Here is a 55,087-nt window from a genome sequence, read left to right as displayed (position 1 = left end):
GCGACCGCGGATCGGGACGACGACGTGCGTGTGCTCGTGGTGCTCGAGGGTCGTGTGCCCACCCGGCCCGACCTCGAAGTAGCGCAAGGACGCCCCCTGCCCGTGCTCCGCGTCGGTGAGCACCTGGCGCGTGACCGCCTTGAAGGTACCGTCCTCCTCCTTGTACTCGAGCACGTCGACCCCCTCCCACGTGTACGGGGTGGGCTGGGCCGAGTGGAGGCGGATCGAGTGCTCGGTGGTCACCCTGCCATGCTACGCGCGGGATGCTCCGGCACTGCGGCCGTGCGTCACAGCGGGTCACACGTCTGGTAGCCTTGATGACGCACTAGGGCCCTTGGCGCAGTTGGTAGCGCGCCTCGTTCGCATCGAGGAGGTCAGGGGTTCAAATCCCCTAGGGTCCACCGGTGTGAGAACCCCGCCTCGGCTTAGCCGGGGCGGGGTTCTCTCGTTTCGGCACTAGTCGTCGCCGGTCGTTCCCACAGTGTCGCCGGTGATCGGGTCCATCGGACCCTCGTCGTCGTCGGAGTCGGGCCGGTCGGAGCCGGTGGGGCGCTGATCGCCGGCGGTCGTCGAACCGAGGGCGGACGTGCTCTTGGGGGCTCCCTCGCCGTCCTCGACGGCTTCGGCCTGGATGGCCGCCTGATCCATGTTGGGGTCTGACATCGTGCTCTCCTCTCGTGGAGCTGGTCCCTCCACTCAACGCCGAGAGTGCGCTCCACGCCAGGGGGTTGCGCCGCCCCCAGTTGACGGTGTCACTTACAGTGATGCCATGACGACTCGAGCCGAATCGGCGGCGCGGACCCGGCGGGAGCTGCTCGCGGCGGCGGGCGCCCTCCTCGACGAGGGCGGCCCCGAGGCGGTCACCCTGCGCGCCGTCGGGGCTGCGGCCGGGGTGTCGCGCGGGGCGCCGTACGGGCACTTCGTCGACAAGGGCGAGTTGCTGGCATCGGTGGCCATCGAGAGCTGGTCCGCGCTCACCGCCGCCCTGCGTGAGCTGCAGGAGGATTCCCGGCTCGCACCCGTCGACCGCCTCCGGCGGTCCCTGCACCTGCTGCTCGACCTGGCGCGCGGCCGCCCCCACCGGTACGCGATCATGTTCGTCGCGCCCGAGCGCAATCCGGAGGCGTTGCTGGGCGCCGCGGCGGAGACCCAGGACGCCTTCCTCGACATCGTCGCGGATGTGGTCGGGAGTGCGGATGCCCGCCGGAGCGCGGCCCTCCTCATGGCGAGCACGCACGGCGTCGCGAGCATGGAGGCGAATGGGCAGCTCGATGGTGAGAAGTGGGGAACGTCGGCGCCCGAGCTGGTGGACGAGCTCATCGACCTCGTCGGAGGTCGCGCGAGCTAGCACGAGCATTTCAGTTGACAGTGTCATATCAACTCCGTAGTGTGATTGATATGACAACGTCAACTGAACCTCGAGGCCTCGCCCTCGTCACCGGCACCTCGAGCGGCATCGGCCGAGCGACGGCGCAGCGGCTCGCCGCTGACGGTTTCCACGTGCTCGCCGGAGTCCGCTCCGTCGCCGACGCCGAGGCCGTTTCGGGCGAGAGCATCGAAGGCATCATCCTGGATGTCACGAACGACGAGCACATCGCCGCGGTGGCCGCGCGAGTCGCCGCCGATCCAGCCGGGCGCCCGCTGCGCCTCCTCGTCAACAACGCCGGGATCGCCATCAACGCCCCCGTCGAGGTGCTCACACTCGCCGACTGGCGGCAGCAGTTCGACGTGTCGCTCTTCGGCCAGATCGCCCTCACGCGCGCCCTGCTCCCGACCCTGCTCTCGACGCACGGTCGCATCCTCAACGTCACCTCGGTGGGCGGACGCATCGCGATGGCGAACTACGGTGCCTACTCCGCAGCCAAGTTCGCCCTGGAGGCCGTGAGCGACTCTCTGCGGCGCGAGGTCGCCGATCTCGGGGTCGAGGTCATCAAGATCACCCCGGGCGCCGTGAGCACTCACCTCACGGCGAGCGGACTCGCGGCGAGCGAGCGCGTCGGCGCCACGATGACCGCCGAGCAACACCGACGGTACGACGAGCTCATCGCGGCATTCACCGCGCAAGCCGAGGGCTTCGCTCGAGACGGCGCCTCCCCGGATCGTGCGGCCGAGGTGATTTCTCGGGCGGCAGGGGCGCGGCGACCGAAGACCCGCTACACGGTCGGCCGCGACGGCGCGATGTTCACCGCGATGTCGCGGATCGCGACCGACCGACTCCTCGACAGGGTGCTCCGAAGCCAGAACCGCAGGCTCGCGACCTCGCGCTAGCCTCGAAGGTATGGATCTGGGTCTCCGCGGTCGCGTGGTTCTCGTCGTCGGCGGTGCCGGCTACATCGGGCGGGAGATCGCCCGCACCTTCGTCGAGGAAGGGGCAGTGGTCGTGATCGGTGGCCGCACCCCCGAGAAGCTGGAGGTGGCGGAGGCGGAGGTCGGGGCAGCGGGCACCGTCGTCGTGGACACCCGGGATGCGGCATCCGCCCGATCCGCCGTCGACCAGGTGCTGGCGGCGCACGGCCGCCTCGACGTGCTCGTCAACACGGCCGCCCCGTCCGCGGGGACGCTCGACCCCGCCCGCGATCATGACGCCGAGCAGGTGCTCGACGCGATCGACGGCAAGGCGATGGGGTACCTGCGGATGACCGAGGCCGCGGTGCCCGTCATGCGCGCGGCCGGCTTCGGCCGGATCATCCAGATCAGCGGGCAGAACGCGTGGCTGAGCGGCTCCGTCACGGCTGCGGCTCGAAACGCCGTCGTCAACACGTCGGCCAAGGCGATCGCCGACGAGCTCGCCGGATCGGGCGTCACCGTCAACGTCGTGAACCCGGGAAATGTGACGGATGCGCCGAGCGCGGAGGTCGCCCTCGGTCGCGGGGGAGAGTCCTCGCCGTCGCAGATCGCCGCGCTCGTGGCGTTCCTCGCGTCGGATGCGGCGGCCGCCGTGAGCGGCGAGTCGATCGCCGTGGGGCACCGCGTTCGAGGCATCCAGTTCGGCTGAGCCAGCTCACCAAAAGAGCCGGTCAGCGCGCGGTTTCGCCGAAATAGACCGGAATTGTTGATGTGAACCCTAACATCACGATGTGAAGGCTCACGCAGCCATCACATCAGTTCCCGGGCGGCCACCAGCGACGGTCGCCGTGACCGCGAAACTTGCCTGATTCCCGGGCCACGTTACCGAAACGTTACATTTCGGACTTGCGCCGCACTCGAATGTGAAGGCTAACATTTGGTCCAATGTCGATGACGCCATTCGCGTGCGCGGCAGGACTTGACACCACGCACCCGGCTCGGCCGGGCCCGAACAAGGAGGTTTTGGGAATGAAGAGAGTTCTCGGTGGAATCGCAGCCCTCGGCATCGCGGCACTCGCGCTGACCGGTTGCGCAGCCAACACGGGCGGAGGCGGCGACGACGACCTCATCACCGTCGGCTTCGCGCAGACCGGCTCGGAGAGCGGCTGGCGCAGCGCCAACACGGAGTCGCTCAAGGCGGCGCTGTCGGAGGAGAACGGCTTCGAGCTGATCTTCAACGCGGCCGACAACAAGCAGGAGGCGCAGATCGCCGCCGTCCGCAGCTTCATCAACCAGGGCGTCGACGCGATCGTCATCGCGCCCATCACGGTCGACGGCTGGGACGACGTGCTCAAGGAGGCCAAGGACGCGGGCATCCCCGTCATCCTCGAGGACCGCACGGTCAGCGCGAGCGACGACCTGTATGCCACGTGGGTCGGCCTCGACTTCAAGCAGGAGGGCAAGACCGCCGGTGAGTGGGTCGCCGACAACTTCGGCGCCGAGCCCACCAACCTCGTGATCCTCGAGGGCACGACGGGTTCGTCCGCCGCGCTCGACCGCGCCACGGGCTTCGCCGAGGCGATCGACGGCACGTCCATCAACGTGCTCGACTCGCAGACCGGCGACTTCACCCGCGACGGCGGCAAGAAGGTCATGGAGGGCTTCCTGCAGAAGTACGGCAGCGAGATCCAGGTTCTGTTCGCGCACAACGACGACATGGGGCTCGGCGCGCTCGACGCGATCAAGGCCGCTGGCCTCACGCCCGGTGAGGACATCAAGATCGTCACGATCGACGCGGTCAAGGACGGCATGCAGGCCCTCGCCGACGGCGAGTTCAACTACATCGTCGAGTGCAACCCGCTCCTCGGCGACCAGGTCGCCGACCTCGTCAAGAAGGTGCTCGCGGGCGAATCGGTCGACAAGGCCTACATCGTGCCGGACGGCGCGTTCACCCAGGAGGACGCGATCGAGCTGCTCCCGACCCGCCCGTACTAACGGACGGTCAGCTCCATCACCCGTGACCGCCGGGGCCGGGCATCCGCTCGGCCCCGGCGGCCACGCCACCGACAGAGGGATCGAACAACCATGACCGCGGCCCCCGCGCAGCCCGCCATCGTCGAGATGCGCGGCATCACCATCCAGTTCCCGGGCGTCAAGGCGCTCGACGGAGTCGACTTCGTCCTCCGCTCCGGCGAGGTCCACACCCTCATGGGCGAGAACGGCGCCGGCAAGTCGACGCTCATCAAGGCGCTCACCGGCGTCTACCCGATCGACGGCGGCACCATCACCGTCGCGGGGGAGCAGCGTGTCTTCCGCGGTACGGCGGATGCCCAGGCCGCCGGCATCTCGACCGTGTACCAGGAGGTCAACCTCTGTACGAACCTCTCGGTCGGCGAGAACGTCATGCTCGGCCATGAGGTGCGCCGCGCCGGGCTCATCGACTGGAAGGCCACCCATCGCGAGGCCGCCCGTCACCTCACCAACCTCGGTCTCGACATCGACACCCGCTCGGCGCTGTCCACCCATTCGATCGCCATCCAGCAGCTCGTCGCGATCAGCCGCGCGATGGTGGGCGAGGCCCGCGTGCTCGTGCTCGACGAGCCGACCTCGAGCCTCGACCGCAGCGAGGTCGAGCAGCTCTTCGCCGTCATGCGCGACGTACGCGATCGCGGAGTCGCCATCCTCTTCGTCACCCACTTCCTCGACCAGGTCTACGAGATCTCCGATCGCCTCACGGTGCTGCGCAACGGGATGCTCGTCGGCGAGTACCCCGCGGCGGAGCTGCCGCGCGGCGAACTGATCTCGCTCATGATCGGCCGCGAGCTCGATGAGCTCGACGCGCTCTCCCGCAGCGCCGCCCGTGAGATCGACCGGGACGCGGCCCCCGTTCTCGAGGCGAGCGACCTCGGTCGCAAGGGCGTTCTCGAGCCCGCCGACGTGAGCGTGTACGACGGCGAGGTCGTGGGCTTCGCCGGCCTCCTCGGCTCCGGCCGCACCGAGCTCGCGCGACTGCTGTACGGCGCCGACCGCGCCGACTCCGGCTCGACGCAGGTGCGGGGCACGCCCGCCCGCATCACCACCCCGCGGCACGCGATCGACCAGCGCATCGCGTTCTCCTCGGAGGACCGCCGTGCCGAGGGCATCATCGGCGACCTCTCGGTCGCGGAGAACATCGTGCTGGGCATCCAGGCGAAGCGGGGCTGGCTGCGCAAGGTCGGCCGCGCCGAGCAGGCCGCGCTCGTCGACGAGTACATCGCCGCCCTCGGGGTGCGACCTGCCGACCCGAACCGGCTCATCAAGAACCTCTCCGGCGGCAACCAGCAGAAGGTGCTGCTCGCGCGCTGGCTGGCGACGGCGCCGCAGCTCATCATCCTCGACGAGCCGACGCGCGGCATCGACGTCGGCGCGAAGGCCGACATCCAGCGCAAGGTCGCCGAGCTCGCCGCCCAGGGGATGTCCGTCGTCTTCATCTCCTCGGAGCTCGAGGAGGTGCTGCGCCTCGCGCACCGTGTCGTCGTGATGCGCGATCGTCGTAAGATCGGCGAGCTGACCTCGCACGACATCGAAGTCGGAGACCTCGTCGATTTCATCGCCGACGGGGCACTCGAGAGCCCGGAGAACGTGGCATGAAACGCATCCTCAAGAACCGGTTGTTCTGGCCGGTGCTCGCCCTCGTCGCCCTCATCGTGATCAACACGATCGCGCGACCGTCGTTCATCAGCATCACGGTGCAGGGCGGTCAGCTGTACGGGCCGCTCATCGACATCCTGCGCAACTCCGCGCCGCTCATGCTCGTCGCGCTCGGCATGACGATCGTCATCGCGACTCGCGGCATCGATCTCTCCGTCGGCGCTGTGATGGCGGTGTCGGGGGCGGTCGCGCTCACGATCATCGAGGGCTCGTCGGACCCGAACGGGCTCGGCACCGTCCTCGTCGCGATCGTCGTGGGTGTGCTCGTCGCCCTGGTCCTCGGCGTCTGGAACGGCTTCCTCGTCGCCGTCGTCGGCATCCAGCCGATCATCGCCACGCTCGTGCTCATGCTCGCCGGCCGCGGGATAGCGCTCCTCATCACGGGCGGCTTCATCACGACCATCAACAGCGAGCCCTACAAGTTCATGGCCCAGGGCTACGTGCTCGGCCTGCCGTTCGCGCTCTACGTGTCGATGGCGGCGGTCGTCGTCGTCGCCCTCCTCGAGCGGCGCACCGCGCTCGGCGTGCTGACCGAGGCGGTCGGCATCAACCCCGAGGCGAGCCGACTCGCGGGGGTGCGCTCGCGCGGCATCATCTGGGGCGCCTACGCGGCGAGCGGACTGCTCGCCGGGCTCGCGGGCATCCTGTACAGCTCCAACATCATGGCGGCGGATGCGAATGCCGCCGGTCTCTACATCGAGCTCGACGCCATCCTCGCCGTCGTGCTCGGCGGCACCTCCCTCATGGGCGGCAAGTTCAGCCTCGCGGGAACCGTGGTCGGGGTCTTCACGATCCAGACGCTCAAGTCGACGATCACGTTTCTCGGGGTCCCGCCCGCGGTGAGCCCGCTCTTCCTCGCGATCGTCGTCGTGATCGTCGTCCTCGTGCAGTCGCCCCGGCTGCGCTCCGTCCTCGCGCGCGCCTCCCAGGCGCTGCGCCCCCGCAACTCGTCGCCGCAGGGCGGCTCGGAGGTGGCCTCATGACCGGCATCCCGGTAACCGTGGAGCGGGCATCCGCGTCGGGTGCGCTGCGCCGCTTCTTCTCGAGGCGCGCCTCGTGGATCCCCGTGCTCGCCGCCCTCGCGATCCTCATCGTGATGTTCATCGGAGCCCAGGCGTACTTCGGCAACTTCCTCACGCCGCGAGTGATCTCCTCGCTCCTGCTGGACAACGCGTACCTGCTGATCCTCGCCGTGGGCATGACCTTCGTCATCCTCACCGGCGGCATCGACCTCTCGGTCGGCGCGGTGATGGCCTTCACCGGGATGCTCGGCGCGAGCCTGCTCCGCGACGGGCTCCCCGTCGGCGTGGTGGTGCCGGTGATGCTCCTCATCGGGGCGGCCATGGGGCTCGCAGTCGGCATCATGGTGCAGTACTTCGACGTGCAGCCGTTCATCGCGTCGCTCGCCGCGATGTTCGCCGCGCGGGGGCTGGCCTTCATGGTGAGCCTGTCGTCGATCCGCGTCGAGGACCCGGCGATCCTGTGGCTGCAGTCGACGCGCATCCAGGCGGCACCGGGCAGCTGGTTCATCACGCCGACGGGCATCCTCGCGATCCTCGTCGTGATCGTGGGCGCGCTCCTGCTCGCCTACACGCGCTTCGGCCGCACGATCTATGCGATCGGCGGCAACGAGCAGTCCGCCCGGCTGATGGGTCTCCCGGTGGTGCGCACCAAGCTCCTCGCCTACGTCGTGAGCGGCGTGTGCGCGGGCCTCGCCGGGGTGGTGTTCACCGCCTACACCGGGGCGTCGTACCCGCTCAACGGCATCGGCACGGAGCTCGACACGATCGCCGCCGTCGTCATCGGCGGCACGCTGCTCACGGGCGGGAGCGGCTACGTGCTCGGCTCGATGATCGGCGTGCTCGTGTACGGGTCGATCAAGACGGTCATCTCGTTCCTCGGCGCCGAGCAGTCCTGGACCCGCATCACGATCGGCGCGCTGCTGCTGCTGTTCGTCGTGGTGCAGCGCATCATCGTCGCGCGGTCCAGTAGACGGTAGACCGCGGGTGGTCGATCGGCGCTCCGGGCGGGCATGATGGTGCCTGTGAGTGACGACGCGCGACCGGTCGTCGAGGTCACGGGAGCCACGGTGCGCTTCCTGGCCGAGACGGCGCTCGACGGCGTCGACTTCCGGATGTTCCCGGGCGAGGTCCACTCGCTCATGGGGGAGAACGGCGCGGGCAAGTCCACCCTCATCAAGGGGCTCACGGGAGCGCTGCGACTGGATGCCGGTGACATCGTCCTCGACGGGGAGCCGGTGCACTTCGGCTCTCCCGCGGACGCGCAACGGGCGGGCATCCGCACCGTCTACCAGGAGATCGATCTGCTGCCGAACCTGAGCGTCGCGGAGAACATCCTCCTCGGCCGGGAGCCGCGACGGTGGGGCGCGATCGACTGGAAGGCGATGCGGCGGGAGGCCGCGGCCGTGCTCGGCGAACTCGGGCTCGACGTGGACCCGGCCTCGACGCTCTCCAGCCACTCGCTCGCCATCCAGCAGCTCATCGCCATCGCGCGCGCGATCTCGGCCGACGTGAAGGTGCTCGTGCTCGACGAGCCCACCTCGAGCCTCGACCTCGACGAGGTCGCGGAGCTGTTCCGGGTGATCCGCGAGCTCAAGGAGCGCGGGGTGGCGATCCTCTTCGTCTCCCACTTCCTCGACCAGGTCTACGAGATCTGCGACCGGGTGACGGTGCTGCGCGGCGGCAAGCTCGTGGGGGAGTACCTCACGCGGGAGCTGCTGCGCATCGACCTCGTGCAGAAGATGCTCGGACGCTCTGCCGACGAGCTCGTCGTGCGGCCTCGCTCGGAACCGGTCGAGTCGGGCGAGGAAGCGATGCTCGACGTGCGCGGCCTCGGCCGCGGCCGACTCGAGGGCGTCGACCTCGTTCTCGCGGAGGGGGAGGTGCTCGGTCTCGCGGGGCTGCTCGGCTCCGGCCGCACCGAGGTGGCCCGGCTCCTCACCGGCATCGACCGGCCGGATGACGGCACCATCGCCCTCGATGGCGTCGTGATCTCGCCGCGCAACCCCCGCCGCGCCATCGGGTACGGGCTCACGTACTCGTCGGAGAACCGGCGCACCGAGGGCATCATCGGCGAGCTGACCGTGCGCGAGAACATCACCCTCGCGCTGCAGGCCCAGCGCGGGATCTTCCGGCGGATGAGGCACTCCCGGCAGAAGGAACTCGCCGCCAGCTGGATCGAGGCGCTCGGCATCCGTCCCTCCTCCACCGAGCAGCTCGCGGGCACGCTCTCCGGCGGCAACCAGCAGAAGGTGCTGCTCGCCAGGTTGCTGGCCCTCGCCCCGCGCATCCTCGTGCTCGACGAGCCCACCCGCGGAATCGACATCGGCGCGAAGGTCGAGGTGCAACGGCTCGTCGGCGAATTGGCCGACAATGGGATGTCTGTCGTCTTCATCTCAGCGGAGCTCGAGGAGGTCCTGAGGGTGTCCTCTCGCATCACTCTGCTCCGCGACGGGCGAGCGGTCGCCACTCTGCAGAGCGACGCGCTGACCGTCGACTCCCTCCTCGCGATGATCGCGCAGCCCGATGACGGTGAGTGAGACCGGCGGGCGCAGCGGCGACGACAAGCCGGCCCGCGCCGCCAACATCTTCGACGTCGCCCGGCTCGCAGGGGTCTCCCACCAGACGGTGTCCCGCGTCCTCAACAACGTGCCGAACGTGCGCCCCGCGACGAAGGCGCGGGTCGAGCAAGCGATCGCGCAGCTGCGCTACAGTCCGTCGCCCGCGGCGCGCGCCCTCGTCACCCGGCGCACGCGCACGATCGGCCTCATCACTCCCGGTCGCTCCGAGTACGGTCCGACGTCGATCGCGGTCAACTTCAACATCGCCGCACGCGCAGCCCGTTTCAGCGTCGACACCGTGAGCGCGCTCGACTCCGACCCCTCCGGTGTCCGGGCGATCGTCGAATCGCTCCTGCGGCAGCGCGTGGACGCGATCGTGCTCGTCGTCTCGGACATCGCGGTGCTCGACGTCGTGCTCGGACTCGAGCTGAGCATCCCGCTCGTCGCCGTTGTCGCGACTTCGCGGCGCAGCCCCGCGATCGTCTCGATCGACCAGTACCGGGGGGCGCGTGCCGCGACGCGCCACCTCATCGAGCTCGGCCACCGGTCGATCGTGCACCTCGCCGGCCCCACGGAGGCGCCAGACGCGATCGAGCGGCTGCGCGGCTGGCGCGACGAGATGACCGCCCACCGCCTCGTCGTGGGGGAGGTGAGCCACGGCGACTGGTCGGCCAAGTCCGGCTTCGAACTCGGCATGCAGCTCGAGGGCATCGAGCCCGGCACCGCCGTCTTTGCGGCGAACGACTACATGGCGCTCGGGCTCGTCTCGGCGTTGCACGCCCGGGGGCTCCGCGTTCCCGAGGATGTGAGCATCGTCGGGTTCGACGACGTGCCCGAGGCTGCGTACCTGCTGCCGCCCCTGACGACGGTGCGCCAGGACTTCGCATCCCTCGGCGGCCTCGTCATGCAGAAGGTCCTCATCGCGATCGAGGAGCCCGATACCGCGACCGAGACCACCCCGCTGCCGACGACGCTCGTGGTGCGCGAGTCGACGCGGGCGGTGTGAGCGCGGGGCGCTTCCTCCCTTCCCTCACCTCCTTTCTCCCCTCACCCCGAAACGACGGAGTTGCGGGGCGCGACCGTCCGTTGCGCGCTGCAGTAGGTCACATCCCGCGCCGATCTCCGTCGTTTCGGTCGGGGTCGGAGGAGGGGGGCTCGTAGCGCGCTCGAAACACTTCAGCACTAGCATCGGCGCATGGCACAGCCCGCGTCGTTCGTCGGGGATCGCGGCCTGCGCTCCTTCCGGGACGCGGTCGCGCTCTCGCTCGTGCCGCAGGAGATCGTCGCCGACCGGAACCGCGCCTTCTCGGCGAGTGTGTCGTCGTCGGATGCCGCGGGCCTGACGGTGCTCGGCACGAGCGTCAGCCCGATCCGGGCCCGCCGGCGCATCGCCGCGGACTCCGACGACTCGAGCGTGTTCATCCTGTACGCGGTCTCCGGCACGGGCGAGCTCGCGCACCGCCGCGGCGTCGAGCGCGTCGCCGCGGGAAGCACGATCGTCATCCCCGCGGCCGAGAGCTTCGACGTCGCCTACGCCGAGGACACCTCGCTCGTCTTCGTGTGCGTCCCCGGAGGAGTCGCCGAGTCCTACGGGCGCTTGCACGGGCCCATCCGGACCGTCGAGCTCGGCCGGGTCGGCCGCGCGGTGACCTCGGCCCTCGAGTACCTCCCGGTCGGCGGCGACCCCGCCGCGGGGACCGCAGTCCGGGCCGTCGTGGAGCTCGTCGCCTCGGGCGGGGCATCCGCCTCGACGCTGCGCGACCGCGCGGACCGCATGATCGACGAGCACCTCGGCGACTTCCGGCTGGGCGTGGGATTCCTGTCCGCCGCGCTCGGCGTCTCACCGCGCACGCTCGAGCGCGCGTTCGACGGCGAGGGGGTGGCGCACGCGGTGCGGCAGCGCCGGCTCGAGGCGGCCGCGGTGCGGCTGCGGGCGCATCCCGCCGCCGCCGTGTCCGCGATCGCCGCCGATCTGGGGTTCGGCTCCGCGTCGAGGTTCGCCGCGTACTTCCGGGAGCGGTTCGGCTCGAGCCCGAGGGACTGGCGCGGATAGGGCATCCGGGCGGCGCGATCCGTATCGTCGCGCACGCGAGCGCTTCCTACGGTGGCCTGACACCCACCCGAGAGGAGAACCCCATGCGCTATGTACTGATCCACGGTTCCTGGCAGGACGGTCGTTGCTGGGATGCCACGGTCGCCGCCCTCACCGCCGCCGGGCACGAGGCGCACGCCCCCACGCTCCCCGGCAACGGCGACCTCGCGAACCCCGCCGTGACCATGGCGGAGACCGCGGCTGCCGTCGTCGACCTCATCGTCTCGAAGGACCTCACCGAGGTCGTGCTCGTCGGCCACAGCTTCGGCGGCGCGGTCGCCCAGCTCGTCGCGCAGCAGGTGCCCGACCGGCTGGCTCGCGTCGTCTTCTACAACGCCTACGTGATCGCCGACGGGGCGACCGTCTTCACCTATGTGCCCGAGTCGGTCGCCGGGGCGTTCACCGCCCTCGCCTCGCCCGACGGCACGCTCACGCTGCCGTACGCCTACTTCCGCGAGCACCTCATGAACGACGCGGACGCGGCGACCGCGGAGTGGGCCTACGCCCTCACCTCGCCCGAGCCCCTCGGCCGGAGCGCGGAGGTGCTCGACCTCGCCGGCTTCTACTCGCTCACCGTTCCGATGTCGTACCTGTACGCCTACGACGACAACGTGTTCCCCGCGTCGGAGTTCAGCTGGCACCCCGGGATGTCGCAGCGGCTGCCTGACTTCCGCCTCGTCACGATCCCCGGCGGCCACGAGCTCATGTTCTCCGACCCGGCCGCGCTCGCCGCCGGCCTCGAGCGCGCCGGAAGGCCGTGACCGACCTCCTCGACCGCTCGCTCGCCGAGATCGCCGCGGCGGCGAGGAACCGGCCCGACGTGGCCGAGAGTCTCGCCGCCGCGGCGCTCGCGCGGATCCGGGAGCGGGATGCCGCGATCGGTTCCGTGGTGGCGACGGTCGAGCATCCCGCGATCGCCCCCGGCGACGGGCCGCTCGCGGGGGTTCCGTACCTGCTCAAGGATCTTCAGGCCGATGCGGCGGACCTTCCGCTGCGGCGCGGCTCCCGGTCGCACGCGACCGTGGCGCCGACCGCCGACTCGACACTCGTCGCGCGACTGCGGGCTGCCGGCGCGACCATCATCGGTCGCTCGAACTCCCCCGAGTTCGGGCTCGGCATCACGACCGAGCCGCTGCTGCACGGCCCGACCGCGAACCCGTGGAACCTGGCCCGATCGGCGGGCGGGTCGAGCGGGGGAGCGGCCGCCGCCGTCGCCGCAGGACTCGTGCCGGCGGCGCACTCCACCGACTCGGGCGGCTCCACGCGCATCCCCGCGGCGTGGTGCGGCGTGGTCGGCTTCAAGCCGTCGCGCGGGATGCTGCCTGCCGGCCCGCACCGCCTCGACGACTGGTTCGGGCTCAGCCACGAGCACGCGATCACGCGCACCGTCGAGGACTCGCGGCTGATCCTGGAGGCGACGGCGGGGTTCGCGCCGGGCGAGTGGAACGCGGTGCCGGCCGCGCGGCCGGTCCCGCCGCGCTGGCGCGTCGGCCTGCTGCGAGGTGCGCCCGGCGGCATCCCCGTCGACCCCGCGTGGGCGGGCGCAGCGAGCGCCGCCGCCGATGCCCTCGCGGATGCCGGGCACGAGATCGTCGAGCTGGCCGCCGTGACCGAGGCACTGGCGATCGGCCCGCTCTTCGGCGCGATCGCGGGCGCCCATCTCGCGAACCTGCTGACACGCCCCGGCCTCGCGCCGGACGCGCTGGAGCCCGCGGTCGCGGAGGTCGTCGAGCGCGGGCGGCGGATGACGGCGGTCGACCTCGTGCGCGCGGCATCCGACCTCCACGGGCTCGGTTTCGCGCTCGCCCGCCGCTTCGCCGATGTCGACCTCGTGCTCTCGCCGACGACAGCGCAACCCGCGCCGCTCCTCGGAACGGTCACGACCGACCGCGCGGCCTCGGAGCTGTTCGGCGAGATCTTCACGCTCTCGCCGTTCGTGGCGATGTTCAATGTGACAGGAGGTGCGGCGATCTCGGTGCCGTGGGGCCTCGACGCGCGGGGAATGCCGCTCGGTGTGCACCTCGGCGGTGGGCTCGGCGACGACGAGCTCGTGCTCGCGGCCGCCGAGGTGATCGAGCGAGCGAGTGGCGTGCCGCGAGTGACGACTTAGGCATCCTCCCTGACCGCGATCGGGCTCCGGAAGGTGCGAAACTCGCAACTCGCGAATCTGGCTAGGAGTCGAGCGCGTCCTCAAGGGCGACCCAGGCGAGCATCGCGCACTTGACCCGGGCGACGTACTTCGACACCCCGTTGAGCGCGATCGCGTCGCCGAAGCGCTCCTCGTCGAGCTCGATCGTGCCGCGCGACTGGATCGCCTCACGGAACTCGGCGACGAGCGGCTCGACGTCCGCGAGCGGCCGCCGCTCCAGAAGGGTGGAGAGCAGGGATGCCGACGCCTGCGAGATCGCGCAGCCCTGGCCCTCCCACTGGACCGACTCGACGGTGGTGCCGTCGTGCACGACCGCGAGGGCGATCTCGTCCCCGCACGTCGGGTTCACCTGGTGCGAGCGGTGGGGCGAGTCGGTCGACAGCCCGAAGCCGTGCGGCGACCGCGAGTGGTCGAGGATGAGCTCCTGGTAGAGGTGGCGCAAATCGCTCACGCGAGCACCTCCCGGGTGCCCGCGACCCCGAAGAACTCGGCCGCCTCGGCCACTCCCTCGAGGAACACGTCGATCTCCGCGTGCGTCGAGTACACCGACGTGGATGCCCGGGCGCTCGCCGCGATGCCGAGCCGCCGGTGCAGGGGCTGCGCGCAGTGGTGCCCGACCCGGATGGCAATGCCGCGCTCGTCGAGGACGTGCCCGACGTCGTGCGCGTGGACGCCCTCGAGCACGAAGCTCGCGAGGCCGATGCGGGGTGCGCCCGGGCCGGGGCCGAGCACCCGCACGCCGGGGATGCCCGCGAGCCCCTCCGCGAGGCGGGCGCCGAGCCGCTCGCCGTGGGCCGCGACCCGCTCCATGCCGAGTTCGTCGAGAAAACGCACCGCCTCCGCGAGGGCGATCGCCTGGCTGATCCGCTGCGTGCCGGCCTCGAAGCGCTGGGGAGGCGGGAGGTACTCGGCGCCGTCCATGGTCACGGTCGTGATCATCGAGCCGCCGAGGAGGTAGGGGGGCAGGGCATCCAGCAGCTCGAAGCGTCCGTAGAGCGCGCCGATGCCGGTGGGGCCGAGCATCTTGTGGCCCGAGAAGACCGCGAAGTCGACGCCGAGCGCGCCGAAGTCGACGGGCGCGTGCGGCACGGCCTGGCACGAGTCGAGGAAGGTGAGCGCGCCGACGCTGCGAGCGCGGGCGACGATTCTCTCGACCGGCGAATAGCCGCCGAGCACGTTCGAGGCGTGCGAGAACGCGACGAGGCGGGTGCGCTCGCCGATGACCTCGTCGATGCCCTCGACCTCTCCCTCGTCGGACACCGGGAGGTAGCGCAGGGTCGCCCCCGTGCGGCGCGCGAGGCGCTGCCACGGCAGGAGGTTCGCGTGGTGCTCAAGCTCGGTCACCACGATCTCGTCTCCCGGGGCGAGTCGCACCCGCGGGTCGGCGGCGGGATCGAGGGATGCCTCGGCGATCGACTGGGCGACGAGGTTGACGCCCTCCGTCGCGTTCGAGGTCCACACGAGCTCCTCGGGCCGGGCACCGACGAAGCGGGCTACCGTGGCGCGGGCATCCTCGAACTCCTCGGTCGCTTCCGCGGCGAGCCAGTGCGCTCCCCGGTGCACGGCGGAGTTGCGGCGCAGCACGAAGTCGCGCTCGGCGTCCAGCACGCGCTGCGGCCGCTGGGCGGTCGCCCCCGAGTCGAGGTAGACGAGCGGATGCCCGTTCACCCGCTCGGTGAGGATCGGGAACTGCGCCCGGATCGCGTCGAGCTCGTCGCTCGAGAAGTCAGTCTGCGCCGGGTTCGGCAGCATGGGATCACCGTCCGTTCACGTGCTCACCCATTGTTCCACGGCCCCTGCCGCACATCCCGATAGGGTGCAGGTCGTGAGTGCTGATGCCCCGGATGCTCCCGCCCGCGCCCCCCTCGTGCTCGCGGCCCTCGTGCTCGCCGCCGTGGTGTGCAACATCAACGTCGCCTCGGCGACCGTCGCGCTGCCCGAGGTCGGGGATGCGTTCGGCGCATCGCAGACGCTATTGAACCTCGTGGGCGTGGGGACGGGTCTCGGCCTGTCGATCTCCGTGCTCTATCTGGGTGCTCTCGCGGACCGCTACGGGCGCAAGCAGCTGCTCATCCTGGGTCTCGTGCTGACGGTTGCCGCGAGCGTCATCGCCGCCGCCGCGCCGAGCGTCGAGGTGCTCATCGCCGCGCGCGTGTTCACGGGAATCGCGGCGGGCATGGCCTATCCGACGACGCTGTCACTCATCACCGCCCTCTGGTCGCCCGGGCCGGGCCGGACGGCAGCGATCGCGCTGTGGGCGAGTGTGAGCGGAGTGGCGAGCGTCACGGGCTCGGTCATCGCGGGTCTCGTCCTCGAGGTCGCGTGGTGGGGCGCCGCCTTCCTGCTCGCCGTGCCCGTCGCGATCGCCGGTCTCGTGCTGGTCATCGCCGTGGTGCCGTCGCACGTGAACGAGTCCTCCGAGCCGGTCGACCACGCGGGGGGCATCCTCTCCGCTCTCGGCATCGGATCGCTCGTGCTCGGCGCCAACCTTGCGCTCGCCCCGGGAGAACAGGCACTCGGAGTTCTGCTCCTGGTCGCGTCGGCGTTGCTCCTCGTCGGCTTCGTGTGGCGGCAGTCGCGCGCGCCGCATCCGCTCTTCGACCTGTCGGTCGCGCGACAACGACCGTTCTGGGTGCCGGCGCTGTCGGGCGCGATCGCCGTGGGCGGGCTCATCGGCGCCATTTTCGTCGGAGAGCAGTTCATGCAGAACGTCCTCGGCTACGACCCGATGCAGGCCGGCTTCGCCGTTGTTCCCGCAGCGGCGGGCCTGCTCCTCATGGCGCCCGTCTCGGCTCGGCTCGTCGACGCGCGCGGTACCCGCGCGACGATGCTCGTGGGTTACGCGTGCGTGCTCGCGGCGTTCGTGACCATGCTGGCGTGGCGCGAGGGCACGTCTTACGCCCTCGTCGGTGCCGGGTTCCTCGCTCTCGGTGCAGGAGCAGCGCTCGTGATGACCGCGTCGTCGCGATCTCTCACCGGGATCACCCCGGTCACGCGGGTGGGCATGGCCTCGGCGACATCGGACCTGCAGAGCGACCTCGGCGGTTCGCTCATGTCGTCCGTGCTGGGCGCGATCCTCGCAGCCGGCTTCAGCCGCTCGTTCGCTGCGGCGATCGAGAGCTCGTCCGATGCCGCGAGCATCGGCGACGAGGTCACCCGCGCCTTGCAGGCGTCCTACGCCTCGGCCTTGCACGTCGCCGAGCAGTATCCGCAGTTCAAGGACGAGATCATCGAGGCGGCCCGAGCGAGTCTCCAGGCGGGAGCGATCGGGGCATACGCCGTCGGTTCTACCGCGATCGTGATCGGCGCGGTGCTCGTGGTGCTCGTGCTGCCCTCGCACGACGACGAGCTCGCGCTGGTCACGACGACGCGCTAGTGGACCACTCCCGTATCGCCGCCGCGAAGTGTTCGGGAGCGTCCGACTGCACGAAGTGCCCCGCACCAGGCACCGGCACGACGGTCGCGCCCGGCAGCTCGCGCTGCCAGCGCTCGAGCTCGGTCGCGCGGAAAGCAATGTCGCGGTCGGCCCAGATAAGCAGTGCGGGCAGCTCGCGCAGGGCGGGAAGCCCGACCTCGACCGTCGCGAGGAACGGGGCGCTCTGCGTGATCTCGCGCGGCAGGATCGCTGAGGCGTGCCGCCGAGCGGGAGTGCCGAGGGCGCGGCGGTAGTGCCGCATCTCGGCCCGTGACAACCGCCGCCGCCGATGTCCCATCGGGATCATCACGTTCACGAAGAGGTTGGCGCGCCGGGTCAGCCACGCGCCCGCCGGCCCGCCCATCGCTCCTGCGAACGACTCGAAGTGGCGATCCCCCGTGATCGGCCACGCCCACGTGTTGCCGAGCACGAGCCCGGCGAAGCGGTCGGGCATCCTCTCCGCGACGGCGAGGCCGATCGGGCCTCCCCAGTCCTGGGCGACAAGGACGACGTTGCGCAGGTCGAGGGACCGGACAAGTTCCTCGACCACCGGCACCATCGACTCGGGCCGCCCGTCGAAGTCGGCGGGCGCCTCGGACAGCCCGAACCCGGGGAGGTCGACCGCGATGCAGCGGAACGAGTCGGAGAGCCGCGAGATGACGCCGCCCCAGACGAACGACCACGTGGGGTTGCCGTGGATCATGAGCAGAACGGGTCCCGTGCCCTCGTCGACGTAGTGGATGCGGTGCCCGTCGATGTCGGCGATCGCGTCGTTGAACGGGTAGAGCTCTCGGTCGAGCCACGGCGGGTCGGTGCGAGTCGTCAGTGTCATGGTTGATAAAATAAATCAAAATGCGATGGAAAGGGAAGAGCTATGGCCGAGTACCACCAGTTCTGCGGACTCGCTCGAGCTCTCGATCTCATCGGGGACCGCTGGAACCTGCTCATCGTGCGTGAGCTGCTCATCGCCGAGCGCCGCCATTCCGAGCTGCGCTCCGCGCTTCCGGGCGTCGCCACGAACCTGCTCGCCGAGCGCCTCCAGACCCTCGTGACCGCGGGCATCGTGGCCCGGCGCGAGGAGAGCGGTCGCAAAGCCGTGAGCTACTCACTCACCCCGCGTGGCGCAGAGCTTCGCGAACCGGTGCTCGGTCTCGTGCGCTGGGGCGCCGCCACCATGTCCGCCGGTCCGCGCCCCGACGACGCCGTTCAGCCCCAGTGGGTGCTGCTCGCCCTCGAGGCGCTCCTGCCTTCGTCGGGACTCGAAGCCGAGGGGACGATCCATCTGCGGGCGGACGGAATGGATGCCGCGATCCACCTGCACGACGGGCGGGCATCCGTCTCCCCGTCCGGACCCCGCCGGGCCGACGCCCTCGTCGCGGGTCCGAGCGCTGCCATCCTCGGACTCTTCGCCCGGGCACTCCCGCTTGCTGCCGCGCGCCAGCGGGGCCTCGAGATCGAGGACCCCGCCGGTCTCGTGAGGTCGCTCGTTAGTTGAGCGCGGGAGTGTCTGCCGGGATGACTCCGTCGCCCTGCAGGTCGAGCGCGAGGTCGCGGAGCGCTCGAAGCGCGACGCGCTGGGGGAGCGGTCCGTAGGAGATGCGGGCGACTCCGAGGGACTCGTACTCGGCGGCGGAGAGCGCGCCGGGCAGTCCGATCACGGAGACCTTCCGCTCGCCGATGCCCTCGACGAGTCGCAGCGTCGTGTCGCGGTCGAGGATGCCGGGAACGAAGACGAGCGCGGCGCCCTCAGCGAGGTAGGCACGGCCACGCTCGATGGCGTCGGCGACATTCTCCTCGGCGGAGCGGTCGCGGCCGCGGACGAGGGCGTCGGTGCGGGCGTTGAGCTGGAAGTCGACCCCCTCCGCCTGTGCGGCGGCGATGATCGCGCGCACCCGGGCGACGGACTCGTCGAACGGCCGCAGCCGATCTTCCACGTTGGCACCGACGATGCCGAGGCCGATCGCGCGGCGGATGGTCTCGCCCGGCTCGTCGTAGCCGTCGTCGAGGTCAGCGGTGACCGGTAGCTCGACGGCGTCGACGATGGTCTTGACACCGGCGAGCGCGGTGTCGAGGGGCATCCCGCCGTCAGGGTAGCCGAAGCTCGCAGCGATCGAGTGCCCGGCGGTCGCGATCGCCTTCGTCTCGGGCAGGTCGGCGATGACCTTCGCGCTCACGGCGTCCCACACGTTGACGACGCGGAGGATTTCGGGGGCTTCGTGGAGGCTCTTGAGGGCGGCGGCCTTGTCGTGGATGCTCATGAGGCCAGGCTAGCCCGAGCCGCCGTTCACACTGCTGAGCTGGGCACGAGTAGCTCGCCGAGGAGCGTCTCGACCCGGGCGCGGATGTCATCGCGCACTCGCCGCACCCCGTCGAGGTCAAGGCCGGCCGGGTCGTCGAGCTCCCAGTCCTCGTAGCGCTTGCCCGGATAGATGGCGCACGCGTCGCCGCAGCCCATCGTGATGACGACGTCGGCGGCCTGCACGACGTCGTCGGTGAGCGGCTTGGGGAACTCCTCGGACAGGTCGAGGCCGAGCTCGGCGATCGCCGCGACGACGGCAGGGTTGAGCTCCCCGCTCGGCGCGGAGCCCGCGGAGCGGACGTGCACCCGGCCCGCGCCCAGATGATTCGTGAGCACGGCGGCCATCTGCGATCGCCCCGCGTTCTGCTCGCACACGAAGAGCACCTCGGGCACCGGGCGCTCGATCGCTCCCTTCGCCTGGGCGAGCGCGGTCAGCCGGTCGGTCGCGAAGCGGGCGGTCCGCACGGCGACGTGCGTCCGGACGGTGGATGCTCGCAGGATGCTCGTGTACGACTCGAGCACGTACCGCTCGATGGTCTCCGCGCTGAAGACGCCCGCGAAGCGCTCGGTGAGCTCGGCGGCGAGCCGCTCGAGGTACTGCTCGGGGAACGCGAGGCCGGGCATCCCGCGCCGCTGCGCGAGGTCCATGTCAGGCCGCCGGAGCGATCTCGGCGACGAGGGCCTCGATGCGTCGCTTGATCTCGTCGCGGATCGGCCGGACCGCGTCGATACCCTGCCCGGCCGGGTCGTCGAGCTCCCAGTCCTCGTAGCGCTTGCCCGGGAAGATGGGGCACGCGTCGCCGCAGCCCATCGTGATGACGACGTCGGACTCCTTGACCGCCTCGACGGTGAGCACCTTCGGCCCGTTGCCCGCGATATCGATGCCCACCTCGGCCATGGCCTCGACGGCGACGGGGTTGATGCGGTCCTTGGGCTCGGACCCGGCGGAGAGCACCTCGACGCGGTCGCCCGCGAGCGAGGAGAGGAAGCCGGCGGCCATCTGGGAGCGGCCGGCGTTGTGAACGCACACGAACAGGACGGTGGGCTTGTCGGTCATAGCTCAAAGCATAGACGGATATCTATGGATTTGAGGATGTCGTTACCGAATGTTCAACTCCCCGAGCAAGGAGCGCACGCGCGCCTCGATCTCGTCGCGCACCGTCCTCACTCCCTCGAAGCTCATCCCTGCGGGGTCGGGCAGGTCCCAATCCAGGTAGCGGCGGCCGGGGTAGACGGGGCACGCGTCGCCGCAGCCCATCGTCACGACCACGTCAGCCGCGCGAACGACCTCATCGGTGAGGGGCTTGGGGAACTCGGCCCCGAGGGGCACGCCCACCTCGTCGAGCGCGTCGACGACGAGCGGGTTGACCTCTGCGGCTGGTTGCGATCCCGCCGTGAGCACCGTGACCCGGTCACCGGCAAGCGAGCGCAGGATGCCCGCAGCGAGCTGGGATCGGCCAGCGTTCTGGACGCACACGAACAGCACCCGCGGACGATCGGCCGGATGCTCGACCGCCGCCACCGCGGACAGCCGGTCCGCCGCGAACCGGGCGGTGAGCGAGGGCAAGTACCGCGTGATGCGCGCCCGTTCGGCCAGGAGCTCGTAGCTGTCACGCACGTAGCGGTCGACGGTCGGCGCTGAGAGGACTCCGGCGAAGCGCGTCGCGAGATCGTCGGCGATCCGCTCGAGCACGGCGGGCGCGACCGCCGCGGCGACGGGCTCGGGCCCTCGCATCGCCTCGACGACGTCGCCGAAGCGAGTGGGCATCACCGAGTACCACGCGGTGCGCCCCTCCTGCGAACGGAGCACGAGACCCTCCTCGGCGAGGAGCGCGAGGTGGTGGCTGACAGTCGGCTGGCGCAAGCCGAGTTCGACCGCGAGCTCCGTCACCCCTCGCCGACCGCCGGGCGCCTCGACGAGAAGGGCGAGGAGCTGAACGCGGGTGGGGTCGGCGAGAGCCCGCAGTCCGCGGGCGATGCGCTCGGCTTCATGGCGAGGCATCCCGCGATTCATAGACGACAGCCTATGCGACTAGCAGCACGCCTCCGCGGACGACGTCGAGCACACCCCCGTCGCGGGCAGCACGAGCTGCACCGCACGCGCCGCTTCGAGATCGCCGTCGATGAACGCGGTGATCGAGCGGACCTGCTCGTAGCCGGTCGCCAGGAGGAAGGTCGGGGCTCGGCCGTAACTCTTCATGCCGGCGATGAAGAAACCGGGCTCGGGGTGCGCGAGCTCGGCGACGCCGTGCGGCGCGACCGTGCCGCAGCTGTGCAGGTTCGGGTCGATGAGCGGGGCGAGTCGTCGCGGCGCCTCGACGACCTCGTCGAGATCGAGACGCACCTCCCGGAGCATCCCGAGGTCGGGCCGGAAGCCGGTCGCGTTGACGAGCAGATCGGTGTGGAAGGACTCGAGCCCGCCGGCGCGCTGGCCCGTCACGAGCATCCCGTCGTCCTCTCGGGAGAGGCCGACGATCTCGAACCGGTCGACGATGTCGATGACGCCGAATTCGAGGAGCCGACGAAGGCGGGAGGACAGGGAAGCGCGATCGGCGAGCTCGTCGCTCTCCGCGGTGAGCACCCGCGTCGCCTCCCGGCTGCGGATGACCCACGTCGCGCGGGTGGACGGCTCCTGCCGGATGAGCTCGCCGAGGCTCACGAGCGTGTTCGCCGCGGAGTGGCCGGCGCCGACGACGGTCGTGTGGCGTCCGGCGAACTCGGACTGCCGCACACCGAGCACGTCGGGCATTGCAGGCAGCAGGCGGTCGGCCACGGCGTGCGCGCCGAGCGGGTCCAGCCCGTTCGAGCCGAGCGGGTTGGGACTGCGGAACGTGCCGGAGGCGTCGATGACGGCTCGCGCGGAGAGCTCCGAGAGGCCTGAGCTGTCCTGGAACCGGACCACGAGCGGGGTGGATGCCCGCGCCGACGTCCGCGTGCGGTCCATGCCGCGGCGGCTCACGGCGACCACTCGCGCCGCCGTGCGCACGCGCGGCGCGATGGCGGAGAGGGAGGAGAGCGGCCGCAGGTAGCGCTCCACGAGCTCGCCCCCGGTGGGCGCGAGCGACTCGGTGGGCGCGGACCAGCCGTCGGACTCGAGAAGGCGCCGGGCGGCGGGGTCGACGAGGTGCTTCCAGGGCGAGAACAGCCGGATGTGCGCCCAGGACGAGACGCTCTCGGCGACGGCCCCGGCTTCGAGCACGACGAAGTCGATGCCGCGCTCGGCGAGGTGGGCGGCAGCGGCGAGCCCGACGGGGCCGGCGCCGATCACCACCACCGGTAGGTCGCGCAGGACGGAGCCCGTCGGTGGCGCAGGGGAGAGGTCGATGAGAGTCATCAGCAGGTGGCGCACACGGGCGCGGGAGAGGCGACCGGCGCGGCGCTCGGCAGCAGTCGGTCGAGGGAGGGCAGGCGCCGCGGGCGGCGGGGGCCCCGCACTGCGCGCTCGAGCTGGTCGCGCTCCTGTCGGTGGAGGGCCAGCCAGGCGCCGGGGTTCGCTCCGAACATCGGGATCTCCTTACATCGATATCTGTCGATGTTCGAGTGTGGACCGTATATCGATGTCTGTCAATATCGACTACGATCGATGCATGCCCACCGCACTTCTGCCGCTGTCGGTCACCGAGGCCGCCGTCTGCTGCGAGCCCCTCACCCAGGAGACCCTCACAGATACCCAGGCCGACGACCTGGCCCGCTCGATCAAGGCCCTTGCGGATCCGACCCGCCTCCGCATGATCTCGATCATCGCGGGGTCCCCGGAGCAGGAGGCGTGCGTGTGCGACATCACGGAGGCGTTCGACCTGGGTCAGCCCACCGTGTCCCACCACCTCAAGGTTCTCCTCGACGCCGGCTACCTCACCCGGTCCAAGCGCGGCACGTGGGCCTACTACCAGCTCGTCCCCGGGTCGCTCGACGCGCTCGCCCGCGTCTTCCAGTCGGCGTGATCCGCCGGATCGCGGCCGAGTTCCTCGGCAGCGCCCTCCTCGCGGCCCTCGTGATCGGCTCCGGGATCGCCGCCCAGCGGCTGTCGCCGACCGACACGGGGCTCCAACTCCTCGAGAACGCCTTCGCGACCGCACTCGGTCTGCCCGTGATCATCCTCGTCTTCGTCGCCGTGAGCGGGGCCCACGTCAATCCCGTCGTCTCCCTCGTCGATGCGGCCCTCGGTGGTCGCCGCTGGCGCGACGTTGCGGCGTACGTGCCCGCCCAGGTTGCCGGATGCATCGGCGGCGCGGTGCTGGCGAACACCATGTTCGGGCTCCCGGCGCTCGCCCTGAGCGCGACCGAGCGCATGGACCCGCCGCGATTCCTTGCGGAGATCATCGCGACCGCCGGTCTCGTGCTGGTGGTCTTCGTGCTCGCGAGGACAGGGCGCGGCGCGGTAGTCCCCTGGGCAGTCGGTGCCTACATCGGCGCGGCGTACTTCTTCACGAGCTCGTCGAGCTTCGCGAACCCCGCCATCACGATCGGTCGGATGTTCTCGGACACGTTCGCGGGCATCGCCCCCGCATCCGCTCCCGGCTTCGTCCTCGCCCAGCTGATCGGCGGTGCCGTGGGGGTGCTGGCGATCCTCTGGTTCGCGCCCGCACCGACGGCTCGCGGCGAGGCGGTCGACGGCTCATAGCCGATCGATAGCGCCCACCCAGCGTCGGGCGAGGGGGCGCTGGTCGACTGGGTGCCATGACTCGCTCCCGACTGGCCCTTGCCGCCGCAGCATCCGTCGTCCTGATCCTCACCGGATGCTCCACGCCCGCCGCGACAACGACGCCTGCCGAGGCTCCCGTGAGTGCTTCCGCCGCAAGCGCCACCCTCTGGGACTCGAGCGTCGTGCACTCGATCGCCATCGAGGTGGACGAGTCGCAGCTGCGCGCCGCCCTCCAGTCGTACGTCGACTCGGGCGAGAAGGTGTGGGTCTCGGCGACGGTCACGATCGACGGAACGGTGTTCGAGAACGTGGGCATCAAGCTCAAGGGCAACTCGAGTCTGCGCGGCATCTCCGTCGACAGCGCGGCGGAGGAGCTGCCGTGGCTCATCCGCCTCGACGAGTTCGTCGACGGGCAGGAGTACGACGGCTGGACCGAGCTCGTCGTGCGCGGTAACAACTCCGAGACCTCCCTCAACGAGGCCGTCGCACTCGAGCTGCTCGAGCTCACCGGGCTCGCGAGCGAGGAGGCGATCGCGGCGGAGGTGTCGGTCAACGGTGCGAGCGACCTGCGTCTGGTCATCCAGAATCCTGGCGAGGAGTGGGACGCCGCCGAGTTCGGGACCGACGGCGCGCTCTATAAGGCGGAAGCGGGCGGCGACTACTCTTACCGCGGCGACGATCCGGATGCCTATGCCGACGTCTTCGACCAGGAGGCGGGCGACGACGATCTCACGCCGCTCATCGACTTCCTCGAGTTCGTCAACACCGCGAGCGACGAGGAGTTCGCGAGCGGGCTCGGCGACTGGCTCGACGTCGACGCGTTCGCCACCTACCTCGCATTCCAGGAGATCGTCGGGAACTTCGACGACATCGACGGCCCGGGCAACAACTCCTACCTCCGCTACGACGAGTCGACCGGGCTCATGACGGTGGTGTCGTGGGACCTCAACCTCGCACTCGGCGTCTCGAACGGCGGCCCGGGCGGCGGGCCGGGCGGCGGGGAGGCCGGCGGCCCGGGCGACGGCGGCGACCGGCCCGCGGACGGCGACCGGCCCGGCGGCGGGGGAGCGGGCGGCATGGCCGGGGGCCCGAGCCAGGGCAATGTGCTCTCCGAGCGCTTCCTCGCCGACGACGGCTTCGCCGCGCTCTACGAGTCCGCGCTCGCCGAGCTCCGGTCGACGCTGGTCGACAGCGGCGCGGCGCAAGCCGCTCTCGACGAGTGGGTCGCGGTGCTCGGCACCCAGTCGCTCGTCGACTCCGCCACGGTGCAGGCGGAGGCCGCGTCCGTCGCGGAGGCCTTCTGATGCCGCAGGGAATGGAGAACCGCTAGCGTGGGTTGAGTAACACCGATGCAAACGCATCGACCTCACGCGAAGGGGAGCAGATGGCTGACCAGCAGGTCGAGTTCGGACTCGACACGTTCGGCGACGTGACGGTGGGCCCGGATGACGCGCCCCTGAGCCACGCGCAGGTGATCCGCAACGTCGTCGCCGAGGGCGTCCTCGCCGACGAACTGGGGCTGGACTTCTTCGGAGTGGGCGAGCACCACCGGCAGGACTTCGCCGTCTCCGCCCCCGAGGTCGTGCTCGCGGGGCTCGCGACCGCGACGAAGCGCATCCATCTCGGATCGGCGGTCACCGTGCTCTCCTCCGACGACCCGGTGCGGGTCTTCCAGCGGTTCGCGACGGTGGATGCCCTGTCCCACGGCCGTGCGGAGGTCATCCTCGGCCGGGGCTCCTTCACGGAGTCCTTCCCGCTCTTCGGATTCGACCTCGCCAAGTACGAGGAACTCTTCGAGCAGAAGCTCGACCTCTTCTCCCAGCTCATCACCGAGGAGCCCGTGACGTGGTCGGGGAGCCTGCGGGCACCGCTCACCGATCAGGGCGTCTATCCGCACACCGAGGGCGGGCGCATCCCGACCTGGGTGGGCGTCGGTGGCAGCCCCGAGTCGGTGGTCCGCGCGGCGCGCTACGGTTTGCCGCTCGTCCTGGCGATCATCGGCGGCGACCCCGAGCGCTTCGCTCCCTACGTGGACCTGTTCCACCGGGCGCTCGCGCAGATGGAGAAGCCCGACCTGCCGGTCGCCGTGCATTCGCCCGGCTACATCGCCGACACGGACGAGCAGGCGGCGGAGGAGTACTGGCCGCACCACAAGGTGATGCGCGACCGCATCGGCGCGGAGCGCGGATGGCCGCCCACCGGCCCCGACGAATACCGGCACGAGATCGAGCACGGCGCCCTCTACCTCGGCTCGCCCGAGACCGTCGCTCGGAAGATCGCGACGAAGGTCAAGGCCCTCGGGGTGCAGCGTTTCGATCTGAAGTACTCGGCGGGAACGCTCCCGCACGAGAAGTCGATGCGCTCGATCGAGCTCTACGGCTCGGTCGTCGTGCCGATGGTCAAGGACATGCTCGCCGCGGGCTGACCCGCGACGAGCACGTCCTCTCGACTACTCGCTCTTCTTGGCGGGGGACTTGCGGGTCCGCGGCGCCGGGGCGGGTGCCGCCGGCTCCGCCGCGGCAGCGGGCTCCGCCTCGACAGCGGGACCCGACTCGGCCACCACGGGGGCAGCGGCCGCGGTGGCAGCGCGCTCCTTCCGGCGGGCGCTCGCGCGCACCAGGAGCAGGATGATCGCGGTGATGATCCCCGCGAGCACGAGCCACGGGATGAGCGCGCCGAGCACCACGAGCAGCCCGGCGAAGAACGCGACGAACGCGGTCCAGCCGGCGACGAGTCCGTCCCAGAACGTGACGGGCTCCTCGACCGGCGCGTCCGCGACCGACACGAGGTTGAGGGTCACCGTCGACAGCGCGACCTGGTCGGCGTAGTAGCGCCGTTCGGCCTCGAGGCTCTCGAGCTGGGCCTGGCGGTCGGAGATCGCCGTCTCGAGCGAGATGAGCGTGTCGATGTCCGTCGACTTCTCGAGGAGGGCGAGGAGCCGGTCGATGGATGCCGACAGCGCCGTGATCCGCGCGTCGAGGTCCTGCGTGGCCATCGTGACGTCGGTGGAGTTGAGGGAGACCTCCTGCACGTCCCCGAGCTCCTTGAGCTTGTCGAGCGTGGCGCTGAGCCCCTCGGCCGGGAGGCGCAGGGTCAGCGTGGCGCTGCCCTTGTCGCCGTCGACGGGGGCGTACTCCTGCCGTCCGTCGACGCGGCCGCCGACGGACTCGGCGATGCGGACCGCTTCGACCGCCGCCTCGAGCGGCTCCTCGACCGTCACGGTCATCCAGCCGGTGACGATCACCTGGCGGTCGGCCGAGTCTGCTCGGGTGCCGTCCTCGGTCGCGATCGACTCGTTGTCCATCGCTTGCGGAGCGGTGACGCCGCCGGCGGAGTCGCTCGACGAGTAATCGCCGCCCCCGGCCGCGCAGCCTGTGAGGGCGAGCGCGGAGAGAACCAGTGCTGTGGGAAGAATAAGAATGCGCCTCATGGTGATCACGCTAGGGGCGGGCATCCCTCACCGCTACCCAACGTTTCTCACGATTCGGGCGTCAGTCCGGGCGTTGTCTGGGAGCGCTCTGGGAGAACGGTGAAGGCTCGGTAACGGGCGTACCCCCCGTTGTAGGGTCAAGAAACCATCAGGAAACGACCCACAAGGAGGAACACCATGGGACTGCTCGACGACGCCAAGGACGCTGCAGAGGCCACCGGCAAGAAGGTCGGGGAATGGGTCGACGACACCAAGGAGCGCATCAGCGACAAGGTGGACGAGGTCCAGGCCGATGCCGAGGTCACGCGCGCCGAGGCCGACGTGAAGCGCGCCGAGGCCGAACGCGACGCCACGAAGGCCAAGAACGACTACAAGGAACAGCTGCGCGACTAGTCCCCTCCGGGTCGGCCGCCACTATCCTCGAACCGTCGGCGCACGCCGCACTCATCAGAAGGGTGGAGCATGGGTTTCATTGATGACGCCAAGGAGAACCTGGCCGAGGGATTCGAGAAGGCCAAGGACGCGGCGGGCGACGCTGCCGAGTTCGTGAAGGACAAGGCGGGCGATGCCGCCGAGTTCGCCAAGGACAAGGCGGGCGACGCGGCCGAGTACGTCCGCGAGAAGGGCGAGGACCTCAGTGGTTTCGTCCGCGACAAGCTCGACGGCGACGACGAGAAGGCCGCGCCCACCGCGTAGCAGCACCGTTGCATCGAAGCGGGAGCACCTCCGGGCGCTCCCGCTTCTGCGTTAGGTTGGCACCATGTCGTGGTGGCGGAGGCTCCGGGCGGCGCTCTCGCGCCGTCGGCCGCCGCTCCTGCACGTCGCGGGCGACACCGGCGAGGGCCCCGTGGTGATCCTCATCCACGGGATCGCCTCGTCGGCGGCGACGTTCCGCCGGGTCATCCCCGACCTGGAGAAGCACTACCGCTGCATCAGCCTCGAGCTCCTCGGATTCGGCGAGTCGCCGGCGCCCGAGGGGGCCACGTACACGATCGAGGAGCACGTGGCATCCATCAAGGCCACGATCGCCTCCCTGAAGCTCGGTGCGCCGTTCATCCTCGTCGGGCACTCGCTCGGCGGACTGCTCTCCGCGCGCTACGCCGCGCAGAACCCGGCACAGGTGTCGCGGCTCATCCTCGTGAGCCCGCCCGTATACCTCTCACCCATGGAGCTCGCCGACCCTGCGGCGCGGGCGCAAGTGAGCCTCTATCTGCGCGTCTACGAGTTCCTGCGCACCAACAAGGACTTCACGATGGCGACCGCGGCGACCATCTCGCGCATGCTCAAGCTCGGTACGGCGCTCGAGGTGTCGGAGCGCAACTGGAGTGCGTTCATCCTGAGCCTGCAGAACTGCATCGAGTCGCAGACCACGGTCGCCGACATCGCGGCGGTCCGCGTGCCGATCGACGTCGTGTACGGGGCGCTCGACCAGTTCCTCGCGCCGGGCACGATGCGCATCATCGGGCAGATGCGCCACGTCACCATGCATCGCGTCGAGGTCAACGACCACCTCGTTCGCCCGCGGCTGGCCCGCGAGCTCGTCAAGGTCATCGGGTAGTCATCGGCTAGTCATCGGTGGGGGCTCATCGGCTAGCGTGGAGCCCATGCAGCATCGCACCGCCGCGCGGCTCGGCCGCCCTGTTTCCGTCATCGGCCTCGGCACCTGGCAGCTCGGCGCCGATTGGGGGGATGTCAGCGAGGCGGATGCCCGTGCCATCCTCACCGCGTCCGTCGAGGCCGGCGTCGACTTCTTCGACACCGCCGACGTCTACGGCGACGGCCGGAGCGAGTCGTTCATCGGGGACTTCCTCGCGGATCACCCCGACCTCGACGTCTTCGTCGCGACGAAGCTCGGCCGGCGGCTGCCGCAGGAGCCCGAGAACTACTCGATGGCCAACTTCCGCGCCTGGACGGATCGCTCGCGCGCCAACCTGCGCCGCGACACCCTCGACCTTGTGCAGCTGCACTGCCCGCCGACCGCGGTCATCGAGTCCGACCGCGTCTTCGACGACCTCGACACGCTGGTCGCGGAGGGAGCGATCGCGCGGTACGGCGTCAGCGTCGAGGAGGCGGGGCAGGCGCTGACCGCGATCGCCCGGCCGGGAGTCGCGAGCGTGCAGATCATCCTCAACGCGTTCCGGCTGAAGCCGCTCGACGAGGTGCTGCCCGCGGCGATGGATGCGGGAGTGGCGATCATCGCGCGCGTGCCGCTCGCGAGCGGACTGCTGAGCGGGCGCTACACGAAGGACACCGTGTTCGCCGCCGACGATCACCGCACCTACAACCGCCACGGCGAGGCGTTCGACGTGGGCGAGACCTTCTCCGGCATCGACTTCGAGCTCGGCGTCGAGGCCGCCCTCGAGTTCGCCGAGCTCGCCGACTCGCAGGGGCTCACCCCCGCGGTTGCCGCCCTCGCGTGGCTCGCGCAGCTGCCGGGCGTCACCACGGTCATCCCCGGCGCGCGCACCGTGCGGCAGGCCCAGTCGAACGCGAGCGCGGGCTCGGTTCCGGAGCTCACGCCCGAGTTCACCGAGCAGGTCCGCGACCTCTACGACCGGCGCATCCGGGCAGCCGTCCACGACCGATGGTGAGCCGGCGCCCGGGTCTCGGCCCGGCGTTCGGCAACCTCTTCACCGCAAACCTCGCGTCGAGCCTCGGCGACGGGATCGCCCGCACGGCGATCCCGCTGCTCGCCGCCCGGTTGACGAGCGACCCCGTGCTCATCTCGGTGATCGCCGCGCTCGCGATGCTGCCGTGGCTGTTCTTCGCGATCCCGTCGGGCATCGTCATCGACCGGGTCGACCGGCGCCGCGCGCTCGCCGTCGCGCAAGCGGTGCGCACCGCCCTCGGGGTGCTGCTCGTCGTGCTCGTCGCCACCGACGAGCTCACCATCTGGTGGCTGTATATCGTCATCTTCGTCTACGGGGCGTTCGAGACGCTGTACGACGGCGCGATCCGGGCGGTCGTACCGAGCATCGTCGCTCGGGAGAATCTCCCGCGCGCGAACTCCCGCATCGAAGGCGGCGAGCTCGTCGTGCAGAACTTCGTGTCCGGTCCGCTGACGTCGGCTCTCTTCGCCGTGTCCGTGCTCATCCCGCTCGGGCTCAACGGCCTCGTGTTCGCGGTGGCGGGGGCGCTCGCGCTCGCGTTGCCGCGCGCGGCATCCGGGCTTCAGTTCGAGGATGCGGATGCGGGGCCGAGGCCTGCCTGGTATCGGCAGTTCGCCGACGGGTTCCGATTCATCCTCGGGCACCGGCAGTTGCGCATCCTGTGGTTCCTGACCATCTTCATCGGCATCGCGACCTCCGCCGCGACGGCGACGTGGGTGCTCTTCGTGCTCGAGACGCTCGAGGTGCCGGAAGCCTGGTTCGGCGTCTTCATGATCACGGGAGCGGTCGGCGGCATCATCGGCGCGGCGATCACCGATCGGCTCAAGCGCTGGTGGGGAGCCGGCACGACGATGGGGGTCATGTCGGCGCTCTCCGGCGCCGCGTTCCTTTTCGCGGGACTCGTGCCGACCGTCTGGGGCGGGGCGATCGGCTTCGCGGTGAGCTCCCTGGCCATCACGACGTGGAATATCTTGATCATGTCGCTGCGGCAGAGCATCATCCCCGGTGGCTTGCTCGGGCGGGTGCACGGCGCCTGGCGCACCCTGCTGTGGGGCACCATGCCGATCGGCTCGCTGCTCGGCGGCGCGATCGCGACGGGGTCGCTCGCCCTCCCGCTCCTCGTCGGAGGCGGTGCGGCGATGCTCGCGAGCCTCGCCTTCTTCCCCTTCCTTCGGTCGCTGCCCAACCCCGAGGACGTCGTGCAGGATGACGGTGCCGGCCCGACGGATCCGCTCGCCGCGCAGTAGCCGTCAGCCGCGCGCGAGCCACTCCCGGATGACGGCCATGGTCTCGTCGGGCCGGTCGCGGTGGGGCGAGTGCCCGGTGCCCGGCACGATCACATAGTCGACGCGAGGGTTCGCGGCGACACGAGCGGCGGTCTCCGGCGCGAGCATCGTGTAGACCTCGGGGTCGCCCGAGACGATGAGCGTCGGAACTCCGAGAGCCTCGGCCTCGGAGCGGATGTCCCACGTGCCTGAATCGGTGAACGTGCGGGAGACGGCGTCGGGATGCACGGCGCGCACGCCCTCGAGCTTCGCCGCCCGATCGCGCTCGTGCCAGTGCGGCTTGAGCTCGGCGATCGTCTCGGCGGTGAGCTCGAGCTCCGAGACCTGGTCGGCGATGGTCTCGTCCCACAGCTCTGCCGGCACGTGCAGCACCGGGTCGAGGAGCACGAGCCTGCGCGCGAAGCCGGCATCCTGAGCAGCGAGCACGGTCGACGCGCCGCCGAGGGAGTGGCCCACGACAAGGTCCCAGCCCTGGCGCGGCAGGTCGCCCGCATAGTCGGCGAGAGCGTAGGAGTCGGCTCGCGCCGCCGCGCCGTGGCCCCGCAGGTCGACGGCGGTGACGTGCCATCCCTCCTCGACGAGGGCGGGCGCGAGGTGCCACCACGAGCCCGACTCGGAGCTGAGGCCGTGGACGAGGAGGGCGCGGGGGCCGCCCGGCGTGCCCCAGGTGACGGTGGGGAGGGTCATCCGCATACGGTACCGAATCCCCGGGAAGGCTCTCAGCCCTCCAATGGTTGACTTGTCACATGAAGCTCATGATCATTGTCGGCAGCGTCCGTCCGGGCCGAGCAGGCCTTCCCATCGCTCAGTGGGTGCACCAGCGGGCATCGAGCGAGGGGCGCTTCGACGTCGACTTCGTCGATCTCGCCGAGCTCGCCCTCCCGTTCATGGACGAGCCCGCCCACCCGGCCAAGCGCCAGTACACGAAGCCGCACACGATCGCGTGGAGCGAGCGGGTGGATGCTGCTGACGCGTTCATCCTCGTGAGCCCCGAGTACAACCACTCGTACTCGCCCGTGCTCAAGAACGCCCTCGACTACTTGTCGCAGGAGTGGCGGCACAAGCCGGTCTCGATCGTGAGCTACGGCGGAGTGTCCGCGGGCAGCCGAGGTGTCGCCGCGCTGGAGCCCGTGCTCACGACGATCGGCCTCGTCAAGGCGGGGGCGAACGTCGAGATCAACTTCGTCGGCCAGCACGTTCAGGACGGGGTCTTCCACCCCGAGCAGAAGCACGACTCGATCCTGCACACGGTGTTCAACCAGCTGCACGACCTGTCGAGTGCGCTGACGACGCTGCGCACCCCGGTATAGGGCGGCAACTCGCCGGAGCATCCTGAGACAACCCGGTTTCTCAGGAATACGCGCCCGCCGAGTGGATAGTGTCGCCCGCGGGCTGATATTCCTGAGAAACGGGGTGGAGCGGGATGACGCGGGCCGTGGTGGTCGCTAGCTCGGCTGTACCGGCACCGGCGCCGTGTCGGGAATCGGCCCCACCTCGCGACCGCGCAGGTCGGGATGCCATCGGCGCAGGAGGGTGGGCACGACGAAGCCCAGGAGGGCGAACGCGGCCGCGGCCCAGAACCCGCCGATAGCGCCGTTCGCGTCGATGAGGAAGCCCGCGATCGCGGAGCCGATCGCCGCGCCGATGAGCTGCCCCGTACCGACCCAGCCGTAGGCCTCGGCGGTGTCGCTGAACTTCACGCTCGACGACACGATCGCGAAGATGACGGCGAGCGCGGGGGCGATTCCGATGCCCGCGACGAGCAAGGCGATCGAGAGCCACCAGAAGTCGAGCCACGCCATCGCGAGCGCCATGCCGACGAAGACGACGAGCATCCGGCGCGCGAGCGCCCACGGGCCGATCGGGAGGTGGCCTAGCGACAGCCCGCCGACGAGCGAGCCGAGCGCGAACACGGCGAGGACGATGCCGGCCTCGGGTCCGCCGTGGCCGAAGACGGCGACAACGCCAGCCTCGACCGCCGCGCACGCGCCCACGAGAAGGAAGCCCGTGATGGTCGCCAGGAGTACGGGCGGTCGCTTGAGGACAGTGCCGAACGAGCGCTTGGATCGCGGGATGCGGACGCGCCCGACCTCCGGGGAGGCGATGAACCAGATCCCGCCCCCGATGAGGAAGGCCCCGGCGAGGATGATCGCCGACTGCGTCGACACCTGGGTCGCGACGAAGGTGGTGATGACCGGCCCGGCCACCCAGATGATCTCCTGCGCCGAGGCGTCGAGCGAGAACAGGGGAGTGAGCTGCCGGGAGTTGACCATCTTCGGGTAGATCGTCCGCACCGCGGGCTGGATGGGGGGAGTGCTGAGCCCGCCGAGGAAGCCGACGAGCATGTAGACCGGCACCGACATCGGGATGAGGGCGATCGAGAAGATGCTCGTCGCGCACACGATGAGCGTGAGCACGAGCACGCGGCGCATGCCCCACACGCCCATCCACCGGCTCGTCAGCGGGCCGGCGATCGCCTGCCCGATGCTCGTGGCGGCGAGCACGAGTCCGGCCGCGCCGTACGACTCGTGCACGCGCTCGATGTGGAGGAGGTACGCGAGGGAGAGCATCCCGCCGGGGAACCGCGCGGTGAGCTGGGCGGCGATGATCCGTCCGACTCCGGGGGTTCTCAACAGGCTGATGTAGCTACTCACAAGGCTCCCAGCTTAGCGGCGGGCATTCGCGTGATCACGGGCCGGAATGGAGCCCCGGAGCCTGTGAAAAGTGTGCATAACCCCGCCGAACTTATCCACACCTGTGGACGACACGCCCACTACATCTAGGGTTACCCCCGTGTCGGTGGCACGAGATATAGTGATCGAACCGTCCGGCGGGGGAGACTGCCGGAGAGCGTATTCCGGGGTACACAATGCCCCGATTCGAGGTCTGAACAGAGGGAGTTCTGGTGGGAATCACTGTCGTCAAGCGCAGCGGCGAGCGGGAGCCGTACGACGCGAACAAGATCAACCTGGCGATCGAGGCGGCCAGCGCCGGCCTCGACGAGAACATCACGTGGGTGACGCAGATCGCGTCCGAGCTCGAGCTCACGCTGTTCGACGGCATCACCACCCAGCAGCTCGACGAGGCGGTCATCCAGGTCGCCCTGCAGAACGTCAAGGACGACCCCGCGTTCGACATCGTCGCCGCGCGCCTGCTGCTCAAGACCATCTACAAGCGCGTGCTCGGCGACTACGAGACGGCGGAGGAGCTCAAGGAGCTGCACCGCGCGCACTTCAAGCCCAACGTGACCCGCGGCGTCGAGGAGGGACTCCTCGACCCCCGCCTCACCCAGCTCTTCGACCTCGACTACCTGGCGACCCAGCTCGAGCCCTCGCACGACGAGCTGCTCAAGTACATCGGCGTCGTGACCCTCAACAACCGCTACGGCATCAAGGGCCGCAACGGCGACGCGCTCGAGGTGCCCCAGTACTTCTGGATGCGCATCGCGATGGGCCTCTCGCTCAACGAGGCCAACCCCACCGAGGCGGCGCTCAAGTTCTACGAGAAGATGTCGAGCCTCGAGTACCTCGCGGCCGGCTCCACCCTCGTCAACGCGGGCACGATCTACCCGCAGCTCGCGAACTGCTTCGTCATGGAGATGCAGGACGACATGGAGCACATCGCGAAGACGACGCGCGATGTCATGTGGCTCACGAAGGGCACCGGCGGCATCGGCCTCTCCGTCACGAAGCTCCGCGCGCAGGGCTCGCCCATCCGCTCCAACAACACCACCTCGACCGGTCCGATCCCGTTCATGCACACGATCGACTCGATCCTTCGCGCGGTCAGCCGCGGCGGCAAGAAGTTCGGCGCGCTGTGCTTCTACATGGAGAACTGGCACCTCGACTTCCCCGAGTTCCTCGAGCTGCGCAACAACTCGGGCGACCCCTACCGCCGCACCCGCACCGCGAACACGGCTGTCTGGATCTCCGACGAGTTCATGAAGCGTGTGCAGAACGACGACGACTGGTACCTGTTCGACCCGCTCGAGGTCGCCGACCTCAACGAGCTCTACGGCAAGGAGTTCTCGGCGCGCTACAACGAGTACGTCGCCAAGGCCGAGGCGGGCGAGCTGCGGATGGTCAAGAAGATCTCGGCGCGCGAGCAGTTCAAGGCGATCCTCATCTCCCTCCAGACCACGAGCCACCCGTGGCTCACCTGGAAGGACACGATCAACAACCGCGCCCTCAACAACAACACCGGCACGATCCACCTCTCCAACCTGTGCACCGAGATCACGCTCCCGCAGGACGAGGACAACGTCTCCGTCTGCAACCTCGCGTCGATCAACCTGTCGCAGCACCTCATCGAGGCGTCGACGCCGGATGCCCGTCCCACCGTCGACTTCGCGAAGATCGAGGAGTCGGCCCGCCTCGCGGTGCGCCAGCTCGACAACCTTATCGACATCACGCGCTCGAGCGTCAAGGAGGCGGACTTCTCCAACCAGCAGAACCGCGCCGTCGGCCTCGGCGTGATGGGCTTCACCGACATCATCGAGAAGCTCGGCTACAGCTACGAGAGCGAAGAGGCCTACGACCTCATCGACGAGATCATGGAGCACGTCTCGTACGCGGCGATCGATGCATCCACCGAACTCGCGAAGGAGCGGGGCGCCTACCCGAACTTCGAGGGCAGCCGCTGGTCGCAGGGCCTCGTCCCGCTCGACTCGATCGCCCTCACCGAGCAGGACCGCGGTGTCGAGATCAAGGTGAACCGCACCACCCGCCTCGACTGGGACGCGCTGCGCGCCAAGGTCAAGGGCGGTATGCGCAACGCGACGCTCATGGCGATCGCGCCCACCGCGTCGATCGGTCTCGTCGCCGGCACGACCCCCGGTCTCGACCCGCAGTTCTCGCAGATCTTCAGCCGCGCGACCTCGAACGGCAAGTTCCTCGAGGTCAACCGCAACCTTGTCGCCGACCTCCAGCGCCTCGGCATCTGGGAGTCGACCCGCGAGTCGATCCTGCGCAGCCAGGGAGACATCCAGGGCATCGCCGCGATCCCGGACGACCTCAAGGCGGTCTACAAGACGAGCTTCCAGCTCTCGCCCTACGCCTTCCTCGAGGTCGCCGCTCGCGCCCAGAAGTGGATCGACCAGGCCATCAGCCGCAACATGTACCTCGAGACGCGCGACCTCGGCGACATGATGGACATCTACTTCGGTGCGTGGGAGCGCGGCGTCAAGACGACGTACTACCTGCACATGAAGCCCCGCCACACGGCCGAGCAGTCGACGGTCAAGGTCAACAAGACGGAGGAGATCACCGAGGGCGCCAAGCGCGGCTTCGGTGCGGCGGCGGATGCCGCGGCTCCCGTCGAGGCGGCCGCTCCCGCTGCGGCTCCCGCCCGCCGCGGCTTCGGCGGACTGGGGGCGTGACCATGGAGCGCTCCGTCTTCGTGAACACCGTCGAGTACGACGTGCCGGTCGACCCCATGGACGACCTGCAGTGCGACAGCTGCCAGTAACCCCCTAGGGGCCCGCACGCCGACCGCGGGCGGGCCCCGCTCGGAACATCCCAGAAGGAGAGTCATCATGCCGATCCTCGGCACCGGAATCCAGGAGGGCCTCCTCCTCAAGCCCGTCACCTACAAGTGGGCGATGGACCTCTACGACCAGGCCGTCGCCAACACCTGGTTCCCCAACGAGATCCAGCTCGGCGAGGACATCGCCGACTTCAAGAAGATGACGGAGGAGGAGCGCCACGCGATCACCTTCCTCATGAGCTACTTCAACCCGAACGAGCTGCTCGTCAACAAGGCGCTCGCGTTCGGCGTCTACCCCTACATCAACGCCCCCGAGGCGCACCTCTACCTCGCGAAGCAGATGTGGGAGGAGGCCAACCACTGCATGAGCTTCGAGTACGTGCTCGAGACCTTCCCGATCGACCGCGAGGAGGCCTACAACTCCCACGTCGACGTGCCGTCGATGGCGCGCAAGGAGGAGTTCGAGGTCAAGTTCATCAAGCGCATGACGGAGGACGCCCTCGACATCACGACGACCGAGGGCAAGCAGGACTTCATCCGCAACCTCATCGCGTACAACATCATCCTCGAGGGCATCTGGTTCTACTCGGGGTTCATGGTCGCGCTGAGCTTCCGCCAGCGCAACCTGCTGCGCAACTTCGGCTCCCTCGTCGACTGGATCGTGCGCGACGAGAGCCTGCACCTCAAGTTCGGCATCAACCTCATCCTCACCGTCCTCGAGGAGAACCCCGACCTGCAGACGCCGGAGTTCGCGGCGGAGATCAAGCAGATGATCCTCGACGCCGTCGAGATGGAGGAGCAGTACAACCTCGACCTCCTGCCCGGCGGCATCCTCGGCCTCAACGCGACGTACATCAACCAGTACGTCAAGTACCTCGCCGACCGCCGACTCGAGGAGTTGGGCTTCGGCGCCCACTACAACGTCGCGAACCCGGCGAAGTGGATGGCGGCCGCCAACGACACCCTCCAGCTCGTCAACTTCTTCGAGTCGACCAACACGTCGTACGAGTCGAACGCGTCCGCGACGACCGCATCCAGGTGAGTCTGCGGCTCGTCACCGTCGAGTGGGACGACCCGCGCGCGGCCGCCCTTCGCGATGCGATGAACGCGGAGACGAGCGCCATGTACGAGGTGTTCACCGCGGGCAACAGCGCAGAGGTGAACGCCGCAATCGACGACGCGCTCGCGGTGGATGCTGCGGACATCGTGCACACCGTGCTCGCCCTGGACGGGGACGAGCCCGTGGGACACGCCGCCCTGCGTCCGTTCGAGCGGGAGCTCGAAGTCAAAAAGGTGTTCGTGACGCCGACGGCCCGGGGGCGCGGGATCTCCCGCGCCCTCATGCTCGAGCTCGAGGCGGTCGCGCGGGAGCGGGGCGTGGCATCCCTCGTCCTGCAGACCGGGCCGCTGCAGGTCGCGGCGATCGCGCTGTATCTCAGCCTCGGCTACGAGCAGATCCCGGCGTTCGGCAAGTACGGCGTCATCGCGAACGCCCTGTGCTACCGCAAGCGCCTGGAGTAGCGTCGGGAGCATGACGACGACGCACGCGATCGTGGCGAGCGGCCCCGGTGGGCCGGAGGTTCTCGAACTGCGGGAGGTGCCGCTGGCGGCGCCGGGTTCCGGGGAGGTGACGATCTCGGTGCGGGCGGCAGGGATCAACCCCGTCGACCTCAAGAAGCTCGCCGGCGCGGAGGCGGGGGCGCGACCGGGTATCGAGCTGTCGGGCGTCGTGACGGCGGTCGGCGACGGCGCGGTCGGTCCGCTCGGGGAGATCGCGGTCGGGGACGAGGTCGTCGCCTACCCGGTGGTCGGCGGTTATGCCCAGGACGTCACGGTGCCCGCGACCTCGGTGCTGCGCAAGCCGCGCGCGCTCGACTGGGCGCGGGCAGCGAACCTGCTCCTCGTCGGGGTGACCGCGACCCACCTGCTGGAGGCGACGGGCGTGCACGACGGCGACACGGTTCTCGTGCACGGCGCCTCGGGCGGCGTCGGGCTCACCGCCCTCCAGCTCGCTCTCCAGCGCGGGGCGACGGTCGTGGGCACGGCCAGCGCCGCGAACCAGCAGCTCGTGGCCGATCACGGGGGCATCCCCGTCATCTACGGGGAGGGGCTTGCCGACCGGGTGCGGTCGGCCGCCCCGGAGGGCATCGATGTCGCCCTCGACACCGTCGGCACCGACGAAGCGGTCGACGTCTCCCTCGAACTGGTCGCGGACCGGGATCGCATCGCGACGATCGCGGCGTTCGCGCGGGGCGGAGAGGCGGGAATCCGGCTGCTCGGGGGCGGGCCCGGTGCCGACCCGGGACGCGAGATCCGCTCGGCCGCACGAGGTCCCCTCGTGGAGCTCGCCGATCGCGGCGCCCTCGATGTGGTGGTGGGCCGAACGTTCCCGCTCGCGGAGGCGCGCGCCGCCCTCGAGCTCGTCGCGAGCGGCCACCCGGGCGGCCAGGTCGCGCTGCTGCCGTAGCAGCGCCCCGGGGCCGGGAGCTAGGCGGGTTCGACCCCGAACGCCCGCGCGAGCTTGTCGATCTTCTCCGCACGGCCCAACCGCGGCAGGTCGGAGCCGTCGCGGATGACCCGGCCGCGGGCCTCGAAGTCGGCGAGGAACTCGCGCGCCCACGCGACATCCGAGCGCGTCGGGCTGATGACCTCGTTGATGATCGGAAGCTGCTCCAGGTCGAGGCACAGCTTGCCGGTCATCCCGAGCGCGACGGCCACGGACGACTGCTCGCGCAGCACCGGATGGCTCGTACCGACCGTAGGTCCGTCGATGGGACCGGGCAGCTTGCCGACGCGGCTCGCGACGACGAGGCGGCTGCGCGGGTACGCCATCGCGAGGTCGTCGGCGCTCGTGCCGGTGTCGCGGCGGTAGTCGCCGCTGCCGAAAGCGAGCCGGTAGGCGCCGCGCGCGCGGGCGATTGCGGCGGCTTCCTCGATGCCGAGGGCGGACTCCACGAGAGCGATGACCGGGGTCGTGCCGCGTAACCGGTCGAACGTCTCGGTGACGTGGGCGCCGGCCTCGGTCTTGGCGAGCATGACCCCGCGGAGACCGGGCAAACCGGCGAGGGCGTCAACGTCGTCCGACCAGAAGTCGCTCGTGCGGTCGTTGATGCGTACCCAGCCGCTGCCGCCGGAGCTCAGCCAGTCGACGATGTCCCCGCGGGCGCTGTCCTTGCGACGGGGGTCGACGGCGTCCTCGACATCGAGGATGATCTGGTCGGCGCGCGACGCCTCGGCTGCGTCGAAGTCCTCGGGGCGCGTGGCGGCGACGAGGAGCCAGGAGCGGGCGATCTCGGCGGACACGTCTCGGGGGGTCTGCTGCTGCACTGCGACGAACCTCTTCCTTGGGGGCTTCCCAGGCTACCGCGTTAAGCCTTGGTGTACACCTCTGCTTAACACGTGCTATTCGACCAGTGCCTTCGCGATCCGCTGCGGGCTCACCGGTCCGTCGGTGCCGAGGTGCTGGGCGAACAGCGAGAGACGCAACTCCTCGAGCATCCAGCGCACCCGGCGCAGAGCGGGGCTCGCGTCGGCCGCGAGGGGCAGGCTGCCACCCGCGGCGACGTACGTCGCCGTCGCCGCCTGCACTTCCTGCATCCACGCCCGGTCGCGACCAGCATTGTCCGCCAGCCGAGATACCCGGTGCACGATGCCCTGCAGGTAGAGCGGGTACCGGCGAAGTCGGGGGAGCCCCGCACGGGAGACGAAGCCGGGATGCACGAGCGCATCGAGTTGGGAGCGGGCGTCGCCGAGCGGCGCGATGAGCGACATGCTCGTGGCATCCCGGATCGCCTTGTCGGCATCGCGCGCCCCCGACAGGATGCGCGACACGAGCGAGACGGTGTCGAACAGCAGGTCCATGATCGCGGCGGAGACCGCGGTGCGCGCGGCCTCGAATTGCGCCTGAGTGAAGATCTCGCCGACGTCGACGACGGCCTCGATGCACGCGATGAGGCAGTCCTCGAACAGCTCCGCATTCGAGCGGTAGGGGGATGCGGCGAGCGCGAGCTTCTCCTGAGTGGTCAGGTGCTCCTGCACGTAGCCGGCCGGCGAGGGGGTCGCGAGCACCAGCAGGCGCAGGACCCCGCGCCGGTGAATCGCCGCCTGGTCCGCCGCGGTCGCCTGCAGCCGGATCGCCACCGAAGCGCCCTCGTCGACGAGCGCCGGGTAGGCACGGATCGTGTTGCCGCCGTGCGAGACATCGCGCGAGCGCTCGAGGTCTCCGAAGTCCCACGAGGTGATGCCCGTGCGCTCGACGCGCTCGGCGGCGCGGGGGGCATCCACGACCCGGGCGACGGACTCGCGGGCGGCGGGCTTGAGGCCCGCCTGGAGGGCGGAGAGCGACTTGCCGCGGCGGATGACCTTCCCGCGGGCATCCGCGACGGCGAAGGTCACGGTGAGGTGCTCGGGCACGCGCGTCCAGTCGAAGTCGGCGGGCGTGACCGGCGTGTGCGTCTGCGCCTGGATCTGGCGGGCGAGGAAGTCGGTGATCGATCCCTCCGGCTCGGCGGGGGCATCCGCGAGGAGCCGGCGCGCCCAGTCCGCGGCGGGGACCACGTTCTTGCGGATGTGCTTCGGGAGAGCCTTGATGAGCGCCGTGACGAGTTCCTCGCGCAACCCCGGCACCTGCCAGTCGAATCCGTCGGCGGTGAGCCCGGCGAGCAGGGGGAGCGGCACGGTGACGGTGACGCCGTCGTCGGAGGCGCCGGGCTCGAAGCGGTAGGAGAGGGCGAGTGACTGGTCGCGGTGCGACCAGGTCGGGGGAAAGTCCTGGGTGTCGGGCAGCTCGTCGTCGTCGTCGAGGAGGTCCTCCTCGCGCATGAGCAGCAGGTCGGGGGAGTCGGTGCGCGCCTTCTTCCACCAGCCCTCGAAGTCGCGCACACTCGCCACGTCGCGGGGGATCCGCCGATCGTAGAACTCGAAGACGGCCTCGTCGTCGAACAGGATGTCCCGGCGGCGCGTGCGCTCCTCGACCTCGGCGAGGCGCTCCCGCAGCTCGCGATTGGCCACGAAGAAGCCCCAGGCCCGTCCCCTGAGGCTCTCGAACGGCACATCGCCGTCAACGAGCGCATTCCGGATGAACAGGTCGCGGGCGTAGGGCAGGTCGATCCTCGAGAACTGCACGCGCCGCTTCGCGACGATCGGCACCCCGTACAGGGTGACGCGCTCGAACGCGACGACGGCGCCCTGCTTCTTCTCCCAGTGCGGCTCCGAGTAGGTGCGCTTGACGAGGTCGCCCGCGAGCGGCTCCGCCCACGCCGGATCGATGGCGGCGTTCATCCTCGCGAACAAGCGACTGGTCTCGACGAGCTCGGCGCTCATGATCGCGGCGGGCTGCTTCTTCGCGAGCGCGGAGCCCGGGAACACGATGAAGCGGGTGCCCCGGGCGCCGGCGTAGTCCTTCTTCGCGAGGTCGCGGAGGCCGATGTGCGAGAGCAGTCCGGACAGGATGCTGCGGTGGATGCCGTCCGGGTTGATGTGCGGCTCGCCGACGTGGAGGCCGAGCTGCTTGGCAGAGCGGGTGAGCTGGCGGTAGACGTCCTGCCACTCCCGCACTCGCAGGTAGTTGAGGTACTCGGCCTTGACCGTGCGGCGGAACTGGTTGCCGGAGAGCTCCTTCTGCTGCTCGTGCAGGTGGTTCCACAGGTTGAGCAGCGTGAGGAAGTCGCTCGTCGGGTCGACGAACCGCGCGTGCTGCTGGTCCGCCTGCGCGCGTCGCTCGAGGGGGCGCTCGCGAGGGTCCTGGATGCTCAGGCCCGCGACGATCGCGATGACCTCGCGCGTGCATCCCTGCCGCTTCGACTCGATGACCATGCGCGCGAGCCGCGGGTCGAGCGGAAGCCGGGTGAGCTGACGACCGATCTGCGTGATGCGGCCGTCCTTGTCGAGGGCATTCAGCTCCTTGAGCAGGTCAAGGCCGTCGCGCACGCCGCGGGAGTCGGGCTTCTGCAGGAAGGGAAAGGCCTCGATGTCGCCGAGGCCGAGCGAGATCATCTGCAGGATGACCGAGCTCAGGTTGGTGCGCAGGATCTCGGGGTCGGTGAACTCGGGCCGACGGAGGAAGTCCTCCTCCGAGTAGAGCCGGATCGCGATGCCGTCGCTCGTGCGCCCTGAGCGACCCGAGCGCTGGTTGGCGGAGGCCTGGCTGATCGCCTCGATGGGGAGCCGCTGGATCTTCGACCGGGCGCTGTAGCGGCTGATGCGCGCGGTTCCGGCGTCGATGACGTACCTGATGCCCGGCACGGTGAGCGAGGTCTCGGCGACGTTCGTCGCGAGGACGATGCGGCGGCGGATGCCCGGGCTGCGCCGATCGAACACCTTGTGCTGGTCGGCCGCGCTCAAGCGCCCGTAGAGGGGCAGCACCTCGGTGAGCGGCAGGTTCCGCCCGCGGATCGCATCCTCGGCATCTCGGATCTCGTTCTCCCCGGACAGGAACACGAGAACGTCGCCGTCGGACTCGCGGGCGAGCTCGTCGAGTGCGTCGTTGATGCCCTGGAGGTAGTCCCGGTCCGCCGTCTCCTCGCCGTCCTCGTCGTCCGACGCCTCCGCGACGAGAGGGCGGTAGCGGATCTCCACGGGGTACGTGCGACCGGAGACCTCGATGATGGGTGCGCCGTCGAAGTGCTTCGAGAAGCTCTCCGGGTCGATCGTCGCGCTCGTGATGATGACCTTGAGGTCCGGGCGGCGGGGCAGTAGCTGCTTGAGGTAGCCGAGCAGGAAGTCGACGGTGAGGCTGCGCTCGTGGGCCTCGTCGATGATGATCGCGTCGTACTGCGTCAGGTCGCGGTCGCGGTGGATCTGGTTGAGCAGGATGCCGTCGGTCATGAGCCGGATGCGGGTGTCCGGTCCCGCGACATCCGTGAACCGCACCTGGTAGCCCACGAGTCCGCCGACGGTCGTGCCGAGCTCGTCGGCGACGCGCTCGGCGATCGTGCGCGCCGCGATCCGCCGCGGCTGGGTGTGCCCGATCGTTCGGAAGCCCATCTCCAGCAGCATCTTGGGCATCTGGGTCGTCTTGCCCGAGCCGGTGGCACCGGCGACGATGACGACCTGGTTCTCGCTGACCGCGCGCACGATGTCGTCCCGCCGTTGGCTGACGGGCAGCTCGGGCGGGTAGGAGATGACGGGGGCGGTCTCAGACATGAGCCCTCCAGCTTAATCCCCGGTGGGACTTTGGGATGATCGCCAGAGATGATCGCTAGGGCATACTCGTCGCATGCGCTGGTTGTCGCCGCCGCCGCTGCTGAACATCGTCGACGACCGCGGCGATGGACCCGTCGTCGTTCTCATCCATGGCATCGCGTCGTCCTCGGTGACGTTCCAGAACCTCATCCCGCTCCTCGAGAGCGGTCACCGCTGCATCTCCATCGACCTGCTCGGCTTCGGCACCTCGCCGATCGTGGAGGACTGCGACTACGCGCTCGCCGACCACGCAAGAGCGATCCACCGCACGATCCAGTCTCTGCGGCTACGGGAGCCCTTCACGCTCGTCGGCCACTCCATGGGCGCGCTCATCGGCGCCCGGTACGCCGCTCGATGGCCGCGGCACGTCGCCAAGCTCGTGCTCGTGAGCCCGCCCATCTACCTGTCCCCGGGCGAGCTCTCGGACGACCTCGATCGTGGGGTGATGGACTTCTACCTGAGGGCCTACCGCTACATCCGGGAGAACAAAGGCTTCACCCTTCAGCACGCGGCGATCGTCGAGAAGTTCCTAGCGATCCCGAAGGCGATGGACATCACCGAGCGCACCTGGACTCCGTTCGTGAAGTCGTTGCAGAACTCCATCGAGTCGCAGACGACCGTGAGCGACCTCGCCGCCGTGAAGGCTCCCGTCGAGATCGTCTACGGCTCGATGGACGAGTTCTCCGCGGCGGGCTCGATGAAGATCGTCGCCCGACTGCGGGGGGTCACGGTGCACCGGGTCGCCGCGAGCGACCACCTCATCGGGAAGCGGCTGGCTCGCGTCGTCGCCCAGGCGATCTAGCGCTGCCCAGCCCGACACCCCCGAGCACGAGCAGGATGCCCAGCCCTTGAAGCGCCGTGAGCGACTCACCGGCGACGAGAGTGCCGAGCAGGACGCCGGTTACCGGGTTGAGGAGACCCACCACGCCGACGACGCCCGCAGGCAGGTGCTTCAGTCCGGTGAACCATGCCACGAAGGCGAGCGCCGTGCCGATGAGGGTGATGTAGGCGAAGCCGACGACGGAGCCCGGGGTCGGCGACGGCGGAGGGCCCTCGACCAGGACGGCGACGGGGGCGAGTAGTACGGAGCCTGCGAGCAGTTGCCAGGCGGTGGTCGCAAGGATGGGGGCATCCCCGCTCCAGCGACGCGCGAGCAGGAAGCCGACGGAGGAGCAGCACATCGCGGCGAGAGAGGCGACGACGCCCCACGGGTTCACGTCGGCGCCGCCCGGGGAGAGCATGACGACGACCCCGGCGAACCCCACGAGCGCCCCCGCGAGCGACAGCCACGTGGGATGCTGCCGCAGGATCGGCCAGGCCAGCAGCAGGATAACCCCCGCTGAGGTCGCCATGACCGTGGAGGCCACGCTCGACGGCAGCAGCTGCGCCGCGAGGTACACGAGCACGAAGAACGCCCCGATGTTGAGCACGCCGAGCACGAGTGACTTCCACCACCACGACCCGTGCGGGCGGCGGCGTACGAGGGCGAGCAGGATGAGGCCCGCCGGCAGCGCGCGGATGAACGCTCCCCACAGCGGCTGGTCTGCGGGCAGCAGTTCGCGCGTCACGATATACGTGGAGCCCCACGCGACGGGGGCGATCGCGGTCACGAGCATCCACCGCCATTTAGTTTCCATGGAAGCTACTATAGCTTCCGAGGAAGATATTATGGACGGATGACCCCCGACCACGTCTCTCGCATCCAGGAGCAGTGGCGCCGCGAGCGCCCCGACCTCGATGTCGCGCCGCTCGGCGTCATCGGCCGACTGCATCGGCTCGCGAACCGGCTCACGGACGAGCTCGTCGCGGTGTACCGGCAGCACGGGCTCGGGGAGGGGGAGTTCGACGTGCTCGCCGCGCTGCGCCGGCAGGGGCATCCGTTCGAGCTCGCGCCGGGCGAGCTCGCCGACCACACCATGGTGACCACGGGGGCGATGTCGAAGCGCGTCGATCGGCTCGAGGATGCCGGGCTCGTGTCCCGGCGGGCATCCGAGCACGACGGCCGCGCCCGGGTTGTCGCCCTCACCGATCGCGGTCGAGAGGTGATCGACGCGGCATTCGCCGACCACATGGCGAACGAGCAGCGGCTCCTCGCGGAGGTGCCGGAGCGTGACCGCGCGACCCTCGAGCGCATCCTGCGGGAGTGGCTGGCGCGCACCTAGCGACCATCCCTCGTCCCCGCCCCTGTCCCCCCTCCCTGACCTGACCTGACCCTGTCCACTTCCGAAACGACGGAGATCCCCGCGGGGAGGGCGGCCCTCGTAGTCTGGCGCCCACTATCTCACCGCGATCTCCGTCGTTTCGGAAAGGGAGGGCCCTCTCGCCCGCGCGGGGATGTATACATTCGGCGCCGGTGGTGACATCTCAACGCGACAAGGCGTACGCTGTGTATACACAGGAGGTGCGATGCGAGCGAGTGAACGCGCGTACTCGACCCTCCGCGAGGACATCATCGACTGGCGGATCGAGCCCGGCACGGTGCTCGCGGAGGTCGAGCTGTCCGAGCGGCTCGGCGTCTCCCGAACCCCCGTGCGCGAGGCGCTCGGCCGACTCGTCGCCGACGGGCTCGTCGCCGCTCAAGGCGGCCGCGGACTCGTGGTGACCGCCGTCTCGCTCGACGACATCGCCCAGCTCTTCGAGCTCCGCCAGGCCCTCGAGCAGCAGCTCGCCCGGCTCGCGGCGCGCGGTCGCGACCCCCGGGTCTTCGAGCAGCTCGCGCTCGAGTTCTCCGCCGCCCCCGCGCTCCTCGCCACCGACGATCGCGAGGAGTACTACGACCTCGTCGCTCGCTTCGATCAGGCGATGGATGCCGCGGCCGCCAACCCTTACCTCGTGGCGGCCCTGCGCACCGTCCGACCCCACCTCGCTCGGGTCCGACGGATCTCCCAGGACGACACCGACCGCCTCATCGAGGCGGCGCACGAGCACCTCACGATCGTCGAGGCCGTCGCCGCGGGCGATGGTGAGCTCGCGGCATCCGCCACCCACGTCCACCTGCACCGAAGCCTGCAGAACATCCTCGGAAGAAGGAAGTAGATGAAGCTCCACCCCGTCCGCACCTACCGCAGCGACGAGCACCTCGCCCGAGAGGACCAGCTCGCCTGGAAGATCGCCGAAGTCGCGAGCGAGCAGCTCGAACCGACCGCCGAGGTCGCCGACATGGTCATCAACCGGGTCATTGACAACGCCGCCGTGGCCGTTGCCTCGCTCACCCGCGCGCCCGTGGTCTCGGCTCGCGCCCAGGCGGAGGCGCACCCGGTGTCGCGCGGCGGCGACGGGGCCACCGTCGTCGGCAGCGACCTGCTCACGAGCCCCGAGTGGGCGGCGTGGGCGAACGGGGTGGCGGTGCGCGAGCTCGACTACCACGACACATTCCTGTCGGCCGAGTACTCGCACCCGGGCGACAACATCCCCGCGATCACCGCCGTCGCCCAGCACCTCGGGCGGTCCGGCGCGGAACTCCTGCGCGGAATCGTCACGGGCTACGAGATCCAGATCGACCTCGTGAAGGCGATCAGCCTGCACAAGCACAAGATCGACCACGTCGCCCACCTCGGCCCCTCGGCGGCCGCCGGAATCGGCACGCTGCTCGGCTTGCCGACCGAGACGATCTTCCAATCGATCGGCCAGGCGCTGCACACCACGACCGCGACCCGCCAGTCCCGCAAGGGCGAGATCTCGACGTGGAAGGCGCACGCCCCCGCATTCGCCGGCAAGATGGCCGTCGAGGCCGTCGACCGGGCGATGCGCGGCCAGACCAGTCCGACCCCGATCTACGAGGGCGAGGACGGCGTCATCGCATGGCTCCTCGACGGGCCCGAGGGGCGCTACGAGGTGCCGCTGCCGGAGGCGGGGGAGCCGCGGCTCGCCATCCTCGACTCCTACACGAAGGAGCACTCGGCGGAGTACCAGGCGCAGGCGTGGATCGACCTCGCCCGCAAGCTCGGCACCGAGCATCCCGAGCTCCGCGACCCGGCGAACATCGTGCGCGCGGTGCTGCACACGAGCCACCACACCCACTACGTGATCGGCTCGGGCGCGAACGACCCGCAGAAGTACGACCCGACCGCGAGCCGCGAGACGCTCGACCACTCGATCCCGTACATCTTCACCGTGGCGCTCCAGGACGGCGAGTGGCACCACGAGCGCTCCTACTCGCCGGAGCGCGCGGCGCGACCCGACACCGTCGCGCTCTGGAACAAGGTCACGACCGTCGAGGACGCCGAGTGGACGCGCCGCTACCACTCCCTCGACATCGCCGAGAAGGCGTTCGGCGGCCGCGTCGAGATCGAGCTCGCCGACGGCTCGCGCCTCGTCGACGAGATCGCCGTCGCCGATGCGCACCCGCTCGGCGCTCGCCCGTTCGCGCGCGAGCAGTACGTCGGCAAGTTCCGTTCGCTCGCCGCGGGAGTGCTCGCGGATGCCGAGATCGAGCGCTTCCTCGACGTCGCCCAGCGGCTGCCCGAGCTCACCGCCGCCGAGCTCGGCGGACTCACCGTACGCGGGTCGTTCCCCGCCGTCACGCCGAAGGGGATCTTCTGATGCTGCACTCCCACGTCACCGCCTCCCACAAGCGCAAGGCGTTCCGCGCCGGACTGTCGAGCGGCACCATCCAGCGCTTCCCCGGGGCGTTCACCCCGCTGTCGACGCGGCTCATCCAGGAGAAGGGCTTCGAGGGCGTCTACATCTCGGGCGCCGTCATGGCCAACGAGCTCGGCCTGCCCGACATCGGGCTCACGACGCTCAGCGAGGTCGCCCAACGGGGCGGTCAGATCGCCCGCACGACCGACCTGCCCACCCTCATCGACGGCGACACCGGCTTCGGCGAGCCGATGAATGTCGCCCGCACCGTGCAGGTGCTCGAGGACGCCGGCCTGTCGGGCGTCCACTTCGAGGACCAGGTCAACCCGAAGCGCTGTGGTCACCTCGACGGCAAGGACGTCGTCGACGAGCAGACCGCGGTGAAGCGCATCCGGGCTGCCGTCCAGGCGCGTCGCGACCCCGACTTCCTCATCATGGCGCGCACCGACATCCGCGGTGTCGACGGACTGCAGGCCTCCCTCGATCGGGCGAAGGCCCTCGTGGATGCGGGTGCCGACGCCATCTTCGCCGAGGCCATGGCCGATCTCTCCGAATTCGAGGCGATGCGGGCCGCGGTCGACGTGCCGATCCTCGCGAACATGACCGAGTTCGGCAAGAGCGACCTCTTCACCGTGCAGCAGCTGCAGGACGTCGGCGTGAACATGGTCATCTTCCCGGTGTCGCTGCTGCGCATCGCGATGGGTGCGATCGAGCGTGGTCTCGATGCCCTCGCCGCCGAGGGGTCGCTGCAGTCTCAGGTACCGACCATGCAGACCCGCGCCCGGCTCTACGAGCTCGTCGACTACTCGGCCTATGCTGCCTTCGACGAGGGCGTTTTCACGTTCGATCTGAGCACCAACCGCTAGGAGCACACCCCATGACCGAGACCGAGATCCGCAAGGGGCTCGCGGGAGTCGTCGTCGACACCACCGCGATCTCGAAGGTGAACCCCGAGACGAACTCGTTGCTCTACCGCGGCTACCCCGTGCAGGAGCTCGCCGCGAAGTGCACCTTCGAGGAGGTGGCGTACCTGCTGTGGCACGGCGAACTGCCCGACGAGAAGCAGCTCGCCGAGTTCGAGCAGTTCGAGCGGGCGCACCGCCACCTCGATCCGGTGGTCAAGCGCGTCGTCGACGAGCTGCCGGAGTCCGCGCATCCGATGGACGTCGTGCGGACGGCGGTGAGTGTGATCGGCGCCTCCGACCCTTCGACGCCGGATGACTCGGAGACGGCGAACCTCGACAAGGCCACGCGACTCTTCGCGCAGCTCCCCGCCATCGTCGCGTACGACCAGCGCCGCCGTCGCGGCGAGCACCTCGTCGAGCCGCGCGACGACCTCGGCTACTCCGCGAACTTCCTGCACATGACCTTCGGCGAGGTGCCGGAGGAGGTCGTGGTCTCGGCGTTCGACGTGTCGATGATCCTCTACGCGGAGCACTCCTTCAACGCATCGACGTTCACGGCGCGGGTCATCACGTCGACGCTCTCCGACCTCTACTCGGCGGTCGTGGGCGGCATCGGTGCGCTCAAGGGCCCGCTGCACGGCGGCGCGAACGAGGCCGTCATGCACATCTTCGACGAGATCGGGTCGGCTGATCGCGCGGTCGCGTGGCTCGAGGAGTCGCTCGCTGCGAAGCGCAAGATCATGGGATTCGGCCACCGCGTCTACAAGAACGGCGACTCGCGGGTGCCCACGATGAAGGCATCGCTCGACACCCTCATCGCCCACTACGAGCGGCCCGACCTGGGGGAGCTGTACGACACGCTCGAGGCCGCGATGACGGAGCGCAAGGGCATCCTGCCGAACCTCGACTACCCGAGCGGCCCCGCCTACCACCTCATGGGGTTCGACACTCTCACGTTCACCCCGCTGTTCGTGGCGAGCCGTGTGACCGGGTGGACCGCGCACATCATCGAGCAGTTGCGCGCGAACGCGCTCATCCGCCCGCTGAGCTCGTACGTCGGCTCGGAGGAGCGGCACCTTCCCTGAACCCGCCGATCGGGTATACGCTTCAGGTCCACTCGGAACGGAAGGAGGCAATCGTGACCACGGTCTTTGTCGTGCTCTCAGCCGACCTTTCCCTTTCCGAGGCGCGCTCGCTCTGATTCTGTCGAGGCGCCTCCTGTTCTAGGAGCACCTCACGTTGTTTCTCGATTCGATCGACCCCACCGACGCGTCCCAGGCGCTGTCCACAACACTGACGTTCACGGACGTCGAACCCGGCGACGGCCAGCGCCGCAGCACCTGGACCGCCATCACTCCCAGCCAGCGCGGCCCCCAGCCGTGGCCCGACTGGGTGATCACGTCCGACGGTGCGCTCGACACCGAGCTCGGCATCGTCAAGACCGGCAAGGAGGCAGACCTCTACCTCATCGAGCGGGGCGAGCCCGGCGGGCCGTCGAGCATCCTCGCGGCCAAGCGCTATCGCGGTACCGAGCACCGCGACTTCACGCGGTCGTCGCTGTACGAAGAGGGTCGTCGCACGCGACGGAGCCGGGATGCCCGCGCCCTCGCCAAGGGCAGCGCCTACGGTCGGGCGCTCGCCGCAGACCACTGGGCCTTCGCCGAGTTCGAGGCGTTGAGCCGGATGCACCTGCTCGGCGCACCCGTGCCGTACCCCGTGCAGGTCAACGGCACGGAACTGCTCATGGAGTTCATCGGCGACGGGACCACGGCCGCCCCGCGACTGGCGCAGGTGCGCGACGACGAGTCGCTGCCGGACCTGCTCGAGCAGATCGTCGACGCGATGCGGGTCTTTGCGCGAGCGGGCTTCGCGCACGGCGACCTCTCGCCGTACAACCTCCTCGTGAACCGCGGTCGGGTGGTGGTCATCGACCTGCCCCAGATCGTCGACGCGATCAGCAACCCGAACGGGCTCGACCTCCTGCACCGTGACTGCGTGAACATCGCCGAGTGGTTCTCGCGGCGGCGCGTGCCCGTCGACGCCGAGGAGCTCTTCGGCGAACTGCTCGGCGAGCTCTACTCGTAGACTGGTGCGGTGGGTGGGCCGCCGGGTCCATTTCGGGCATCGCGCTTTGAGGGCAGGGTCGAGCGCACGTCGAAAGCGCACCCCATGATCGATTCCGCACCCCCGAAAGCCAGCCTGCTGAGAGCGGTCGGCTGGAGCTACTTCCCCGTCGCGTTCATCGGCCGGCTGCCGTTCGCCATGACCGTCGTCGGGGTGCTGACGCTCGTCGCGACCGTGCGCGAGTCGTACACGGAGGCCGGCCTCACCTCGGCGTTCGTGGGGATCGGTAGCGCGGTGTGCGGTCCGTTCCTCGGCGCCCTCGCCGACCGGCTCGGCCAGCGGCCGGTGCTGCTCGTCGCCGCAGCCCTCAACGCGGCGGCGTTGCTCGCCATCACCGCGCTCGTCTACGGGGCGGTTGGACTGCCCGTGGTGCTCGCGGCGGCGTTCTTCGTCGGGGCGACGAGCCCGCAGCTCTCACCCATGTCGCGCACGCGACTCGTCGCCATCCTCGGCCGCACGCTGCCGATCGAGCGGCACGCGAAGGCGATCGCAGGAACCATGAGCTACGAGTCGATGGCCGACGAGCTCGTGTTCGTCTTCGGCCCGCTGCTCGTCGGCGTTCTCGCGTTCCTCGTCGGGCCGTGGTCGCCGATCGTGATCGCTGCGGTGCTCACCCTGGTGTTCGTGGGCGCGTTCGCGCTGCATCCGACGGCGCGGGTCGATGCTGTGCGGGCGGGCACTCCGGCGGTGGCTGCTCCGCGGTCGGAGCTGTTCCGGGCGGGCATCCTCGTGCTCGCGGCGGGTACGGTGACCGTCGGCTTCTTCTTCGGCGCCGCGCTCACGTCGCTCACTGCCTTCATGGGCGTGTATGCCGAGGTATCGCAAGCGGGCATCGTCTACGGTGCGATGGGCATCGGGTCTGCCGCGTTCGCGCTCGGTATCGTGCTGCTGCCCGAGCGCTTCCCCTATCGATGGCGATGGATGCTCTTCGCCGTCGTCGCCCTCGCGGGCTCGGCTGCGATGCCGTTCGTGCAGAGCATCCCGGCCATGGTGGCGGTGCTCCTCGTCACGGGCTTCGGTATCGGCCCGATCCTCGTCACCCTGTTCAGCCTCACCTCGGTGCGCTCGCCGGCGGGACGGGCGACGACGACGATGACGCTCGTGAGCGGCGGCGTCATCCTCGGCCAGTCGCTGTCGAGTGCGATCACCGGGGCGGTCGCCGACGCCGCGGGCCACTCGACGGCGTTCCTGCTCGTGGTCGCCTCGACGGCCGTACTCGTCGTGCTCGGCGTCGTCAACTGGGCGATCGAGCGCGGGCCCGGTTCTAGGCTGGACGCATGACTGTTCCCACCATCTCCCTCAACGACGGAACCACGATCCCGCAGCTCGGCTTCGGTGTCTTCAAGGTCGACCCCGACGAGACAGAGCGCATCGTCTCCGACGCGCTCGAGGTCGGCTACCGGCACATCGACACCGCTGCCGTCTACGGCAACGAGGTCGGAGTCGGTCGCGCGATCGAGAAGTCGGGCATCCCGCGTGACGAGCTCTATGTCACGACCAAGCTGTGGAACAGCGACCAGGGCACGCAGTCGGCGTTCGACGCGATCGACCTGAGCCTCGAGAAGCTCGGCCTCGAGCACGTGAACCTCTACCTCATCCACTGGCCGCGTCCCGACCTCGACAAGTACGTGGAGAGCTGGCTCGCGCTCGAGGAGATCCAGCGCTCCGGCAAGGCGACCTCGATCGGGGTGTCGAACTTCCACGAGAACCACCTCGACCGGCTGCTCGCGGAGACGACGGTCGTGCCTGCTGTCGATCAGGTCGAGCTGCACCCGACGTTCGCCCAGGCCCCGCTGCGCGAGTACCTCGCAAGCAAGGGCATCCACACGGAGGCGTGGGGTCCCCTCGGTCAGGGGAAGTACGACCTGTTCGGCCTGCCGGCCATCGCGGATGCTGCGGCGGCGCACGGTGTCAGCCCCGCGCAGGTCGTGATCCGCTGGCACCTACAGAAGGGCATCATCGTGTTCCCGAAGTCGAACTCGCGGGAGCGCATGGCCGAGAACTTCGACGTCTTCGGCTTCGAGCTGTCGGGCGAGCAGATGGGTGCGATCGATGCGCTCGACGCCGGCAACCGTGTCGGCGCCGACCCGGAGGCTGCGCGCTTCTAGCTAGAGCACGATCGTCTCGCCGCGCGGGTTTGCCACGAGCAGCCCCGCGTCCGCGAACGCCTCCTCGAGCTGCTCGCGCGATTCGCTGAAGTGCTCCCAGTCCTCCGTGTGGAGGCCCACCACGGTGGTGGCGTTGAGCAGTCGCGCCGCTTCGAGCGCGTCGAGCGACGTGAGGGTCAAGGGCGCGTCGATCTGCGGGATGCGGGCGGCCCCGGCGAACAGGATCGCGATGTCGATGCGGTCGAAGGCTCCGGCGATCTGCTCGACGAGCGGCAGCGACGCGTTGTCTCCGGAGACGTAGACGGTCGGGCATCCGGGCGCTTCGAGGACGAAGCCGATGACGGGGCCGAGCCGCTTCTCCGAGCCGGGCGGACCGTGCAGTGCCGGAACCGCGGTGACGACGACGTCTCCGATCTCGTGGGTCTCCCAGTTGTCGAGGCCGATGACGCCGCCTCCGAAGAGATCGCTCGCGGCCTTCATGGTGCTGAGCGTCGGCACCCCCGTGGCGAGTAGTTCAAGACCCTCGTAGTCGAGGTTGTCCTCGTGCTCGTGGTGCGACAGGAGGACGAGGTCGATCGGGCCGAGCTCGAGGCGCGGGATGGCCGGGCCGGCCGTCTTGACGAGGGGCGGGTCATCCGGCTCACCGTACGAACCGGGCGGGTCGAATGTCGGGTCCGTGACGATTCGCAGTCCCGCGTACTCGATCACGGCGGTGGGTCCGCCGATGTAGGTGATGGTCGTCCTCGACATACTCCGAGACTATCCCGGCCGATCGAGTGCATCCCGACTACTGCGTGAATGGGCTTTTGGGTCGGAGGGGTACTTCGTCTCCGGTGGGGGAGATGGCGGTGAGTCCGTGGGGTTGTTGGTGGATGTGCCAGTGGTTGTTGTGGAGTTGCATGTGGTGGAAGCGGCAGAGGGGGATGCCGTTGTCGAGGGTGGTGTTGGTGCCGTCGAATGCGTGGATGTGGTGCATTTCGGTCATGGTGGGTGGTCGGTCGCAGTCGCCCCAGGGGCAGCCGTTCCAGTGGGCGGTGGCGGCGATGCGTTGTCTCGGGGTGTGAAGTCGTTGGGTGTGGCCGACGTCGATGGGGTCGGCGCCGTCGAAGAGGACTGGTAGCCACCCGGTGTCGCAGGCGAGGCGTTGGGCGGTGGCGGTGGACAGGAACGCGGTCTGTCCTTCGAGGTAGGAGAACCCGGTGCCGTGCTTGAGGTCGGCGGCTTG

At 69.8% G+C, this 55,087-nt stretch carries 57 protein-coding genes and 1 tRNA gene (1 of these 58 cut by a window edge); 39 read left to right on the top strand and 19 right to left on the bottom strand.

Annotation, left to right across the window (positions count from 1 at the left end):
• Window positions 1–243, bottom strand: partial view of a cupin domain-containing protein gene (locus Q5716_RS15525; protein ID WP_305004071.1) — the 5' portion only. 219 nt of this gene lie to the left of the window's left edge; only the first 243 of its 462 coding nucleotides appear in the window; its start codon is at window positions 241–243; the stop codon falls past the left edge of the window.
• A gap of 85 nt (window positions 244–328) precedes the next feature.
• On the opposite strand from Q5716_RS15525, the gene Q5716_RS15520 reads away from it, so the two are divergent.
• Window positions 329–401: transfer RNA gene (locus tag Q5716_RS15520), tRNA-Ala, on the top strand.
• Between the two features lie 55 nt (window positions 402–456).
• On the opposite strand, the gene Q5716_RS15515 is transcribed toward Q5716_RS15520, so the two are convergent.
• Window positions 457–663, bottom strand: coding sequence for a hypothetical protein (locus Q5716_RS15515; RefSeq protein WP_305004070.1), 207 nt, complete (start codon window positions 661–663; stop codon window positions 457–459).
• 106 nt (window positions 664–769) lie between these two features.
• On the opposite strand from Q5716_RS15515, the gene Q5716_RS15510 reads away from it, so the two are divergent.
• From Q5716_RS15510 to Q5716_RS15455, 12 genes are all read left to right on the top strand, one after another.
• On the top strand, window positions 770–1,348 hold the full coding sequence (locus Q5716_RS15510; RefSeq protein WP_305004069.1) for a TetR/AcrR family transcriptional regulator: 579 nt from the start codon (window positions 770–772) through the stop codon (window positions 1,346–1,348).
• A gap of 50 nt (window positions 1,349–1,398) precedes the next feature.
• On the top strand, window positions 1,399–2,268 hold the full coding sequence (locus Q5716_RS15505; protein WP_305004068.1) for an SDR family NAD(P)-dependent oxidoreductase: 870 nt from the start codon (window positions 1,399–1,401) through the stop codon (window positions 2,266–2,268).
• Window positions 2,269–2,278: 10 nt separating this feature from the next.
• Window positions 2,279–2,995 carry an SDR family NAD(P)-dependent oxidoreductase gene (locus Q5716_RS15500; RefSeq protein WP_305004067.1) on the top strand — a complete coding sequence of 239 codons (717 nt, stop codon included), beginning with the start codon at window positions 2,279–2,281 and terminating at the stop codon, window positions 2,993–2,995.
• 320 nt (window positions 2,996–3,315) lie between these two features.
• On the top strand, window positions 3,316–4,281 hold the full coding sequence (locus Q5716_RS15495; RefSeq protein ID WP_305004066.1) for an ABC transporter substrate-binding protein: 966 nt from the start codon (window positions 3,316–3,318) through the stop codon (window positions 4,279–4,281).
• Window positions 4,282–4,371: 90 nt separating this feature from the next.
• Complete coding sequence (locus Q5716_RS15490; RefSeq protein WP_305004065.1) at window positions 4,372–5,916, top strand: sugar ABC transporter ATP-binding protein; 1,545 nt, start codon at window positions 4,372–4,374, stop codon at window positions 5,914–5,916.
• Entirely contained in the window at window positions 5,913–6,959 is a 1,047-nt protein-coding gene (locus tag Q5716_RS15485) for an ABC transporter permease (protein WP_305004064.1), read from the top strand. The genes Q5716_RS15490 and Q5716_RS15485 overlap by 4 nt, the downstream gene beginning before the upstream one ends.
• Entirely contained in the window at window positions 6,956–7,975 is a 1,020-nt protein-coding gene (locus tag Q5716_RS15480; RefSeq protein ID WP_305004063.1) for an ABC transporter permease subunit, read from the top strand. Before Q5716_RS15485 ends, Q5716_RS15480 begins: the two co-directional genes overlap by 4 nt.
• 36 nt (window positions 7,976–8,011) lie before the next feature.
• Window positions 8,012–9,535 carry a sugar ABC transporter ATP-binding protein gene (locus Q5716_RS15475; protein ID WP_434056625.1) on the top strand — a complete coding sequence of 508 codons (1,524 nt, stop codon included), beginning with the start codon at window positions 8,012–8,014 and terminating at the stop codon, window positions 9,533–9,535.
• On the top strand, window positions 9,528–10,562 hold the full coding sequence (locus Q5716_RS15470) for a LacI family DNA-binding transcriptional regulator (RefSeq protein ID WP_305004061.1): 1,035 nt from the start codon (window positions 9,528–9,530) through the stop codon (window positions 10,560–10,562). The genes Q5716_RS15475 and Q5716_RS15470 overlap by 8 nt, the downstream gene beginning before the upstream one ends.
• Window positions 10,563–10,751: 189 nt before the next feature.
• The gene (locus Q5716_RS15465; protein ID WP_305004060.1) at window positions 10,752–11,609 is read left to right on the top strand and encodes an AraC family transcriptional regulator; all 858 of its coding nucleotides are present in this window, start codon (window positions 10,752–10,754) and stop codon (window positions 11,607–11,609) included.
• An 83-nt stretch (window positions 11,610–11,692) separates the two neighbouring features.
• Entirely contained in the window at window positions 11,693–12,409 is a 717-nt protein-coding gene (locus tag Q5716_RS15460) for an alpha/beta fold hydrolase (RefSeq protein WP_305004059.1), read from the top strand.
• On the top strand, window positions 12,406–13,758 hold the full coding sequence (locus Q5716_RS15455) for an amidase (RefSeq protein ID WP_305004058.1): 1,353 nt from the start codon (window positions 12,406–12,408) through the stop codon (window positions 13,756–13,758). The genes Q5716_RS15460 and Q5716_RS15455 overlap by 4 nt, the downstream gene beginning before the upstream one ends.
• Before the next feature lie 61 nt (window positions 13,759–13,819).
• Here the strand turns inward: Q5716_RS15455 and sufU are convergent, their stop codons facing one another.
• Both sufU and Q5716_RS15445 read right to left on the bottom strand, forming a co-directional pair.
• The gene (sufU, locus tag Q5716_RS15450; protein ID WP_305004057.1) at window positions 13,820–14,248 is read right to left on the bottom strand and encodes a Fe-S cluster assembly sulfur transfer protein SufU; all 429 of its coding nucleotides are present in this window, start codon (window positions 14,246–14,248) and stop codon (window positions 13,820–13,822) included.
• Entirely contained in the window at window positions 14,245–15,549 is a 1,305-nt protein-coding gene (locus tag Q5716_RS15445) for an aminotransferase class V-fold PLP-dependent enzyme (protein ID WP_305004056.1), read from the bottom strand. Before Q5716_RS15445 ends, sufU begins: the two co-directional genes overlap by 4 nt.
• Before the next feature lie 73 nt (window positions 15,550–15,622).
• Here Q5716_RS15445 and Q5716_RS15440 point away from each other — a divergent pair, with 73 nt between their 5' ends.
• Window positions 15,623–17,173 carry an MFS transporter gene (locus Q5716_RS15440; RefSeq protein WP_305004055.1) on the top strand — a complete coding sequence of 517 codons (1,551 nt, stop codon included), beginning with the start codon at window positions 15,623–15,625 and terminating at the stop codon, window positions 17,171–17,173.
• Here Q5716_RS15440 and Q5716_RS15435 read toward each other — a convergent pair.
• A complete protein-coding gene (locus Q5716_RS15435; RefSeq protein ID WP_305004054.1) occupies window positions 17,157–18,044 on the bottom strand; it encodes an alpha/beta fold hydrolase in 888 nt (295 codons plus the stop codon). The genes Q5716_RS15440 and Q5716_RS15435 overlap by 17 nt on opposite strands.
• A gap of 42 nt (window positions 18,045–18,086) precedes the next feature.
• On the opposite strand from Q5716_RS15435, the gene Q5716_RS15430 reads away from it, so the two are divergent.
• Window positions 18,087–18,707, top strand: a complete 621-nt coding sequence (locus Q5716_RS15430) for a winged helix-turn-helix transcriptional regulator (protein ID WP_305004053.1) — start codon at window positions 18,087–18,089, stop codon at window positions 18,705–18,707.
• On the opposite strand, the gene Q5716_RS15425 is transcribed toward Q5716_RS15430, so the two are convergent.
• The 6 genes from Q5716_RS15425 to Q5716_RS15400 are packed head-to-tail and all read right to left on the bottom strand — an operon-like array spanning window position 18,700 to window position 23,015.
• A complete protein-coding gene (locus tag Q5716_RS15425) occupies window positions 18,700–19,470 on the bottom strand; it encodes an isocitrate lyase/PEP mutase family protein (protein WP_305004052.1) in 771 nt (256 codons plus the stop codon). The genes Q5716_RS15430 and Q5716_RS15425 overlap by 8 nt on opposite strands.
• Before the next feature lie 26 nt (window positions 19,471–19,496).
• On the bottom strand, window positions 19,497–20,159 hold the full coding sequence (locus Q5716_RS15420; protein WP_305004051.1) for an arsenate reductase ArsC: 663 nt from the start codon (window positions 20,157–20,159) through the stop codon (window positions 19,497–19,499).
• Between the two features lies 1 nt (window position 20,160).
• Window positions 20,161–20,568, bottom strand: coding sequence for an arsenate reductase ArsC (locus Q5716_RS15415; protein WP_305004050.1), 408 nt, complete (start codon window positions 20,566–20,568; stop codon window positions 20,161–20,163).
• A 42-nt stretch (window positions 20,569–20,610) separates the two neighbouring features.
• Window positions 20,611–21,513, bottom strand: coding sequence for a metalloregulator ArsR/SmtB family transcription factor (locus Q5716_RS15410; protein WP_305004049.1), 903 nt, complete (start codon window positions 21,511–21,513; stop codon window positions 20,611–20,613).
• Window positions 21,514–21,543: 30 nt separating this feature from the next.
• Window positions 21,544–22,845: an FAD-dependent oxidoreductase gene (locus tag Q5716_RS15405; protein WP_305004048.1), complete on the bottom strand. Its 1,302-nt coding sequence runs from the start codon at window positions 22,843–22,845 to the stop codon at window positions 21,544–21,546.
• On the bottom strand, window positions 22,845–23,015 hold the full coding sequence (locus Q5716_RS15400) for a hypothetical protein (protein WP_305004047.1): 171 nt from the start codon (window positions 23,013–23,015) through the stop codon (window positions 22,845–22,847). Before Q5716_RS15400 ends, Q5716_RS15405 begins: the two co-directional genes overlap by 1 nt.
• Before the next feature lie 83 nt (window positions 23,016–23,098).
• Here Q5716_RS15400 and Q5716_RS15395 point away from each other — a divergent pair, with 83 nt between their 5' ends.
• The 4 genes from Q5716_RS15395 to Q5716_RS15380 all read left to right on the top strand — a co-directional run bounded on the left by Q5716_RS15395 (window position 23,099) and on the right by Q5716_RS15380 (window position 26,578).
• Entirely contained in the window at window positions 23,099–23,452 is a 354-nt protein-coding gene (locus tag Q5716_RS15395; RefSeq protein WP_305004046.1) for an ArsR/SmtB family transcription factor, read from the top strand.
• Window positions 23,449–24,132 carry an aquaporin gene (locus Q5716_RS15390; protein WP_305004045.1) on the top strand — a complete coding sequence of 228 codons (684 nt, stop codon included), beginning with the start codon at window positions 23,449–23,451 and terminating at the stop codon, window positions 24,130–24,132. The genes Q5716_RS15395 and Q5716_RS15390 overlap by 4 nt, the downstream gene beginning before the upstream one ends.
• A gap of 56 nt (window positions 24,133–24,188) precedes the next feature.
• On the top strand, window positions 24,189–25,457 hold the full coding sequence (locus Q5716_RS15385) for a CotH kinase family protein (RefSeq protein ID WP_305004044.1): 1,269 nt from the start codon (window positions 24,189–24,191) through the stop codon (window positions 25,455–25,457).
• Between the two features lie 80 nt (window positions 25,458–25,537).
• Window positions 25,538–26,578, top strand: a complete 1,041-nt coding sequence (locus tag Q5716_RS15380; RefSeq protein WP_305004043.1) for an LLM class flavin-dependent oxidoreductase — start codon at window positions 25,538–25,540, stop codon at window positions 26,576–26,578.
• A 24-nt stretch (window positions 26,579–26,602) separates the two neighbouring features.
• Here Q5716_RS15380 and Q5716_RS15375 read toward each other — a convergent pair whose 3' ends face one another.
• A complete protein-coding gene (locus Q5716_RS15375) occupies window positions 26,603–27,583 on the bottom strand; it encodes a DUF4349 domain-containing protein (RefSeq protein ID WP_305004042.1) in 981 nt (326 codons plus the stop codon).
• Between the two features lie 177 nt (window positions 27,584–27,760).
• On the opposite strand from Q5716_RS15375, the gene Q5716_RS15370 reads away from it, so the two are divergent.
• From Q5716_RS15370 to Q5716_RS15350, 5 genes are all read left to right on the top strand, one after another.
• Window positions 27,761–27,976 (top strand): hypothetical protein, encoded by a 216-nt coding sequence (locus tag Q5716_RS15370; protein ID WP_305004041.1) that lies wholly within the window; start codon window positions 27,761–27,763, stop codon window positions 27,974–27,976.
• 69 nt (window positions 27,977–28,045) lie between these two features.
• The gene (locus tag Q5716_RS15365; protein WP_305004040.1) at window positions 28,046–28,279 is read left to right on the top strand and encodes a hypothetical protein; all 234 of its coding nucleotides are present in this window, start codon (window positions 28,046–28,048) and stop codon (window positions 28,277–28,279) included.
• A gap of 64 nt (window positions 28,280–28,343) precedes the next feature.
• Window positions 28,344–29,141 carry an alpha/beta fold hydrolase gene (locus Q5716_RS15360; RefSeq protein WP_305004039.1) on the top strand — a complete coding sequence of 266 codons (798 nt, stop codon included), beginning with the start codon at window positions 28,344–28,346 and terminating at the stop codon, window positions 29,139–29,141.
• A 46-nt stretch (window positions 29,142–29,187) separates the two neighbouring features.
• Complete coding sequence (locus tag Q5716_RS15355; RefSeq protein WP_305004038.1) at window positions 29,188–30,174, top strand: aldo/keto reductase; 987 nt, start codon at window positions 29,188–29,190, stop codon at window positions 30,172–30,174.
• Window positions 30,171–31,439, top strand: a complete 1,269-nt coding sequence (locus Q5716_RS15350; protein WP_305004037.1) for an MFS transporter — start codon at window positions 30,171–30,173, stop codon at window positions 31,437–31,439. Before Q5716_RS15355 ends, Q5716_RS15350 begins: the two co-directional genes overlap by 4 nt.
• A 3-nt stretch (window positions 31,440–31,442) precedes the next feature.
• On the opposite strand, the gene Q5716_RS15345 is transcribed toward Q5716_RS15350, so the two are convergent.
• A complete protein-coding gene (locus Q5716_RS15345) occupies window positions 31,443–32,165 on the bottom strand; it encodes an alpha/beta fold hydrolase (RefSeq protein ID WP_305004036.1) in 723 nt (240 codons plus the stop codon).
• Window positions 32,166–32,224: 59 nt separating this feature from the next.
• Between Q5716_RS15345 and Q5716_RS15340 the strand changes: the two genes are divergently transcribed.
• A complete protein-coding gene (locus Q5716_RS15340) occupies window positions 32,225–32,788 on the top strand; it encodes an NADPH-dependent FMN reductase (RefSeq protein ID WP_305004035.1) in 564 nt (187 codons plus the stop codon).
• A gap of 135 nt (window positions 32,789–32,923) precedes the next feature.
• Here Q5716_RS15340 and Q5716_RS15335 read toward each other — a convergent pair whose 3' ends face one another.
• Complete coding sequence (locus Q5716_RS15335) at window positions 32,924–34,132, bottom strand: MFS transporter (RefSeq protein ID WP_305004034.1); 1,209 nt, start codon at window positions 34,130–34,132, stop codon at window positions 32,924–32,926.
• Between the two features lie 251 nt (window positions 34,133–34,383).
• On the opposite strand from Q5716_RS15335, the gene Q5716_RS15330 reads away from it, so the two are divergent.
• The 5 genes from Q5716_RS15330 (at window position 34,384) to Q5716_RS15310 (ending at window position 39,429) form a co-directional block, all read left to right on the top strand.
• Window positions 34,384–36,855 (top strand): ribonucleoside-diphosphate reductase subunit alpha, encoded by a 2,472-nt coding sequence (locus Q5716_RS15330; RefSeq protein WP_305004033.1) that lies wholly within the window; start codon window positions 34,384–34,386, stop codon window positions 36,853–36,855.
• Window positions 36,852–36,944: a ribonucleotide-diphosphate reductase subunit beta gene (locus Q5716_RS15325; protein ID WP_305004032.1), complete on the top strand. Its 93-nt coding sequence runs from the start codon at window positions 36,852–36,854 to the stop codon at window positions 36,942–36,944. Before Q5716_RS15330 ends, Q5716_RS15325 begins: the two co-directional genes overlap by 4 nt.
• A 67-nt stretch (window positions 36,945–37,011) precedes the next feature.
• Window positions 37,012–38,004: a ribonucleotide-diphosphate reductase subunit beta gene (locus Q5716_RS15320; RefSeq protein ID WP_305004031.1), complete on the top strand. Its 993-nt coding sequence runs from the start codon at window positions 37,012–37,014 to the stop codon at window positions 38,002–38,004.
• Window positions 38,001–38,483 (top strand): GNAT family N-acetyltransferase, encoded by a 483-nt coding sequence (locus tag Q5716_RS15315; RefSeq protein ID WP_305004030.1) that lies wholly within the window; start codon window positions 38,001–38,003, stop codon window positions 38,481–38,483. The genes Q5716_RS15320 and Q5716_RS15315 overlap by 4 nt, the downstream gene beginning before the upstream one ends.
• Before the next feature lie 10 nt (window positions 38,484–38,493).
• Window positions 38,494–39,429, top strand: coding sequence for a quinone oxidoreductase family protein (locus Q5716_RS15310; protein WP_305004029.1), 936 nt, complete (start codon window positions 38,494–38,496; stop codon window positions 39,427–39,429).
• 20 nt (window positions 39,430–39,449) lie between these two features.
• Here Q5716_RS15310 and Q5716_RS15305 read toward each other — a convergent pair whose 3' ends face one another.
• Together Q5716_RS15305 and hrpA are read right to left on the bottom strand one after the other, a co-directional pair.
• Window positions 39,450–40,289: an HpcH/HpaI aldolase/citrate lyase family protein gene (locus Q5716_RS15305; protein ID WP_305004028.1), complete on the bottom strand. Its 840-nt coding sequence runs from the start codon at window positions 40,287–40,289 to the stop codon at window positions 39,450–39,452.
• A 75-nt stretch (window positions 40,290–40,364) separates the two neighbouring features.
• Window positions 40,365–44,105: an ATP-dependent RNA helicase HrpA gene (gene hrpA, locus Q5716_RS15300; protein ID WP_305004027.1), complete on the bottom strand. Its 3,741-nt coding sequence runs from the start codon at window positions 44,103–44,105 to the stop codon at window positions 40,365–40,367.
• Window positions 44,106–44,178: 73 nt separating this feature from the next.
• On the opposite strand from hrpA, the gene Q5716_RS15295 reads away from it, so the two are divergent.
• A complete protein-coding gene (locus Q5716_RS15295) occupies window positions 44,179–44,946 on the top strand; it encodes an alpha/beta fold hydrolase (protein ID WP_305004026.1) in 768 nt (255 codons plus the stop codon).
• Here the strand turns inward: Q5716_RS15295 and Q5716_RS15290 are convergent.
• Window positions 44,903–45,781, bottom strand: a complete 879-nt coding sequence (locus Q5716_RS15290; RefSeq protein ID WP_305004025.1) for a DMT family transporter — start codon at window positions 45,779–45,781, stop codon at window positions 44,903–44,905. The genes Q5716_RS15295 and Q5716_RS15290 overlap by 44 nt on opposite strands.
• A 39-nt stretch (window positions 45,782–45,820) precedes the next feature.
• On the opposite strand from Q5716_RS15290, the gene Q5716_RS15285 reads away from it, so the two are divergent.
• From Q5716_RS15285 to Q5716_RS15250, 8 genes are all read left to right on the top strand, one after another.
• Window positions 45,821–46,306: a MarR family winged helix-turn-helix transcriptional regulator gene (locus Q5716_RS15285; protein ID WP_305004024.1), complete on the top strand. Its 486-nt coding sequence runs from the start codon at window positions 45,821–45,823 to the stop codon at window positions 46,304–46,306.
• A 244-nt stretch (window positions 46,307–46,550) separates the two neighbouring features.
• On the top strand, window positions 46,551–47,180 hold the full coding sequence (locus Q5716_RS15280) for a GntR family transcriptional regulator (protein WP_305004023.1): 630 nt from the start codon (window positions 46,551–46,553) through the stop codon (window positions 47,178–47,180).
• Window positions 47,181–48,686, top strand: coding sequence for an MmgE/PrpD family protein (locus Q5716_RS15275; RefSeq protein ID WP_305004022.1), 1,506 nt, complete (start codon window positions 47,181–47,183; stop codon window positions 48,684–48,686).
• On the top strand, window positions 48,686–49,591 hold the full coding sequence (prpB, locus tag Q5716_RS15270) for a methylisocitrate lyase (RefSeq protein ID WP_305004021.1): 906 nt from the start codon (window positions 48,686–48,688) through the stop codon (window positions 49,589–49,591). Before Q5716_RS15275 ends, prpB begins: the two co-directional genes overlap by 1 nt.
• 11 nt (window positions 49,592–49,602) lie before the next feature.
• Complete coding sequence (locus Q5716_RS15265) at window positions 49,603–50,715, top strand: bifunctional 2-methylcitrate synthase/citrate synthase (RefSeq protein WP_305004020.1); 1,113 nt, start codon at window positions 49,603–49,605, stop codon at window positions 50,713–50,715.
• A gap of 154 nt (window positions 50,716–50,869) precedes the next feature.
• On the top strand, window positions 50,870–51,715 hold the full coding sequence (locus Q5716_RS15260) for a serine protein kinase RIO (RefSeq protein ID WP_305004019.1): 846 nt from the start codon (window positions 50,870–50,872) through the stop codon (window positions 51,713–51,715).
• Between the two features lie 84 nt (window positions 51,716–51,799).
• Window positions 51,800–53,035, top strand: coding sequence for an MFS transporter (locus tag Q5716_RS15255; RefSeq protein ID WP_305004018.1), 1,236 nt, complete (start codon window positions 51,800–51,802; stop codon window positions 53,033–53,035).
• Entirely contained in the window at window positions 53,032–53,862 is an 831-nt protein-coding gene (locus Q5716_RS15250; protein ID WP_305004017.1) for an aldo/keto reductase, read from the top strand. The genes Q5716_RS15255 and Q5716_RS15250 overlap by 4 nt, the downstream gene beginning before the upstream one ends.
• Here Q5716_RS15250 and Q5716_RS15245 read toward each other — a convergent pair whose 3' ends face one another.
• The gene (locus Q5716_RS15245) at window positions 53,863–54,612 is read right to left on the bottom strand and encodes an MBL fold metallo-hydrolase (RefSeq protein ID WP_305004016.1); all 750 of its coding nucleotides are present in this window, start codon (window positions 54,610–54,612) and stop codon (window positions 53,863–53,865) included. It lies immediately after the preceding gene.
• 37 nt (window positions 54,613–54,649) lie between these two features.
• Window positions 54,650–55,087 (bottom strand): HNH endonuclease signature motif containing protein (locus Q5716_RS15240; RefSeq protein ID WP_491047339.1); only part of this gene is annotated, 438 nt, incomplete at its 5' end.

The sequence above is a fragment of the Antiquaquibacter soli genome (assembly GCF_030580675.1).
In the GTDB taxonomy this organism is placed as follows: domain Bacteria; phylum Actinomycetota; class Actinomycetes; order Actinomycetales; family Microbacteriaceae; genus Rhodoglobus; species Rhodoglobus soli.
Note: the sequence above shows the minus strand (reverse complement) of the source record. Positions and strands in the feature narration are given on the sequence as shown.

Excerpts from the sequence above, each read along its gene's own strand:
- Q5716_RS15515 (WP_305004070.1), bottom strand. The coding sequence starts at position 663 with ATGTCAGACCCCAACATGGATCAGGCGGCCATCCAGGCCGAAGCCGTC.
- Q5716_RS15510 (WP_305004069.1), top strand. The coding sequence starts at position 770 with ATGACGACTCGAGCCGAATCGGCGGCGCGGACCCGGCGGGAGCTGCTC.
- Q5716_RS15505 (WP_305004068.1), top strand. The coding sequence starts at position 1,399 with ATGACAACGTCAACTGAACCTCGAGGCCTCGCCCTCGTCACCGGCACC.
- Q5716_RS15500 (WP_305004067.1), top strand. The coding sequence starts at position 2,279 with ATGGATCTGGGTCTCCGCGGTCGCGTGGTTCTCGTCGTCGGCGGTGCC.
- Q5716_RS15495 (WP_305004066.1), top strand. The coding sequence starts at position 3,316 with ATGAAGAGAGTTCTCGGTGGAATCGCAGCCCTCGGCATCGCGGCACTC.
- Q5716_RS15490 (WP_305004065.1), top strand. The coding sequence starts at position 4,372 with ATGACCGCGGCCCCCGCGCAGCCCGCCATCGTCGAGATGCGCGGCATC.
- Q5716_RS15485 (WP_305004064.1), top strand. The coding sequence starts at position 5,913 with ATGAAACGCATCCTCAAGAACCGGTTGTTCTGGCCGGTGCTCGCCCTC.
- Q5716_RS15480 (WP_305004063.1), top strand. The coding sequence starts at position 6,956 with ATGACCGGCATCCCGGTAACCGTGGAGCGGGCATCCGCGTCGGGTGCG.
- Q5716_RS15475 (WP_434056625.1), top strand. The coding sequence starts at position 8,012 with ATGGTGCCTGTGAGTGACGACGCGCGACCGGTCGTCGAGGTCACGGGA.
- Q5716_RS15465 (WP_305004060.1), top strand. The coding sequence starts at position 10,752 with ATGGCACAGCCCGCGTCGTTCGTCGGGGATCGCGGCCTGCGCTCCTTC.
- Q5716_RS15460 (WP_305004059.1), top strand. The coding sequence starts at position 11,693 with ATGCGCTATGTACTGATCCACGGTTCCTGGCAGGACGGTCGTTGCTGG.
- Q5716_RS15445 (WP_305004056.1), bottom strand. The coding sequence starts at position 15,549 with ATGCTGCCGAACCCGGCGCAGACTGACTTCTCGAGCGACGAGCTCGAC.
- Q5716_RS15435 (WP_305004054.1), bottom strand. The coding sequence starts at position 18,044 with ATGACACTGACGACTCGCACCGACCCGCCGTGGCTCGACCGAGAGCTC.
- Q5716_RS15430 (WP_305004053.1), top strand. The coding sequence starts at position 18,087 with ATGGCCGAGTACCACCAGTTCTGCGGACTCGCTCGAGCTCTCGATCTC.
- Q5716_RS15425 (WP_305004052.1), bottom strand. The coding sequence starts at position 19,470 with ATGAGCATCCACGACAAGGCCGCCGCCCTCAAGAGCCTCCACGAAGCC.
- Q5716_RS15420 (WP_305004051.1), bottom strand. The coding sequence starts at position 20,159 with ATGGACCTCGCGCAGCGGCGCGGGATGCCCGGCCTCGCGTTCCCCGAG.
- Q5716_RS15415 (WP_305004050.1), bottom strand. The coding sequence starts at position 20,568 with ATGACCGACAAGCCCACCGTCCTGTTCGTGTGCGTTCACAACGCCGGC.
- Q5716_RS15410 (WP_305004049.1), bottom strand. The coding sequence starts at position 21,513 with ATGCCTCGCCATGAAGCCGAGCGCATCGCCCGCGGACTGCGGGCTCTC.
- Q5716_RS15405 (WP_305004048.1), bottom strand. The coding sequence starts at position 22,845 with ATGACTCTCATCGACCTCTCCCCTGCGCCACCGACGGGCTCCGTCCTG.
- Q5716_RS15400 (WP_305004047.1), bottom strand. The coding sequence starts at position 23,015 with ATGTTCGGAGCGAACCCCGGCGCCTGGCTGGCCCTCCACCGACAGGAG.
- Q5716_RS15395 (WP_305004046.1), top strand. The coding sequence starts at position 23,099 with ATGCCCACCGCACTTCTGCCGCTGTCGGTCACCGAGGCCGCCGTCTGC.
- Q5716_RS15385 (WP_305004044.1), top strand. The coding sequence starts at position 24,189 with ATGACTCGCTCCCGACTGGCCCTTGCCGCCGCAGCATCCGTCGTCCTG.
- Q5716_RS15380 (WP_305004043.1), top strand. The coding sequence starts at position 25,538 with ATGGCTGACCAGCAGGTCGAGTTCGGACTCGACACGTTCGGCGACGTG.
- Q5716_RS15375 (WP_305004042.1), bottom strand. The coding sequence starts at position 27,583 with ATGAGGCGCATTCTTATTCTTCCCACAGCACTGGTTCTCTCCGCGCTC.
- Q5716_RS15370 (WP_305004041.1), top strand. The coding sequence starts at position 27,761 with ATGGGACTGCTCGACGACGCCAAGGACGCTGCAGAGGCCACCGGCAAG.
- Q5716_RS15365 (WP_305004040.1), top strand. The coding sequence starts at position 28,046 with ATGGGTTTCATTGATGACGCCAAGGAGAACCTGGCCGAGGGATTCGAG.
- Q5716_RS15360 (WP_305004039.1), top strand. The coding sequence starts at position 28,344 with ATGTCGTGGTGGCGGAGGCTCCGGGCGGCGCTCTCGCGCCGTCGGCCG.
- Q5716_RS15355 (WP_305004038.1), top strand. The coding sequence starts at position 29,188 with ATGCAGCATCGCACCGCCGCGCGGCTCGGCCGCCCTGTTTCCGTCATC.
- Q5716_RS15345 (WP_305004036.1), bottom strand. The coding sequence starts at position 32,165 with ATGACCCTCCCCACCGTCACCTGGGGCACGCCGGGCGGCCCCCGCGCC.
- Q5716_RS15340 (WP_305004035.1), top strand. The coding sequence starts at position 32,225 with ATGAAGCTCATGATCATTGTCGGCAGCGTCCGTCCGGGCCGAGCAGGC.
- Q5716_RS15320 (WP_305004031.1), top strand. The coding sequence starts at position 37,012 with ATGCCGATCCTCGGCACCGGAATCCAGGAGGGCCTCCTCCTCAAGCCC.
- Q5716_RS15310 (WP_305004029.1), top strand. The coding sequence starts at position 38,494 with ATGACGACGACGCACGCGATCGTGGCGAGCGGCCCCGGTGGGCCGGAG.
- hrpA (WP_305004027.1), bottom strand. The coding sequence starts at position 44,105 with ATGTCTGAGACCGCCCCCGTCATCTCCTACCCGCCCGAGCTGCCCGTC.
- Q5716_RS15295 (WP_305004026.1), top strand. The coding sequence starts at position 44,179 with ATGCGCTGGTTGTCGCCGCCGCCGCTGCTGAACATCGTCGACGACCGC.
- Q5716_RS15290 (WP_305004025.1), bottom strand. The coding sequence starts at position 45,781 with ATGGAAACTAAATGGCGGTGGATGCTCGTGACCGCGATCGCCCCCGTC.
- Q5716_RS15285 (WP_305004024.1), top strand. The coding sequence starts at position 45,821 with ATGACCCCCGACCACGTCTCTCGCATCCAGGAGCAGTGGCGCCGCGAG.
- Q5716_RS15280 (WP_305004023.1), top strand. The coding sequence starts at position 46,551 with ATGCGAGCGAGTGAACGCGCGTACTCGACCCTCCGCGAGGACATCATC.
- Q5716_RS15275 (WP_305004022.1), top strand. The coding sequence starts at position 47,181 with ATGAAGCTCCACCCCGTCCGCACCTACCGCAGCGACGAGCACCTCGCC.
- prpB (WP_305004021.1), top strand. The coding sequence starts at position 48,686 with ATGCTGCACTCCCACGTCACCGCCTCCCACAAGCGCAAGGCGTTCCGC.
- Q5716_RS15265 (WP_305004020.1), top strand. The coding sequence starts at position 49,603 with ATGACCGAGACCGAGATCCGCAAGGGGCTCGCGGGAGTCGTCGTCGAC.
- Q5716_RS15255 (WP_305004018.1), top strand. The coding sequence starts at position 51,800 with ATGATCGATTCCGCACCCCCGAAAGCCAGCCTGCTGAGAGCGGTCGGC.
- Q5716_RS15250 (WP_305004017.1), top strand. The coding sequence starts at position 53,032 with ATGACTGTTCCCACCATCTCCCTCAACGACGGAACCACGATCCCGCAG.
- Q5716_RS15245 (WP_305004016.1), bottom strand. The coding sequence starts at position 54,612 with ATGTCGAGGACGACCATCACCTACATCGGCGGACCCACCGCCGTGATC.